43 protein-coding genes (2 of these 43 only partly in view) are annotated in these 57,671 nt (G+C 71.0%); 20 read left to right on the top strand and 23 right to left on the bottom strand.

The annotated features are described in order from the left end of the window. From ABZ810_RS18715 to ABZ810_RS18675, 9 genes are all read left to right on the top strand, one after another. Positions 1-590: the final stretch of an extracellular solute-binding protein gene (locus ABZ810_RS18715; RefSeq protein WP_358404375.1), read on the top strand. 706 nt of this gene lie to the left of the window's left edge; only the last 590 of its 1,296 coding nucleotides appear in the window; its start codon lies off the left edge, out of view; its stop codon occupies positions 588-590. Further along, positions 587-1,477 (top strand): sugar ABC transporter permease, encoded by an 891-nt coding sequence (locus ABZ810_RS18710; RefSeq protein WP_358404372.1) that lies wholly within the window; start codon positions 587-589, stop codon positions 1,475-1,477. Before ABZ810_RS18715 ends, ABZ810_RS18710 begins: the two co-directional genes overlap by 4 nt. Continuing rightward, positions 1,474-2,361 carry a carbohydrate ABC transporter permease gene (locus ABZ810_RS18705; protein WP_358404369.1) on the top strand — a complete coding sequence of 296 codons (888 nt, stop codon included), beginning with the start codon at positions 1,474-1,476 and terminating at the stop codon, positions 2,359-2,361. The genes ABZ810_RS18710 and ABZ810_RS18705 overlap by 4 nt, the downstream gene beginning before the upstream one ends. Next, complete coding sequence (gene yicI / locus ABZ810_RS18700; RefSeq protein ID WP_358404368.1) at positions 2,362-4,737, top strand: alpha-xylosidase; 2,376 nt, start codon at positions 2,362-2,364, stop codon at positions 4,735-4,737. Beyond that, positions 4,737-6,164, top strand: coding sequence for a family 1 glycosylhydrolase (locus ABZ810_RS18695; protein ID WP_358404366.1), 1,428 nt, complete (start codon positions 4,737-4,739; stop codon positions 6,162-6,164). The genes yicI and ABZ810_RS18695 overlap by 1 nt, the downstream gene beginning before the upstream one ends. Beyond that, positions 6,148-7,149: a LacI family DNA-binding transcriptional regulator gene (locus ABZ810_RS18690; RefSeq protein ID WP_358404364.1), complete on the top strand. Its 1,002-nt coding sequence runs from the start codon at positions 6,148-6,150 to the stop codon at positions 7,147-7,149. Before ABZ810_RS18695 ends, ABZ810_RS18690 begins: the two co-directional genes overlap by 17 nt. 86 nt (positions 7,150-7,235) lie before the next feature. After that, positions 7,236-10,244 carry a glycoside hydrolase family 3 C-terminal domain-containing protein gene (locus tag ABZ810_RS18685; protein WP_358404362.1) on the top strand — a complete coding sequence of 1,003 codons (3,009 nt, stop codon included), beginning with the start codon at positions 7,236-7,238 and terminating at the stop codon, positions 10,242-10,244. A gap of 64 nt (positions 10,245-10,308) precedes the next feature. Further along, positions 10,309-13,206 carry a beta-galactosidase gene (locus ABZ810_RS18680; protein ID WP_358404361.1) on the top strand — a complete coding sequence of 966 codons (2,898 nt, stop codon included), beginning with the start codon at positions 10,309-10,311 and terminating at the stop codon, positions 13,204-13,206. Beyond that, on the top strand, positions 13,203-13,634 hold the full coding sequence (locus tag ABZ810_RS18675; RefSeq protein ID WP_358404360.1) for a discoidin domain-containing protein: 432 nt from the start codon (positions 13,203-13,205) through the stop codon (positions 13,632-13,634). Before ABZ810_RS18680 ends, ABZ810_RS18675 begins: the two co-directional genes overlap by 4 nt. On the opposite strand, the gene ABZ810_RS18670 is transcribed toward ABZ810_RS18675, so the two are convergent. The 3 genes from ABZ810_RS18670 to ABZ810_RS18660 form a co-directional block, all read right to left on the bottom strand. Further along, entirely contained in the window at positions 13,631-14,419 is a 789-nt protein-coding gene (locus ABZ810_RS18670) for a hypothetical protein (protein WP_358404358.1), read from the bottom strand. The genes ABZ810_RS18675 and ABZ810_RS18670 overlap by 4 nt on opposite strands. Further along, positions 14,416-14,925: a SigE family RNA polymerase sigma factor gene (locus ABZ810_RS18665; protein WP_358404356.1), complete on the bottom strand. Its 510-nt coding sequence runs from the start codon at positions 14,923-14,925 to the stop codon at positions 14,416-14,418. The genes ABZ810_RS18670 and ABZ810_RS18665 overlap by 4 nt, the downstream gene beginning before the upstream one ends. A gap of 147 nt (positions 14,926-15,072) precedes the next feature. Then, positions 15,073-15,444, bottom strand: a complete 372-nt coding sequence (locus tag ABZ810_RS18660; RefSeq protein WP_358404354.1) for a cupin domain-containing protein — start codon at positions 15,442-15,444, stop codon at positions 15,073-15,075. A gap of 75 nt (positions 15,445-15,519) precedes the next feature. Here ABZ810_RS18660 and ABZ810_RS18655 point away from each other — a divergent pair, with 75 nt between their 5' ends. Continuing rightward, on the top strand, positions 15,520-15,984 hold the full coding sequence (locus ABZ810_RS18655; RefSeq protein WP_358404353.1) for a helix-turn-helix domain-containing protein: 465 nt from the start codon (positions 15,520-15,522) through the stop codon (positions 15,982-15,984). 82 nt (positions 15,985-16,066) lie between these two features. Here the strand turns inward: ABZ810_RS18655 and ABZ810_RS18650 are convergent, their stop codons facing one another. The 3 genes from ABZ810_RS18650 to ABZ810_RS18640 all read right to left on the bottom strand — a co-directional run bounded on the left by ABZ810_RS18650 (position 16,067) and on the right by ABZ810_RS18640 (position 21,448). Further along, positions 16,067-17,209, bottom strand: a complete 1,143-nt coding sequence (locus ABZ810_RS18650; protein WP_358404352.1) for a cellulose binding domain-containing protein — start codon at positions 17,207-17,209, stop codon at positions 16,067-16,069. A 13-nt stretch (positions 17,210-17,222) separates the two neighbouring features. Further along, entirely contained in the window at positions 17,223-20,108 is a 2,886-nt protein-coding gene (locus ABZ810_RS18645) for a glycoside hydrolase family 48 protein (RefSeq protein ID WP_358404351.1), read from the bottom strand. Positions 20,109-20,308: 200 nt separating this feature from the next. Then, entirely contained in the window at positions 20,309-21,448 is a 1,140-nt protein-coding gene (locus ABZ810_RS18640) for a LacI family DNA-binding transcriptional regulator (protein ID WP_358404349.1), read from the bottom strand. Positions 21,449-21,686: 238 nt separating this feature from the next. Here ABZ810_RS18640 and ABZ810_RS18635 point away from each other — a divergent pair, with 238 nt between their 5' ends. The 7 genes from ABZ810_RS18635 to ABZ810_RS18605 all read left to right on the top strand — a co-directional run bounded on the left by ABZ810_RS18635 (position 21,687) and on the right by ABZ810_RS18605 (position 36,857). Next, complete coding sequence (locus ABZ810_RS18635; RefSeq protein ID WP_358404348.1) at positions 21,687-23,147, top strand: cellulase family glycosylhydrolase; 1,461 nt, start codon at positions 21,687-21,689, stop codon at positions 23,145-23,147. Between the two features lie 119 nt (positions 23,148-23,266). After that, positions 23,267-25,000, top strand: coding sequence for a glycoside hydrolase family 6 protein (locus ABZ810_RS18630; protein ID WP_358404346.1), 1,734 nt, complete (start codon positions 23,267-23,269; stop codon positions 24,998-25,000). A 421-nt stretch (positions 25,001-25,421) separates the two neighbouring features. Continuing rightward, on the top strand, positions 25,422-27,749 hold the full coding sequence (locus ABZ810_RS18625; RefSeq protein ID WP_358404344.1) for a discoidin domain-containing protein: 2,328 nt from the start codon (positions 25,422-25,424) through the stop codon (positions 27,747-27,749). 37 nt (positions 27,750-27,786) lie between these two features. Further along, the gene (locus ABZ810_RS18620) at positions 27,787-29,295 is read left to right on the top strand and encodes a beta-1,3-glucanase family protein (protein ID WP_358404343.1); all 1,509 of its coding nucleotides are present in this window, start codon (positions 27,787-27,789) and stop codon (positions 29,293-29,295) included. Positions 29,296-29,310: 15 nt separating this feature from the next. After that, positions 29,311-32,403: a discoidin domain-containing protein gene (locus ABZ810_RS18615; RefSeq protein ID WP_358404340.1), complete on the top strand. Its 3,093-nt coding sequence runs from the start codon at positions 29,311-29,313 to the stop codon at positions 32,401-32,403. A gap of 847 nt (positions 32,404-33,250) precedes the next feature. Next, positions 33,251-34,540: a DUF222 domain-containing protein gene (locus ABZ810_RS18610; RefSeq protein ID WP_358404338.1), complete on the top strand. Its 1,290-nt coding sequence runs from the start codon at positions 33,251-33,253 to the stop codon at positions 34,538-34,540. A 1,909-nt stretch (positions 34,541-36,449) separates the two neighbouring features. Continuing rightward, entirely contained in the window at positions 36,450-36,857 is a 408-nt protein-coding gene (locus ABZ810_RS18605) for a hypothetical protein (RefSeq protein WP_358404335.1), read from the top strand. Positions 36,858-37,001: 144 nt separating this feature from the next. Here the strand turns inward: ABZ810_RS18605 and ABZ810_RS18600 are convergent, their stop codons facing one another. Together ABZ810_RS18600 and ABZ810_RS18595 are read right to left on the bottom strand one after the other, a co-directional pair. Continuing rightward, a complete protein-coding gene (locus tag ABZ810_RS18600) occupies positions 37,002-37,394 on the bottom strand; it encodes a hypothetical protein (protein WP_358404333.1) in 393 nt (130 codons plus the stop codon). A gap of 774 nt (positions 37,395-38,168) precedes the next feature. Next, positions 38,169-38,714: an ABATE domain-containing protein gene (locus ABZ810_RS18595; protein WP_358404331.1), complete on the bottom strand. Its 546-nt coding sequence runs from the start codon at positions 38,712-38,714 to the stop codon at positions 38,169-38,171. Positions 38,715-38,787: 73 nt separating this feature from the next. Here ABZ810_RS18595 and ABZ810_RS18590 point away from each other — a divergent pair, with 73 nt between their 5' ends. After that, positions 38,788-39,480: a haloacid dehalogenase type II gene (locus ABZ810_RS18590; protein ID WP_358404329.1), complete on the top strand. Its 693-nt coding sequence runs from the start codon at positions 38,788-38,790 to the stop codon at positions 39,478-39,480. Here ABZ810_RS18590 and ABZ810_RS18585 read toward each other — a convergent pair. Further along, entirely contained in the window at positions 39,458-40,117 is a 660-nt protein-coding gene (locus ABZ810_RS18585; protein ID WP_358404326.1) for a PadR family transcriptional regulator, read from the bottom strand. The genes ABZ810_RS18590 and ABZ810_RS18585 overlap by 23 nt on opposite strands. Before the next feature lie 75 nt (positions 40,118-40,192). Here ABZ810_RS18585 and ABZ810_RS18580 point away from each other — a divergent pair, with 75 nt between their 5' ends. Together ABZ810_RS18580 and ABZ810_RS18575 are read left to right on the top strand one after the other, a co-directional pair. Beyond that, complete coding sequence (locus ABZ810_RS18580; protein ID WP_358404324.1) at positions 40,193-40,738, top strand: GNAT family N-acetyltransferase; 546 nt, start codon at positions 40,193-40,195, stop codon at positions 40,736-40,738. A gap of 22 nt (positions 40,739-40,760) precedes the next feature. Further along, on the top strand, positions 40,761-41,099 hold the full coding sequence (locus ABZ810_RS18575; RefSeq protein ID WP_358404322.1) for a hypothetical protein: 339 nt from the start codon (positions 40,761-40,763) through the stop codon (positions 41,097-41,099). 48 nt (positions 41,100-41,147) lie between these two features. On the opposite strand, the gene ABZ810_RS18570 is transcribed toward ABZ810_RS18575, so the two are convergent. The 14 genes from ABZ810_RS18570 to ABZ810_RS18505 form a co-directional block, all read right to left on the bottom strand. Next, a complete protein-coding gene (locus ABZ810_RS18570) occupies positions 41,148-41,585 on the bottom strand; it encodes a hypothetical protein (protein WP_358404319.1) in 438 nt (145 codons plus the stop codon). Positions 41,586-41,747: 162 nt separating this feature from the next. Beyond that, the gene (locus ABZ810_RS18565; RefSeq protein ID WP_358404318.1) at positions 41,748-44,372 is read right to left on the bottom strand and encodes a cellulose binding domain-containing protein; all 2,625 of its coding nucleotides are present in this window, start codon (positions 44,370-44,372) and stop codon (positions 41,748-41,750) included. A 219-nt stretch (positions 44,373-44,591) separates the two neighbouring features. Continuing rightward, entirely contained in the window at positions 44,592-45,599 is a 1,008-nt protein-coding gene (locus tag ABZ810_RS18560) for a LacI family DNA-binding transcriptional regulator (RefSeq protein ID WP_358404316.1), read from the bottom strand. Beyond that, the gene (locus ABZ810_RS18555; RefSeq protein ID WP_358404419.1) at positions 45,596-46,990 is read right to left on the bottom strand and encodes a GH1 family beta-glucosidase; all 1,395 of its coding nucleotides are present in this window, start codon (positions 46,988-46,990) and stop codon (positions 45,596-45,598) included. Before ABZ810_RS18555 ends, ABZ810_RS18560 begins: the two co-directional genes overlap by 4 nt. Before the next feature lie 56 nt (positions 46,991-47,046). Next, a complete protein-coding gene (locus ABZ810_RS18550) occupies positions 47,047-47,973 on the bottom strand; it encodes a carbohydrate ABC transporter permease (RefSeq protein WP_358404314.1) in 927 nt (308 codons plus the stop codon). Beyond that, positions 47,970-48,950, bottom strand: a complete 981-nt coding sequence (locus ABZ810_RS18545; protein ID WP_358404312.1) for a sugar ABC transporter permease — start codon at positions 48,948-48,950, stop codon at positions 47,970-47,972. Before ABZ810_RS18545 ends, ABZ810_RS18550 begins: the two co-directional genes overlap by 4 nt. Positions 48,951-49,031: 81 nt before the next feature. Then, positions 49,032-50,330, bottom strand: a complete 1,299-nt coding sequence (locus tag ABZ810_RS18540; RefSeq protein WP_358404310.1) for an extracellular solute-binding protein — start codon at positions 50,328-50,330, stop codon at positions 49,032-49,034. Between the two features lie 101 nt (positions 50,331-50,431). Continuing rightward, entirely contained in the window at positions 50,432-51,466 is a 1,035-nt protein-coding gene (locus tag ABZ810_RS18535; protein ID WP_358404309.1) for a LacI family DNA-binding transcriptional regulator, read from the bottom strand. A 38-nt stretch (positions 51,467-51,504) separates the two neighbouring features. Continuing rightward, positions 51,505-53,205: a glycoside hydrolase family 13 protein gene (locus tag ABZ810_RS18530; protein WP_358404306.1), complete on the bottom strand. Its 1,701-nt coding sequence runs from the start codon at positions 53,203-53,205 to the stop codon at positions 51,505-51,507. A gap of 113 nt (positions 53,206-53,318) precedes the next feature. Continuing rightward, the gene (locus ABZ810_RS18525; RefSeq protein WP_358404416.1) at positions 53,319-54,173 is read right to left on the bottom strand and encodes a carbohydrate ABC transporter permease; all 855 of its coding nucleotides are present in this window, start codon (positions 54,171-54,173) and stop codon (positions 53,319-53,321) included. A gap of 2 nt (positions 54,174-54,175) precedes the next feature. Further along, on the bottom strand, positions 54,176-55,192 hold the full coding sequence (locus tag ABZ810_RS18520; protein ID WP_358404304.1) for a sugar ABC transporter permease: 1,017 nt from the start codon (positions 55,190-55,192) through the stop codon (positions 54,176-54,178). Beyond that, positions 55,192-56,481: an extracellular solute-binding protein gene (locus ABZ810_RS18515; RefSeq protein WP_358404303.1), complete on the bottom strand. Its 1,290-nt coding sequence runs from the start codon at positions 56,479-56,481 to the stop codon at positions 55,192-55,194. Before ABZ810_RS18515 ends, ABZ810_RS18520 begins: the two co-directional genes overlap by 1 nt. A 226-nt stretch (positions 56,482-56,707) precedes the next feature. Next, on the bottom strand, positions 56,708-57,202 hold the full coding sequence (locus ABZ810_RS18510) for a pyridoxamine 5'-phosphate oxidase family protein (RefSeq protein WP_358404301.1): 495 nt from the start codon (positions 57,200-57,202) through the stop codon (positions 56,708-56,710). Positions 57,203-57,277: 75 nt separating this feature from the next. Next, on the bottom strand, positions 57,278-57,671 hold the final stretch of the coding sequence (locus ABZ810_RS18505; protein WP_358404299.1) for an ROK family transcriptional regulator. The gene runs 695 nt beyond the window's last position; 394 of the gene's 1,089 nt are visible here — the last part of the coding sequence; the start codon falls outside the window, past its right edge; it ends in the stop codon at positions 57,278-57,280.

Genomic DNA, 57,671 nt, shown 5'->3' with positions numbered 1-57,671 from the left:
AGGCGAACTTCAAGGACCCGGCCTGGACGTACGGCGCGACCACGTTCGCCGACTGGGTGAGCAAGGGCTACATCGCCAAGAACTCCGTCGGCACCAAGGTCGAGGACGCCTTCCAGACGTTCGCCTCCGGCAAGACGCCGATCATGTTCTCGGGCAGCTGGTGGTTCGGCCGGGTCAAGTCCGACGCCAAGTTCGAGTGGGACGTCTCCACCTGGCCGGAGGCCAAGCTGACCCCCGGCTCCGGCGGCAACCTGTGGGTCGTGCCCAAGGGCTCCAAGAACAAGGACCTGGCGTACGACTTCATCGACATCACGATGAAGAAGGGCATCCAGAACGCGCTCGGCAACGCCGGCGGCATCCCGGTCGCGGCCGACACCTCGGCCATCACCGACGCCAAGACCAAGAAGCTCATCGACAACTTCGCCACCCTCGCCCAGAACGACGGGCTGGCCTTCTACTCCGACTGGCCGGTGACCGGGTTCTACGACAAGTGGGTGTCGGAGACGCAGAAGCTCATGAACGGCAGCGGCTCGCCCGACCAGGTCCTCGGCTCGTTGCAGCAGTTCTACGACGGCGGCCTGCCCAAGTGAGATCGCGCCTGCCCTACCTGCCGTACCTGCTGCCCGGTCTGCTGCTGTTCACCGGCGTCATCGGGATCCCGTTCCTGATGAACGTCTACACCAGCTTCACCGAGTGGCAGGGCGTCGGCACCCCCCGGTGGATCGGCCTGGACAACTACGCCGAGCTGCTGAAGGACGGCGAGTTCTGGGCCTCGTTCCGGCACAACGCCCTGGTCATCGTCGGCATGGCGATCGTGCCGACGATGATCGGGCTGGTGCTGGCGGCGGTGCTCACCGACGTCGTCCAGCGGCACTTCGGCGCGACCGTGGCCAGCGTGCTGCGCGCCTGCGTCTACCTGCCGCAGGTGCTGCCGATCGTCATCGGCGGCATCGTCTGGAGCTGGCTGCTCGGACCCGAGACCGGCGCGGTGAACGAGCTGCTCAAGGCCGTCGGGCTGGACGGGCTGGCGCACGACTGGCTCGGCGACCCCGCCACCGCGCTCTACAGCGTGCTGGTGGTCATGGTCTGGATCCAGATCGGCTTCCCGCTGGTGGTGTTCATGTCCGGCCTCCAGCGGGTCGAGCCGTCGTTGTACGAGGCGGCCGAGATCGACGGCGCCTCGTGGTTCCGCCGGTTCTGGCACGTGACGGTGCCGCAGATCCGGCCGGAGATCTTCGTGGTCCTCCTGTGGACGACGATCGCCGCGCTCAAGGTGTTCGGCCCGATCTACGTGCTGACCAAGGGCGGGCCGGGCGGCGCGACCAACGTTCCGTCGTACTACTCCTACACCAGCTTCTTCGACAAGACCGACGTCGGCTACGGCTCGGCGATCGCCACCGTGCTGACGCTCATCATCATCGCGCTCACCGTCGTGTTCCTGCGCGTGCAGGGCACCGACCCGGAGGAGGACCGGTGACCGCGACCCTCGCCGAGCCGGCGTCCGAACGCGCGAGCCGGTCCCGCCCGCCGCGGCGGCGGCGCCGCGGCCCGTCCGCCTACGCGGTCCTGGGCGGGCTGGCGGCGTTCGCCGGGATCATGCTGATCCCGTTCATCGTGGTCGTCTTCAACGCGTTCAAGACGCCGGAGGAGTACACCGCCGACGGCCCGCTCGCGCCGCCGGGCGGCATCAACCTGGACGGCATCACCGACTTCTGGGAACGCGTCGGCTTCGGCCAGGTGCTCCTCAACAGCGCCCTGATCAGCGGCTCGGTGGCGGTCCTGGCCGTGCTGCTGTCGCTGCTGAACGCCTACGCGCTCGGCATCGGCCGGGTGAAGGGCCGGATGTGGGTGCTGGCGGTGTTGCTGCTCGCCAACACGCTGCCGCAGGAGGCGCTGGTCTATCCGCTCTACTACCTGGCCAAACAGGTGAACCTGTACGACACCCGGATCGCCGTGATCATCGTTTTCACGGTCATCCAGAGCGCGTTCGGCACCTACCTGCTGGCGTCGGTGCTCGGCACGTTCCCGCGCCCGCTGCTGGAGGCGGCGCGGATCGACGGCGCCAACCGGTGGCAGATCCTGTGGCGGGTCGTCGTCCCGGTCGTGCGCCCGACCCTGTCGGTGCTGATGGTCTTCTTCTTCATCTGGACGTGGAACGAGTTCCTGATCCCGCTCGTCTTCCTCGTCTCCCAGGACAACCAGACGGTCTCGGTCGCCCTCGGCGTGCTCCAGGGCCAGCGGATGATGGACGCCACCATGTCGAGTGCCGCGTCCCTCCTCGGCCTCATCCCGACCGTCGTGTTCTTCCTGATCTTCCAGCGCACCCTTTCCCGCGGACTCACGGCAGGAGCCATCAAGTAGATGAAGTTCAGTGACGGCTACTGGATGATGCGCGAGGGCGTGCACGCCGTGTATCCGGCGGAGGCGTTCGACGTCGTTGCCGGCGCGGGCTCCCTCACCGTGTACGCGCCCGCCGCGCGCATCCACCATCGGGGCGACCTCCTCAAGGGGCCGGTCGTCACGCTCACCTACACCTCGCCGATGCCCGACGTCATCGGTGTCACGGTCACCCACTTCGCCGGGGAGCGGGCCAGGCGGCCCGACTTCGACCTGCTGGTCGCGCCCGACGCGGCGGCCGCCGAGGTCGAGGTCGGCGACGACGCGGCGACGCTGACGTCGGGGGAGCTGTCGGTCCGCGTCCGGCGCGGCGAGGAGTGGCGCGTGGACTTCCTGGCCGGCGGGCCGGACGGGCGGCGGCTCACCGGCGGCGGGCCCAGGGCGACGGCGGTGATCGACACCGACGACGGCTCCCACTACGTGCGCGAGCAGCTCGACCTCGGCGTCGACCACCACGTCTACGGGCTGGGCGAACGGTTCGGGCCGCTGGTCAAGAACGGCCAGGCCGTCGACATCTGGAACGCCGACGGCGGCACCAACAGCGAGCAGGCGTACAAGAACGTGCCGTTCTTCCTCACGGACGCGGGCTACGGGGTCTTCGTCGACCATCCGGGGCGCGTGTCGTTCGAGGTGGCCTCCGAGGTGGTGACGCGCACGCAGTTCAGCGTCGAGGGGCAGTCGCTGCGCTACTTCTTCATCTACGGGCCGACGCCCAAGGAGATCCTGCGCAAGTACACGGCGCTGACCGGGCGTCCGGCGCGGCTGCCGGAGTGGTCGTACGGGCTGTGGTTGTCGACCTCGTTCACCACCTCCTACGACGAGGAGACCGTCACCTCGTTCATCGAGGGGATGGCGCGGCGCGACCTGCCGCTCAGCGTGTTCCACTTCGACTGCTTCTGGATGCGCGAGTACAACTGGTGCGACTTCGAGTGGGACCCGCGGGTGTTCCCCGACCCGCCCGGGATGCTCCGCCGGCTCAAGGACCGCGGGCTGAGGATCTGCCTGTGGATCAATCCGTACATCGGGCAGCGGTCGCCGCTGTTCGCCGAGGGCGCGGCGCGCGGCTACCTGCTCAGGCGGCCGGACGGCGACGTCTGGCAGTGGGACAAGTGGCAGCCCGGCTGCGCGGTCGTCGACTTCACCAACCCCGAGGCGCGCGAGTGGTACGCGGCCAAGCTCGACGCGCTGCTCGACATGGGCGTGGACTGCTTCAAGACCGACTTCGGCGAGCGCATCCCGACCGACGTGGTCTTCTTCGACGGCTCCGACCCCGAGCGGGCGCACAACTACTACACCTACCTCTACAACCAGACGGTCTTCGAACTGCTGCGCAAGCGGCGGGGCGAGGCCGAGGCGGTGGTGTTCGCGCGGTCGGCGACGGCGGGCGCGCAGCGGTTCCCGGTGCACTGGGGCGGCGACTGCGAGTCGACGTTCGAGGCGATGGCCGAGAGCCTGCGCGGCGGGTTGTCGCTCGGCATGTCGGGATTCGGCTACTGGAGCCACGACGTGGGCGGCTTCGAGGGCACCCCGGACCCCGCCCTGTTCAAGCGCTGGGTCGCGTTCGGCATGCTCTCCTCGCACAGCCGCCTGCACGGCAGCCACTCCTACCGGGTGCCGTGGTTGTTCGACGAGGAGTCGGTCGACGTGCTGCGCACGTTCACCCGGCTCAAGCTGCGGCTGATGCCCTACCTGCTCGGCGCCGCGCGGCAGGCCCAGGAGGACGGCACGCCGATGATGCGCGCGATGGTCGTCGACTTCCCCGACGACCCCGCCTGCGCCTACCTGGAACGCCAGTACATGCTCGGCGACGACCTGCTCGTGGCGCCGGTCTTCGACCCGGACGGCGAGGTGTCCTACTACGTGCCCGAGGGCGTGTGGACGCACTACCTCACCGGCGAGCGCGTCACCGGCGGCCGGTGGGTGCGCGAACGGCACGGCTTCGACAGCGTGCCGCTGCTCGTCCGGCCCGGCGCGGTCGTCGCCGAGGGCGCGGTCGGCGACCGGCCCGACTACGCGCACACCGACGGCGTGACGTTGCGGGTGTACGAGCTCGCCGACGGCGCCGACGTCACCACCCAGATCTCCGCCGCGGACGGCACCACCCGAGGGGGGACGACCCCCCACGCTCCCCGGAGCGGCTCCGCCGCGTCGTTCGTCACCTCCCGTAGCGGCGCGGCGGTCAGGCTGACGGCCACGGGCACCGACGCCCCGTGGAACGTACTGCTGGTCGGTCGTCGCGAGGTCGCCTCGGTGACCGGCGGCACGGCGGAGGCGCACGAGCAGGGCGTCCTCGTCCGCGCCTCCGGCACCGAGGTCGTCGTGACCCTGGAGGAGGAGTGATGGGTTTCCCGGACGGATTCGTGTGGGGCGCGGCGACCGCCGCGTACCAGATCGAGGGGGCGGCGGCCGAGGACGGCCGCGCGCCCTCGATCTGGGACACCTTCAGCCACACCCCGGGCCGCGTCCTGAACGGCGACACCGGTGACGTGGCGTGCGACCACTACCACCGGCGCGCCGACGACGTGGCGGCGATGGCCGAGCTCGGGCTCGGCGCCTACCGCTTCTCGATCTCCTGGTCGCGGGTGCTGCCGGACGGCGAGTCGGGGCCGCTCAACCCGGCGGGCGTCGCCTTCTACTCGCGGCTGGTCGACGACCTGCTCGAACGGGGCATCGCGCCGGTCGCCACGCTCTACCACTGGGACCTGCCGCAACGGCTGGAGGACGCGGGCGGCTGGCCCGAACGCGACACCGCCCACCGGTTCGCCGAGTACGCCGAGCGCATCGGGCGCGAGCTGGGCGACCGGGTGCACACCTGGACGACGCTGAACGAGCCGTGGTGCTCGGCGTTCCTGGGGTACGGGTCGGGCGTGCACGCGCCGGGCCGCTCCGACCCGGCCGAAGCGCTCGCCGCCGCGCACCACCTCAACCTCGCGCACGGTCTCGCCGTGCGGGCACTGCGCGGCGTCGTCGCGCCGTCCGCGCTGCACTCGGTCACGCTCAACCTGCATCACCTGCGCGGCGACGAGGAGGCCGTGCGGCGCGTGGACGCGGTGGCCAACCGCGTCTTCCTCGGCCCGATGCTGGGCACGGGTTATCCCGCCGACCTGCGCGCCGACACCGCGCACCTCACCGACTGGTCGTTCGTGCGCGACGGCGACGAGGAGGTCTGCGCCGCGCCCATCGACGTGCTCGGCGTCAACTACTACCAGCCGAGCCTGGTCTCGCTCGACGCGGAACAGGCCGCGGAGCCCGGCGCCGACGGGCACGCGGTCGGCGCCGCCACCCCGTTCGTCGGCTGCGACGACATCGCGTTCCTGCCGCAGGAGGGCGAGCACACCGCGATGGGCTGGGTCGTCGACGCGTCGGGGCTGGACGAGCTGCTGCTGCGGCTGCACCGCGACCACCCCGGCGTACCGCTGATGATCACCGAGAACGGCGCCGCGTTCGACGACGTGGTGGACGCCGGCGACCGGGTCCGCGACGACCGGCGGATCGCCTACCTGCGCGACCACGTCGCGGCGGCCGAACGGGCCGTCGCGGCCGGCATCGACCTGCGCGGCTATTTCGCCTGGTCGCTGCTCGACAACTTCGAGTGGTCGTACGGCTTCGGCAAACGGTTCGGCCTCATCCACGTCGACTACCCGACGGGACTGCGGACGTGGAAGGACAGCGCGTTCTGGTATCGCGACCTGATCGCCGGCCGTGCTCGCTATCGTGACCCGGTCGAAACGCTTCACCAGGGGGCGGTCCATGGTCAAGATCACTGACGTGGCGCGGCACGCGGGCGTGTCGCCGAGCACCGTCTCCTACGTGCTGAGCGGCAAGCGGTCGATCTCGGAGGAGACGATCCGGCGGGTCCGCGAGAGCATCCGCGAGCTCGGCTACCGGCCGCACGCCGGCGCGCGGGCGCTGGCCAGCAGCCGGTCCAACGTGCTCGCCCTGGTGATCCCGCTGCGCACCGGCATCCACGTGCCGGTCGTGATGCGGTTCGCCGTGTCGGTGGTCACCAGCGCGCGGCGGCACGACCACGACGTCCTGCTGCTCACCCAGGAGGAGGGCGAGGAGGGCGTCCGCCGGGTCGCCGACAGCGCGCTGGTCGACGCGGTGATCGTCATGGACGTGCAGCTGCACGACGAGCGCCTGCCGATGCTCAGGGCGCTCGACCGGCCCGCGGTACTGATCGGCTTCCCGGACGACACCGCCGGGCTCACCTGCATCGACCTGGACTTCCGGGCGGCGGGCGAGGCCTGCGTCGACCATCTGGCCGCGCTCGGGCACCGCCGCGTCGGCCTGATCGGCTCGCCGCCCGAGGTCTACGAGCGGGGCACCGGGTACGCCGAGCGCACCGCCGAGGGTTTCCTGGCGGCGGCCGCGCGGCAGGGCGTCGCCGCGACCGTGCACCCGTGCGAGGCCACCGGCGAGGCCGCCCGCGAGCTGGTCAAGCGGCTGCTGGACGAACATCCCGACCTCACCGGGGTGGTCGTCCACAACGAGCCCATCGTGGAGCCGGTGGTCGCCGCGTTCCGGGCCGCCGGCCGGCGGGTGCCCGGAGACCTGTCGGTGGTGGCCATGTGCCCCGACGAGCAGGCCGAACACGCCGAACTGCAGCTCACCTCGGTCGCCATCCCGGCCGAGGAGGTCGGCCGCCGCGCGGTCGACCTCCTCATGGCCAAGCTCGACGGCGACGACGTCCCGCCCGCGACGCTCCTGCCGCCGCGGCTCACCGAACGGGCCAGTACGGCGCCCGCCTGAGGGAGAGGAAGGAGGCCACGGGCTCCGCCCGCCCGTTCATCGAAGCGCTTCGACAACTCAAGATCGACCTTTCAGAGGAGAACGTTGTGGCCCACCCCCCTCCACACGCCCGCCGTCTGATCCCCGTGCTGGCGGTCGCGCTCGCGGCCTCCCTGGCCGTCTCCACCGCGCCGCCCGTGCTGGCGCGGGACGTGCTTCCGTTCCAGAACCCGGCGTTGTCGCTCGACACCCGGGTCGACGACCTTCTCGGCCGGCTGACGCTCGACGAGAAGATCTCCCTCCTCCACCAGTACCAGCCGGCCGTTCCCCGGCTCGGCCTCAAGCGGTTCAAGACCGGCACCGAGGCGGTGCACGGCATCGCCTGGACCAGCCACGGCGACCAGCAGATCGTCGCCGACCGCGGCACCGTGTTCCCGCAGGCCGTCGGGCTCGCCAGCACCTGGGACCCCGAGCTGATCCGGCAGGTCGGCCGCACCACCGGCACCGAGGCCCGCGGTTACCACGCCACCAACGACGAGCGCATGGTCTGGGGCCTCAACCTCTGGGCGCCGGTCACCAACCTGCTGCGCGACCCGCGCTGGGGACGCAACGAGGAGGGCTACTCCGAGGACACCACCCTCACCGCGGCCATCGCCAACGCCTACGGCAAGGGCATGCAGGGCGACAACGCCAAATACCTGCTCACCGCGCCCACGCTCAAGCACTACCTCGGCAACAACAACGAGACCCTGCGTTCGACCACCGACGTGCAACTGCGGCAGCGGGTGCTGAACGAGTACGACCGCCTGGCGTTCAAGCCGATCCTCGCCGCCGACGGCGCGACCGGCGTCATGTCGGCCTACAACCTGGTGAACGGCCGGCCGAACGCGGTGAACCCGGACCTGAACGGGCTCGTCCGGTCGTGGACCGGGAAGGACCTGTTCAACGTCACCGACGCCGGGCTGCCCGACAGCCTCGCCGGCGCCGGCACCGACCCGCGCTGGAACCAGAACTACTATCCCGACTTCACCCAGGGCGACGCCGCGATCCTCAAGGCGGGCAACGACAGCTTCACCGCCAACAACCTGGACGCCTCGGTCACGGTCAACGCGATCAAGGACGCGCTGGCCAAGGGCCTGCTGAAGGTCTCCGACGTCGACGCCGCCGTCCGGCGCGCCCTGACGATCCGGGTGCGGCTCGGCGAGTTCGACCCCGGCGGCGGCCCGTACGGGAAGATCGACGACTCGGTGCTCAACACCGACGCGCACAAGCGGCTCAACCGGCGCACCGCCGCCGAGGCCATGGTGCTGCTCAAGAACGACCGGCAGGCCCTGCCGCTGGCCATGGCCGCCGCGAAGAAGGTCGCCGTCGTCGGCCCGCTCGCCGACGCCGTCTACACCGACTGGTACTCCGGCAGGTCGCCGTACAAGGTCACGCCCGTCGACGGCATCCGCGCCAAGCTCGGGTCCGGCGCGACGGTGACCGCCGAGCGCGGCGACGACCGGATCGCGCTCAAGGACGTCAAGAGCGGCAAGTACGTCACCGGCGGGACCGGCGACGCCGGCGCCGTCCTGGCGCTGGGCGACACCGCGCCCGCCGCCACCTCGCAGTTCGACGTCACCGACTGGGGCGACGGCATCGTGACGATGCGCAGCGCCGCCAACGGGAGGTACGTCGGCTGGAACTGGTCCGGCTTCGTCAACGACCAGGCCGAGCCGAACGGCTGGTTCGTCCAGCAGCAGTTCGCGCTGGAGCAGCAGCCCGACGGCAACGTCAAGCTACGGTACGCGGGCTACGAGACGCACGAGACGTGGTTCACCTCCGGCAACTACGTCAAGGTCGGCGACGACGGCAAGCTGACGCTCGGCACCAAGGACGACGCCGCCGTCTTCGCGCGGGAGACGCTGGTGAACGGCGCCGACGCGGTCGCCAAGGCCGTCCAGGGCGCCGACCAGGTCGTGGTGATGGCGGGCAGCAACCCGTCGGTGAACGGCCGCGAGAACTACGACCGCCCCTCCACGAACCTGCCCGCCGGGCAGCGCGCGCTCGTCCAGGCCGCGCTGAAGAACAACCCGAAGACGACCCTGGTGCTGGAGAACAGCTACCCGACCGCGATCACCTGGGAGCAGGAGAACGTCCCGGCGATCGTGTGGACCTCGCACGCCGGCGCCGAGACCGGCAACGCCCTCGCCGACGTGCTGTTCGGCGACGTCAACCCGTCCGGCCACCTCACCCAGACCTGGTACCGGTCCGACGCCGAACTGCCGGGCATTTTCGACTACGACATCATCAAGTCGAACCGCACCTACCTCTACTACCGCGGCAAGCCGCTCTACCCGTTCGGGCACGGCCTGTCGTACAGCTCGTTCCGCTACGGCCGGCCCCAGGTCAGCGGCGGCGGCGCGGGCGGCAAGATCACCGTCAGCGTGCCGGTCACCAACACCGGCAAGGCGGCCGGCGCCGACGTCGTCCAGCTGTACTCGCACCAGCGGGACTCGCGCGACAAGCAGCCGCTCAAGCAGCTGCGCGCGTTCCAGAAGGTGCGGCTGGCCGGCGGGCAGACCACGACCGTGCGGCTCACGTTCGCCACGTCCGACCTGGCCCACTGGGACGTGACGCGCGGCAGGGCGGTCGTCGAGTCGTCCGCCTACGACCTCATGGTCGGCGCCTCGGCGGGCGACATCAGGCAGCGCGCCTCGGTCCGGGTGGACGGCGAGCGCATCCCCGCCCGCGACCTGACCAGGGACACCCGCGCGGAGGCCTTCGACGACTACTCGGGCGTGAAGCTCGTCGACGAGTCCAAGGCCGACGGCACCGCGGTCGGCGGCGCGGCCGGCGCCTGGATCAAGTTCGCGGACGTGGACCTCGGCTCGCGGCCGGCCGGCGTCAAGGCGCGCGCGGCCAGGGCGGGCGCGGGCACGGCGACCGTCCAGGTCCGCCTCGGCTCGCCCGGCGGGCGGCTGCTCGGCACGCTGACCGTGCCGTCCACCGGCGACAAGTACGCCTACCAGGACGTCACGGCGGCCCTGGCGGCGGCGTCCGGACGCCAGGACGTCTACCTGGTCTTCGGCGGCGACGCCCGGATCAGCTCCTTCTCGTTCACGGGAGGACGCTGACATGCGGGCGCGACGAAGGGCACGAAGAAGGGCACGAAGAAGGGCACGGAGAACGCTCGCCCTCGTGGCCGCGCTCCTCGTGACGGCCACCGCGCTGTGGGCCCCGCCGTCCCAGGCCACCGCGGGAGGCACCACGAGCGGGACCGTGGCCGCGGGCAAGCAGGTCACCTACGACCGGCACTCGCTCATCGTCGACGGGCGGCGCGTGGTGCTCTGGACGGGGGAGTTCCACTACTTCCGGCTGCCCAGCCAGGAGTTGTGGCGCGACGTCCTGGAGAAGGTGAAGGCGGGCGGCTTCAACGGCGTCTCCCTCTACTTCCACTGGGGTTACCACTCGCCCGAGCGGGGCGTGTACGACTTCAGCGGCGTCCGCGACATCGACCGGCTGCTGCGGATGACCGAGGAGTACGGCCTGTACGTGGTCGCGCGCCCCGGCCCGTACATCAACGCCGAGACGACCGGCGGTGGCCTGCCCGCCTGGCTCAAGACCGTGCCCGGCCGGGCGCGCTCCAGCGACCCCGGCTACACCGCGGCCTACCGGGAGTGGCTCGACCGCGTGAACCCGATCATCGCCCGGCACCAGGTGACCCGGGGCGGCTCGGTCATCGCCTACAACGCCGAGAACGAGTACGCGGTCAACACCGACCGCGCGTACATGGCCGACATCTCGGCCCGCGCCCGCGCGGCGGGGATCGACGTCCCCATCACCCACAACCAGTGTTGCGACGCCGCCGACTGGACGACCGACTGGTCCACGGGACAGGGCGCGGTCGACATCCTCGGCGTGGACGACTACCCGCAGGCGTTCAACTGCCGCGACCCGCGGACGTGGGGCACCTGGGGGACCGGCATCACCGAGAGCAGGAGCAGGGAGGCCCCGGTCTACGCCGCCGAGTACCAGGCGGGCGCCATCGACCTCAACGACGCGGGCTACGAGGGCTGCCGGGAGCTGACCGGCCCCGACTTCATGAAGGTCTACTACAAGTCCAACCTCATCGGCAGCGGCGCCACCATGTTCGGCTACTACATGGCGTACGGCGGGACGTCCTGGGGCTGGCTGCCACAGCCCAACGACGTCTACACCTCCTACGACTACGGCGCCGCGATCACCGAGAACCGGCAGCTCACCACCAAGTACGACGAGTTCAAGCGGCAGGGGCTCTTCGTCACCACCGTCGCGCCGCTGGCCAGGACGGACCCGGCGGCGGCGCCCGCGTCCAGCAGCACGGCCGTGCACACCGAGGCCCGCGCCAACCCCGACACGGGCACGCAGTTCGTCCTGGTCCGGCACGCCGACCGCACCACCGACGCCGACGAGTCCGCCACCCTCACCTGGGCGGCGCCCGACGGCTCGTACACCGTGCCCGTCCGGGTCAAGGGCCGCGACGCCCGCGTCCTGCTCGCCGGGTACGACCTGGGCGGGCAGCGGCTCGCCGTCACCACCTCCGAGCTGCTCACCCACACGGTGTCGGGCGGCACGCTGTCGGGCGGCACGCTGTCAGGAGGCAGCACGTCAGGAGGCAGCACGTCAGGAGGCAGCACGTCGGGCGGCAGCACGTCGGGAGGCACGGTGTCGGGCCGGCAGGACGTCGCCGTGCTGTACGGCAAGGAGGGCACGCCGGGCACGACCGTGCTGCGGTACGGCTCGCGGCCGACGGTGAAGGTGCTGTCCGGCTCGGTGCGGACCTCGTACGAGAACGGGAACCTCACGCTCGGCTACACGCACCGGGGCCTGGCCCGGGTGCTCGTCAGCGGCGGCGGCAGGCGTCCGGCGCTGCTCCTGCTGGGCACCGACGAGGAGGCCGCGAAGTTCTGGCGCGCGGACGGCACCCTCGTGCGCGGCACGTCCCTCGTCCGGTCGGCGAAGGAGCACGGGAGCACGCTCCACGTGCGCGCCGACGTGGCCGCGGCGGGCGACGTCGAGGCCTTCACCGCGGCCCGCGGCCTCACGGTCAACGGCGCCCGCGTGGACGCGCGCCGCACCGCGAGCGGCTCGCTGCTCGGCCGCGCGGCGGGCCCCGTGCCCGTCCGCCTGCCCGAGCTGACCGGGTGGCGGAGCGCGGACGGCGCGCCCGAGGCCCGGCCGGACTTCGACGACTCCCACTGGACCGTCGCCGACAAGACGACCACGGTCAGCCCGATCAAGCCCAGGACCTTGCCCGTCCTCTACTCCGACGAGTACGGCGCCCATCACGGCCACGTCTGGTATCGCGGGCGGTTCACCGCCGGCGGGCGGGAGACGACCGTCGACCTCAACGCGATCACCGGACGGAAGGGGATCTACCAGGTCTGGCTCAACGGCCGGTACCTGGGCTCGGCCGCCGGAGGCGTCCAGGCCGACGCCGGCGACGCGTCCACCCCGCCCAACCCCGATCCCGGACCCGGGCACTTCACCGTCCCGGCCGGGCTGCTCGAGGCGGGCGAGCCCGCGGTCCTGTCGGTCCTGGTCGGCAACATGGGCCACAACGACGACTGGACCGCCGAGGACGTGCGCCAGAAACAGCCGCGCGGCCTCGTCGGCGCCTCGATCGCCGGCGCGACCTCGCCGCTCACCTGGCGGATCAAGGGCGCTCCGGCGTCCGACCCCGAGCGCGGGCCGCTCAACAACGGCGGCCTGACCGGCGAACGCGGCCCGCGCCCGGCGTCGCCCGCCACGCCCGGCCCCGGCGTCACCTGGCGGCGGACCACATTCGACCTCGACCTGCCCAAGGGCCACGACGTCCCCCTGACCCTGCGCCTGGGCAAGGGGAGCGGCACCTACCGCGTCCTGCTCTTCCTGAACGGCTGGAACGTGGGCCAGTACCCCTCCACCGGCCCGCAGCAGGACTTCGCCCTCCCGGCCGGGGTCCTGAACGAGCACGGCCGCAACACCCTGTCCCTCGCCGTCATCAGCGAGACCGACGCCGCCCCCGGCGCGGTCACCCTCGTCCCCGTCGCCAACCACCGAGGCGGTGCACGATGAACGTCGACCGCAGAACGTTCCTGGGAGCTGCCACCGCGTCGCTGCCCCTCCTCGCCCCGCCGCCCGACCAGACGTTGTGGACCGCCGCCACCACCGGACCCGAGGTCGTCACCCTCGACCTCGGCCGCGTCTTCCCGGGCGTCGACGTCCTCACCTACCTGCCGCGCCAGGACACGGCCGTCGACTACGTCCTGGAGGACTTCACCACCACGGGCGACATCACGTCCTACCGGATCTCGACGAGCCTGGACGGCACCCGCTACCGCGAGGTCGCCCGGGCTTCGTGGCCGCCGACCACACCCTCGAACAGCGGCGGTTCCGCCCGGCGCCCGCCCGCTACGTACGATTGGAGGCACTCGCGGCCCACGGAGGCCCGGCCGTCGCCAGCGAGATCGGCTGCGGCCGGCTCCAGAACGGAACCCTCCTAGAAACGGCCTGAGATCGTCCGGTCCGGCGCCCGCACCACGAAGGTGTCCTGGTGGGCGTCGTGCACGGCGCCCCGGGTGTACTGCACCGCCACGGTGTAGACGCCGGGCCGGACGGTCCGCCCGTTCCGCAGCCGCCACCGGTAGACCAGCACGGGCCCGGAGGTCTCCGCCGTCGCCTCGAAGTCGTCGTTCGGGAACGACAACCACGCGCCCGCCGGGGTGACCTTCTCGGTCCGCCGGACCCGGATCGTCACCTCCAGCCGGGTGATCGGACGCCGGATCCCGAGCGTCACGTTGTTCTGCGCCCAGTGCGCCGAGCTGCGCGGATCGACGGCCGCCTCGGCCGTCACCGTGCCCTGCCCGGCGGCGGGCGGGGTGCTCCGCCCGGTCTCGGGCTCGGTGCTGGGTCCGGTGCCGGTCGTGGTGCCGGGCGCGGTGCCGGGCGCGGTGGCCGAGCGCGTCGTGGCGGCCGACGGCGCCGCCGTGTCGGGCGTGGTGGCCGGAGGAGCGGCCGTCGGCCCGGGCAGGGACGCCGGGGGAGTGGCCGCGGGGGTGCTCGGCTCGTCGCCGCCGTGGAAGGCGAACACGAACCCCGCCACGATCGCGGCGGCCGTGGCCATCACCGCGCCCGCCATCCGCACGCCGGCCCGCTGGTCCCGCACGGGCGGCGGCGGCCCGGCCATGGCGGCCTCCACCCGTTCCCACATGCGCGCCGAGTCGGGCTCGCGCCGTTCGGCCTCGTCGTGGAGGAGGTCGCGCCATCGGTCGAACGCCTCGTCCCTCACGCTTCCTCCCTCCTCGCCAGCAGCCGTTCCAGCTCGGCGACGCCGCGCGCGGTCTGGCTCTTCACGGTCCCGACGGTGACGCCGAGGATCTGCGCGGTCTCCCGTTCGGACAGGTCGAACGCCAGCCGCAACACCACGCACGCCCGCTTGCGCTCGGGCAGCCGCTGCAACGCCGCGTGCACGTCCGCCACCGCCGACACGTCCGGCCCGTACGTCCGGTCGTCCATCCCGGCGCCGATGAGCGTCAGCCTGTCGCGTTCCCTGACCAGGGTGCGGATCCGGCTGCCCGCCAGGTTGACCACGATCCGCCGCACGTACGCCGGAGGATGGTCGGCGCGCCGCACCCGGTCCCACCGGTGCCACGCCGCGGCCAGCGCGTCGGCCGCCAGGTCGTCCGCCGCGTCGGCGTCGCCGAGCAGCAGGTACGCCAGGCGCGCCAGCTCACGATGATGCCGCGTGAAGAACGCGTGGAACTCGGCACGCGCGGTGTCGTCCGCCGACCTCAATGGGAGCGCTCCCTCTCGTCCGTCGCCCCATTCTGGGCCCGATCGCTCCGCGGGGCGAGAACGGCTGGGTCACGGTCGGGGGAGGGCCTGGGAGGAGGAGATCTGGCGCTGGTGTCGGCCGGCCCGGCGCGGGGCCGGCCAGTACAGCTAGCGGGCGGGCGGGGGGACGAGGGACCGGCCGTTCATGAAGGCCGTCGTGCCGACGGGCAGCGCGACGACGGCCTCGAACGGTTCGTCGTGCGGGTTGGCCAGGCCGAACTCGGCTCCGGCGGGCACGATGATCGCGTCGCCGGCGGCCACCGGATGCTCCTCGCCGTCGAGCACGGCGACGGCCCTGCCCGTGATCGCGACCAGGACCTCCTCGTGGTCGAACGAGTGCAGAGCGGGCTCGGCACCGGGGTGCACCCGGGTCTTCCAGACGCAGGTCTCCTCGGAGCCGCGGCTCGGCGAGGCCAGTCCGGTGAACGTGGCGTGCGGCATGTCGAAGGTCGGGGCGGAGGATGCTTGGATGATCGGCACGGATATCTCCTTATCGAAGTTGTACAAATAGAGTTGTACAACTTAAGTTGAAGATCGTCAAGACCGGAAAGGCCCATGGACCGCGACACCCACTTCGGCGTGCTGCTCGGGCTCGCCTACCAGCAAATGATCAACGAGCTGCACGAGCACCTGGCCCGGGAGGGCTTCACCGAGATCCGGCCGGCCTTCGGCTGGGCGTTCAAGCTGATCGCCGCCGAGTCCCTCACCATCCGCGAGCTGGCGACCAAGCTGAAGATCACCCACCAGGGCGCGGCCAAGCTGGTGGACGAGATGGCCGCCGCCGGATACGTGGACCGCGTGCCCGACCCCGCCGACGGGAGGGTCAAGCGGCTCGTCCGCACCGAACGGTGCCGCGCGCTGATGGACAGCGGCCACGCCTTCCAGGACCGGTTCGAAGAGCGCCTCGCCGCCGAGATGGGGCAGGAGGCGGCCGCGGCCCTGCGGAAGGCGCTCGCCTGGATCGTGGACCGCAGCGAGGCCCCGGACGACCTCGCCCGGACGTTGCGGCCCCTCGCATGAGAACCGCCACGAGACCCGCAGGTGCCCGGACGCTCTCCGGGCACCTGCGGGTCCGCCCTTTCAGATCAGGACACCCTCTGGATCAGGACACCGTGCACCGGGTGCCGTTGAGGGTGAAGGCGTCCGGGCTCGCGAACGTGCCCGAGTGGGTGCCCTGGAAGCCGAAGGACTGGCTTCCGCCGGGCGGGATCGTCGCGTTGTAGTCCAGGTTGCGGGCCGTCACCGCACCGCCGGCCGAGGACACGGCGGCGTTCCAGGCGTTGGCGACGGCCTGGCCCGGGGGCAGCGTGAACCCCAGCGACCAGCCGTTCACCGGCGAGCCGCCCGTGTTGGTGACGGTCACGTTCGCGGTGAACCCGCTGGACCAGCTGTTGGTGCCGTAGCCGACCTCGCAGGTGCCGGCCGGCTCGGGCGGCGGCCCGCCGCCGTCCACGGTCGCGGAGAACGAGCCGACCGAGAGCCCGGCGCCGTTCTGCCACGGCTCGAACCCCGCCTGCACGCTCGTCACGTACCAGCTGCTCGTGGCGAGGCCGTGACCGATGGCCTGGTCGACGAAGTCCATCACGTCGAAGCTCCAACCGCTGATCGCGGCCGGCGCGACGAACGAGATGACGTCGTTGCCGCCGTTGTTGCCGGTCCACACCTCCCAGCTCCTGCCGCCGACCGTGGCGGTGCCGACCGCCCGGCCGACGGGCTGGACCTGGCCCACCCGGTTGAACCAGATCATGATCTCGGTCCGGTTCACGCCGTCCTTCCTCGGCGTCGGGTCGAGCCAGATGTCGTACGCCGCGTCGTAGATCGCGCCGCCGACGTAACCGAAGGTGACGCTGCTGTTCAGGCTGCCGATGCCGCTGATCTGCGCGGGCAGCGGGCTGCCCGGCGAGCAGTTGGTGTAGTGGCAGCCCAGGTAGACCGACGGATAGGACTTCGGCGGCCCGCTGGTGGACACCGAGCCGTCGGCCCGGGTGACCCGGAACCCCGACCCGGTCGTTTCGACGCACTGTTCGGCCGAGGTGCCCCAGCGGTTGTTCTGCACGACGTACTGCCCCTGGACGGTGGTCGCCCACTGCCCGCAGAGCTCGGCGTCGGCGTGGACGGGCGCCGTCGCGGTGACGACGGAGCCCGCCGACGCCAGGGCCGTCAGGAGCGCCACGAGCGCCACGCGCAGCCGTCGGCCGCGTGGCCGTTCGGTGCGGCGCCGTTGGGCGCGTTGCCGGTGTTTCATGGGTGCTCCCTTCTCACTCGTCGAAGAGGCGGCCGTAGTCGGCCATCGCCAGGGCGATGTCGGCCTGCGCCCAGAACCGGTGGTACCTGAACGCCGGCGGCGTGGTGGTCGTGCCGTTGGCGTACGACCACACCCGGGCATAGTCGGGGTCGTCCTTCAGGAACGACCGGATGGACATGAAGGTCGAGCTCGAGTCGACCGGATCGCCGTTGGGCATGGTGCCCGACCAGCCCGGCGGGACGTACACGGGATCCTTCACCCGGCTGTAGTCGGCCTTGGTCTCCGAGACCGACACGCCCTGCGCGTCCTGGTGCTTCCAGAGCGAGTCGAGCAGGTTCTTGGCGGTCTGCCCGGCCTGCGCGTGACCCGACTTGGCCGCGTAGTAGGTGAGGGTGCGGGCCAGCGCGGCGGTGGTGCCGACGTCGTCGGTGTGGTCGGCGACGCTGACGTGCAGCCCGGTGTTGGCCGGCGGCATGCCGCTCGCCCCGGACCAGTCGGCGTCCGGCTGCCCGCTCCACCGCAACGTGGCGGGCACCCGGTACGCGCCGGACGCCGGATCGGCGGTGATCTCGGGCAGTACCCAGGCCACCCACCTGTCGAGGATCGCCTTGGCGCCGGCGTCCCCGCTGACCTGGTAGTACTCGGCCACCCGCTGCATCGACCAGACCTGGAAGCCGAACCACTGGTTGCTCGGCGGATCGTGGTACACCGGCTGCCAGTCGTACGCCATCCCGAAGAACTTCGGCAGGCCGGTGGGCGGCGCGCTGTAGCTGCCGTTCCAGCTGTTGGTGACACCGCCCGCGATCGCGCCCTCGGCCGACTGCAGCCACTTGTAGAGCTGCAACTGGCGGGTCAGGCTGGTCTGCCAGTCCGCCTTGGCCGTCGAACCCTTGGGCGCCAGCGCCGGGTCGTTGACCAGCGCGTACGCGGCCATCGGGTTCTGGTAGCCGAAGTGCGAGGCGCCGTCGCCGATGCGCCAGGCCCAGCCGCCGCCCGTGCCGCGCGAGCCGCCCCACGCGTAGTACCAGGACAGCAGGTAGTGGGCGCTGTCCTTGCCGGTGCCGCCGGGGCAGGTCGACGCCGGGTGGCAGTTGCCGATCTTCTTGAAGTACTTGTCGAAGAACGCGTACCGCAGGTAGTCGCCCATCTTGCCCGCCTTGGCGACGGTGGCGGCGACGTCCGCGCCCTTGTTCTGCTGCTTGGCCCAGACGTTCGCCCAGTACGCGGCCTGCACGGCGCGCGCGTCGGCGTCCGGGGCGTTGGTGAACTTCCACTGCTTGGCGTACGACGCGTCCTTGATGAACAGGTCGAGGTAGCCGTTCGGGCCGCCGTACTTGAAGTCGTCGCACGTCGGCTGCGGGATCGTCTCGAACACCGACTCCTGCGACCCGCGCTGGTAGGTGTTGATGTACGAGGGTCCCTGCGCGGACGGGCCGCCCTCGCACGTGCCGCCGGGAGTGTTGCCGTACCCGTAGACGTTGTCCACGTCCTGCAGCCAGTGCATGCCGTAGATGTCGTCGGTGCCGTAGGCCGACTTCAGCTCGGCCGCGATCGGGTCCTGCCCGACCGGCACCGTCCCGTCGATCTGCGACGGGTAGGAGCTGACCTCGGAGTGCTCGGCCGCGTACGTCGCGGGCTTGCCCGGCGTGTACGAGGCGTTGCTGGGCTGGTCGGCGGTGGTCGGGATCATGTACTTCTCCATCAGCGCCCAGGAGGCGTTGAAGGGCGCCCAGTTCCCGGAGACGCGCCCGTACATGGCCTCGAGCCACACCAGGTAGCTGTAGGCCTCGGAGGTCGTCTGGTGACCGTGGTCGGGCGCCTCCACCATGAAGGTCTCGACCGAGTGGTACGGGATGCCCTCGGGGCTGAAGTAGCCGTTCGCCGGAGCCTTGATCTTGTTGTACTGGTCGAGGAAGCGCTGGTCGTACGCGCCCGCGCCGGCGACCGCCGTGGCGGTGACCGTGGCGGCGGCGTAGCCGGTCGCGGCCGAGGTGAAGGTGGCCGCGCCGCTCGCCGACGCGCCCGCGGTGATCTCCACGTTCTGCGCGGCGGACCAGTTCTGCGGGGTGAAGGTGAGCGAACCGCCGCCGGTGACCGTCAGGCCGGTCGTGCCCGCCGTGCGGGTGGTCGTCACGGTCACGTTCGCGGCCGGCGCCCGCGACAGCTTGACCGTGTAGGTCGCCGCCGTGCCCGCCGCGATGCTGAGGGCGGCCGGGCTCGCCACGACGGCGGCCTCCTCGGTCACCGTGATGCCGGCCGGCGCGGACTCGGCGGTGCCGCCGGCGCTGTCGGTCACCTTGGCGTAGACCGAGTGGCTGCCGGCCCGCGCCGTCGTCCAGGCGAACGTGTACGGGGAGGTCGTGTCGGCCGCGATCAGGCCGTCCTGGTCGAAGAACTCCACCTTCGACACGGTCGTGCCCGGACCCGCCGCCGCCGTGGCCGCGAGCGGCACGGTGGCGCCGAGCGCGTAGGTGGCGCCGGGCGCCGGGCTGGTCAGCGCGACGGTGGGCTGGCTCGTGCTCTGGTTGCAGCGCACGCCGTTGAACGTGAAGACCGACGGGTCGTCGTTCGTCCCGCTGAACGTGAACTGCGCGCCGACGTTCACGGTCGCGCCGGTGCCGAGCGTCCGGTTCCAGGTCTCGTTCTCGACGGTGACGTCCTTGCCCTGCTGCGACCAGCGGGCGCTCCAGCCGTTCACCAGCCTCTGGTCACCGGCGTAGGAGTACGCCAGCTTCCAGCCGTCGACCGGGTCGCCCTGGTTGGTGATGTCCAGGCTCGCGGTGAAGCCGGTGTTCCACTGGTTCTTCTGGTAGACGACCTTGCAGGCCACCGCCGCCGAGGCGGAGGTGGCCCCGGCGGCCGTCAGCCCGCCGCAGAGCAGCGTCAGCAACGCGGTCACCGCGGTGAACCCGCGCCATCGACGCCTTCTCGCTGTGCTTCTCGCTGTGTTTCTCGCTGTGTTTTTCACGGCGTTTTTCGCCGTGCTTCTCGCTGTGTTTCTCACCGGGGTCCTTCCGTGGGGGTCGATCGGACGGGAATCAGGCCGAACAATCGGGTGCCGGGCCGCACGGGCGGGATGTGAGGCAGCACTGCCGGGGATCAGGCGGACTCGCGGACGATCAGCGAGGTCTTCAGCACCACGCCGCGGTCGGGCGCGGGCCTGCCGCTCGCCTGCCCGCCGCCCGCCCGGCCGCCGCCCGCTCGCCCGCCACCTGCTCGCCCGCCACCGAGCCGGTTGCGCAGTTCGCGGGCGAGCCGGGCGCCGAGCTCCTCGACGGGCTGCCGGACGGTCGTCAGCCGGGGCCGCAGGCGCTGCGCGATCGGGTCGTCGTCGAAGCCGACGACCGCGACGTCCTCGGGCACGCGGCGGCCCGCGCGGCGCAGGGCGCGCAGCGCCCCCGCGGCCATCAGGTCGGACGCGGCGAGCACCGCGTCCAGGTCGGGCCGGCGGTGCAGCAGCAGGTCCATCGCGTGCTCGCCGGCGAGGCGGCCGAAGTCGCCGTGCCCGACCAGGCCGGTCATGTCCATCCCGGCCTCGTGCGCGGCGACCCGGTAGCCGGTGAGCCGGTCGACGCCCGCGCCCATGTCGGCGGGTCCCGCGATGGTGGCGATCCGGGTGCGCCCGGACGCCAGCAGGTGGCGGACGGCCGCGTGCGCGCCGCCCCGGTTGTCGACGTCCACGTACGGCAGGGTCGCGTCGCCGAGCGGGCGGCCCGCCAGCAGCACCGGCGCCCCGGCGGTCGCGTGCATGAGCGCCGCCGGGTGGTCGCGGTGCGAGCCGACGAGCAGCACGCCGGCGGCATGGCCGCCGCGCAGGAAGCCGGTGGCCACCCGCCACTCGTCGGGCCTGCCCGCCATCAGCACGATGAGCGGGGCGCGGCCGTCCAGCTCCTTGCGCACGCCCCACAGCAGCCGGGCGTAGAACGGGTCGGCGAAGACGCGCGCGCCGTCCTCGCAGAGCACCGCGGCGATGGCGCCGGCCGGGACCGAGTCGGGGCACGCGGTGCGGCGGCGCACGTAGCCGAGGCGTTCGACCGCGTCCTCCACCTGGAGCCGGGCCTCGGCGCTCACCCGGGCCGAGCCGGTGAGCACGCGGGACGCCGTCGCGGGGGAGACCCCGGCGAGCTCGGCGACGTGCGCGAGCGTCGGCGGCCGGGAGGCGCCGGCGAGGGGCGACGGGTGAACGGGTGGTACGGGGATGGGTGCTGCCTGGACGGCGGACGGTTGGAAGATCGTCACGCTGACACTCCCTTGGGGTGCATCCGGCCGTCGGGATCGGCCGGGTGAAGGGGAGTAGTGGGAGCGCTCCCAACAATCAGGTCGGGGGCAGGCGGTGTCAAGAGTCCGACTCCGGCTGCTGCGGAAAGTCATGAAAGGCGTGGAACGACCCTTCCGCGCCGTCCTCGCGGCGGTTTACGTTCACGGCGATTCAGGAGTGGGAGCGCTCCCAAATCGCCGACGCGCAGGAGGACCCCGCATGAGATCGTTCGCGCTCGGGCTCGTGGGCCCGCTGATCGCCGTCCTCGCGGCGGCCGGCCTGCCCCTCGCCGACGTGCCCACCGCCCATGCCGCGGTGACCTGCGAGGCCGACTACACCAAGAACGACTGGGGCACGGGCTTCACCGCGTCCATCACCCTCACCAACCAGGGCACCACCCCGCTGAACGGCTGGGAGCTGACGTACTCCTACGCCGGGAACCAGAAGCTCGCCCACGGCTGGAACGGCAGGTGGTCGCAGACCGGCACCGCCGTCACCGTGCTCAACGAGAGCTGGAACGCCACCGTCGCGGCCGGCGCGTCGGTGCAGGTCGGCGCCAACTTCGGCTACAGCGGCGCCAACACCGACCCGACCGCGTTCACCCTCAACGGCGTCGCGTGCGACGGCGGCGGGCCCACCGACCCGCCGGACCCGCCGACGGGGCCCGCGCCCAAGCTGAAGGTCTCCGGCAACACCTTCGTCGACGCCGACGGCGAGAAGGTCGTGCTGCGCGGCGTGAACCGTTCCGGCGGAGAGTTCGCGTGCGTCCAGAACAACGGCTTCTGGGACGGCCCGATGGACGCCGCGTCCGTCACCGCCATCAAGAGCTGGCACGTCAACGCGGTCCGCGTCCCGCTCAACTCCGACTGCTGGCTCGGGCTGCCCAACGTGAACGCGGCCTACCGGGGCGCCGCGTACCAGAACGCGGTCAAGTCCTATGTCGCCCTGCTGCTGGAGAACGGCATCACGCCGATCCTCGAGCTGCACTGGAGCAACGGACTGTGGACCGGCTACGACACGCACTGCGCGACCGCCAACGCCGAATGCCAGAAGCCGATGCCCGACACCCGGTACTCGCCCGAATTCTGGAAGCAGGTCGCGACCACGTTCAAGGGCGACACGGCCGTCGTCCTCGACCTCTTCAACGAGCCGTACCCCAACAACCTCCAGGTCATGGACTACGACCAGGCCTGGAAGTGCTGGCGCGACGGCGGACCGGCCTGCCCGGGGCTGACCTACGAGGCGGCCGGGATGCAGGACCTCCTGGACGCGGTCCGCGGCACCGGCGCCGCCAACGTCGTCCTGGCCGCGGGCAACAGCTACTCCAACGACCTGAGCCAGTGGCTCGCCAACAAGCCGTCCGACCCCACCGGCAACCTCGCCGCGGCGTGGCACTCGTACAACTTCAACTACTGCAAGGACGCCGCGTGCTGGGACCAGCAGCTCGCGCCGGTCGCCGCCCAGGTGCCGCTGGTCGCCGGCGAGATCGGTGAGAACACCTGCGGGCACGGCTACATCGACACGCTCATGGCCTGGCTCGACGCGCACGGCGCCTCGTACCTCGGCTGGACGTGGAACACCTGGAGCTGCTCCAGCGGCCCGTCGCTCATCAGCTCCTACGACGGAACGCCGACGCCCTTCGGGATCGGCCTTCGCGACCACCTCCAATCCCTCCAGTGACGCGTGATCTGCGCTGGAGAACCGGAACACCGGGGCCGCTGCGCTCCCACTACGGACGGCCCCGGTGCCCGGCCTCGCCCTTCAGTCGCCCCACCCACCCAGAAAGGTTGCCGAACGCAGTGACACATCCACAGAAATCCTCTCCACCGAAATCGGGGAGCCGCTCCGCGGTACGCCGCGGCGCCGCGGCCGGAACGGCGGCGCTGCTGCTCGCCACCGGCGTCGTCGCCGTGACCACCACCCAGGCCGGCGCCGCCGCCGGCTGCAGGGTCGACTACACCGTCAACCAGTGGAGCACCGGCTTCACCGCGAACGTGACGCTCACCAACCTGGGCGACGCGGTCAACGGCTGGACGCTGGAATGGGACTTCGCCGGCGATCAGAAGGTGAGCAACGGCTGGAACGCCGAGTTCAGCCAGTCCGGCAAGCACGTCACGGTGAAGAACGCGCCCTGGAACGGCTCGCTCGGTACCGGGGCCTCCGTCAGTCCCGGGTTCCAGGCCACCTACTCCGGTGTCAACGACAAGCCCGCGTCGTTCAAGCTGAACGGCACGGCGTGCACCGGCTCGACCGGCCCGACGGATCCGCCCGACCCGACGGATCCGCCGCCCGGCGACCGCGTCGACAACCCCTACGCCGGCGCCAAGGCGTACGTGAATCCCGAATGGGCCGCGAAGGCCAACGCCGAACCCGGCGGCAGCCGCATCTCCAACCAGCCGACCGGCGTCTGGCTGGACCGCACCGCGGCCATCAACGGCGTGAACGGAGGCATGGGCCTGCGCGCCCACCTGGACAAGGCGCTGGAACAGGGCGCCGGCGTCCTCCAGCTCGTCGTCTACAACCTGCCCGGCCGTGACTGCGCCGCGCTGGCGTCCAACGGCGAGCTGAAGGCCGACGAGCTCGACAGGTACAAGACGCAGTTCATCGACCCGATCGCGGCGATCCTCGGCGACGCCAAGTACGCGGGCCTGCGCGTCGTCACGGTGGTCGAGATCGACTCGCTGCCCAACCTCATCACCAACGTCACGCCGCGGCCGACCGCGACCCCGAACTGCGACGTGATGAAGGCCAACGGCAACTACCAGAAGGGCATCGCGTACGCGCTCGGCAAGCTCGGCGCACTGCCGAACGTCTACAACTACATCGACGTCGGGCACCACGGCTGGCTCGGCTGGGACGACAACTTCGGCGCCTCCGCCGACCTGCTCGCCCAGGTCGCCAGGGACTCCGGCTCGGTCGGCAACGTGCACGGCTTCATCACCAACACCGCCAACTACGGCGCGACCAAGGAGCCGTACTTCACCATCAACGACACGGTGAACGGCACCTCGGTGCGGACGTCCAAGTGGATCGACTGGAACCGCTACACCGACGAGACGTCGTACGCGATCGGCATGCGCGGACGCCTCGTCCAGGCGGGCTTCGACGGCGGCATCGGGATGCTGATCGACACCAGCCGCAACGGCTGGGGCGGGTCCGCCCGGCCCACCGGCCCCGGCCCGCAGACCTCGGCCGACGCGTACGTGGACGGCGGTCGTACCGACCGGCGCATCCACCTCGGCAACTGGTGCAACCAGTCCGGCGCCGGCCTCGGCGAGCGGCCCAAGGCCGCGCCCGAGGCGGGCATCGACGCCTACGTCTGGATCAAGCCTCCGGGCGAGTCCGACGGCGCGAGCCGCGAGATCCCGAACGACGAGGGCAAGGGCTTCGACCGGATGTGCGACCCGACGTACCCCGGCAACCCCCGAAACAACAACAACATGAGCGGCGCCCTGCCTGACGCCCCGCTCTCCGGCCACTGGTTCTCCGCCCAGTTCCAGGAACTGATGCGCAACGCCAGGCCCGCGCTCTGAACAGTCTCGTTCCAACAACCGCGACCCGGCACCAGGAGCACGGCCAGGCCCGCGCTCTGGACCCGTCTCGTTCCAACAACCGCGACCCGGCACCAGGAGCACGGCCAGGCCCGCGCTCTGGACCCGTCCCGTGCCCTGAGCCGTCCCGTGCACTGACCAGTTAGGAGACACGCCGAAGAGGAGCCCTCACCGAAGAAGGACGGCCGCCCAGGGCTTGACCCCACTCCCTGGGCGGCCTTCGGCGTGCCCTGCGGGCGGTGACCCCGCGCTCGGCCCGCGACCCTTCGGCGTATCTTCACAGGCCGTCGGGGGACCCTTGACGGCACCTTAGATCAAGCTTTAAATCAGGACGTGAAATAAGCGTGATCTGAGGGGGTCTCGCGCTTCGAGCACGCGTCACGCACTCGAAGGAGTTTCGCGCATGCGTCCCGTCCCGCCCCGCCCGCTCCCCATCCCACCCTGGTCGGCGGCCCTCGCCGGTCTCCTCCTGCTGATCGCGGCCGTCGTCCCGGGCACCGTCCCCGCAGCCGCCGCCGCGGCGAGCCCAACGCTCCAGGCCGCCGCGGCGGCTCAGCCCGCCACCAGCGCAGCTCAGCCCGCCGCCGCCAACGCGGCGCCACCCATGGCCGCCGCTGCGGCGGCTCAGCCCGCCACGGCCAACGCTGTGCCACCCATGGCCGCGAACGCGGCGGCGTGCGGCACGACCGATGTCGCGCTGAACCGCCCCGCCACCGCCTCGTCCACCGAGGGCGGCGCCTTCTCCGCCTCGGCCGCCGTCGACGGCAACGCGGGCACCCGCTGGTCGAGCGCGTTCGGCGACCCGCAGTGGATCCAGGTCGACCTGGGCGGCAGTCGGCAGATCTGCCAGGTGACGCTCGCCTGGGAGGCCGCCTACGGCCGCTCGTTCCAGATCCAGGTCTCCGACAACGCCTCGGCCTGGACGAACGTCCACTCCACCACCACCGGCACCGGCGGCACCCAGACGCTGAGCGTCACGGGCACCGGCCGCTACGTCCGCATGTACGGGACCGCGCGGGCGACCGCCTACGGCTACTCGCTCTGGTCGTTCTCGGTGTACGCCGAATCCGGCGGCGATCTGCCGGGCGGCGGTGACCTCGGGCCGAACGTGCAGGTCTTCGACCCGTCGATGTCGTCCGGCGACATCCAGGGCAGGCTCGACACCGTCTTCCGGCAGCAGGAGAGCGCCCAGTTCGGGACCGGCCGCCACGCGCTGCTGTTCAAGCCGGGCAGCTACAACGTCAACGCGAACATCGGCTTCTACACCTCGATCGCCGGTCTCGGCCGCAACCCGGGCGACGTCACCATCAACGGCAGCGTCAACGTGGACGCCGGCTGGTTCGGCGGCAACGCGACCCAGAACTTCTGGCGTTCCGCCGAGAACCTGGCGATCAACCCGACCGGCGGCACCAACCGGTGGGCCGTGTCGCAGGCCGCGCCGTTCCGCCGCATCCACGTGCGCGGCAACCTCAACCTGGCGCCCACCGGCTACGGCTGGTCCAGCGGCGGCTACATCGCCGACTCCAAGATCGACGCGCAGGTGCAGCCGTACTCGCAGCAGCAGTGGCTCACCCGCGACAGCCAGATCGGGAGCAACCTCAACGGCGTCTGGAACCAGGTGTTCTCCGGCGTCATCGGCGCGCCCGCGCAGAGCTTCCCCAACCCGCCGTACACCACGCTCGACACCAGCCCGGTGACCAGGGAGAAGCCCTACCTCCACGTCGACTCCGGCGGCGCGTACCAGGTCTTCGTCCCCTCGCTGCGCCGCGACTCGCGCGGCACGACCTGGTCGGGCGGCTCGACGCCCGGCGCGGCGATCCCGCTGACGCAGTTCTACGTGGCCAAGCCCGGCGTCTCGGCCGCCACGCTCAACGCCGCGCTGGCCCAGGGCCTCAACCTGCTGTTCACGCCCGGCATCTACCACCTGAACCAGACGCTGAACGTGACCCGGCCCGGCACCGTCGTGCTCGGCATCGGCTACCCGACGCTCATCCCCGACAACGGCGTCGTCCCGATGACCGTCGCCGACGTCAACGGCGTCAAGCTGGCCGGGCTGCTCTTCGACGCGGGCACGGTCAACTCGCCGGAACTCCTGCGGCTCGGCCCGTCCGGCTCCGGCGCCGACCACGCGTCCGACCCGACCTCCGTCCAGGACGTGTTCTTCCGCATCGGCGGCGCCGGACCCGGCAAGGCCACCAACAGCCTGGTCGTCAACAGCGACGATGTCCTGCTCGACCACATCTGGGCGTGGCGCGGCGACCACGGCGACGGCGTCGGCTGGACGGTCAACACCGCCGACAACGGCCTCACGGTCAACGGCGACGACGTCACCGCCTACGGGCTCTTCGTCGAGCACTACCAGAAGTACCAGCTGGTCTGGAACGGCGAACGGGGCAAGACGATCTTCTTCCAGAACGAGATGCCGTACGACCCGCCGACCCAGGCGGCCTGGCGGGGCGACTCGTCCGGCGGCTACGCCTCCTACAAGGTCGCCGACTCGGTGACCACGCACGAGGGCTGGGGGCTCGGCGCCTACTGCTACTTCAACGTCAACCCGTCGATCGTCGCGGCGCGCGGCTTCGAGGTCCCGGTGCGCTCCGGCGTGCGGTTCCACAACCTGCTCACCGTCTCGCTCGGCGGCAACGGCGTGATCTCGCACGTCATCAACGACACCGGCGGGCCCGCGCAGGGCACGGCCACCGTCCCGTCCACCGTCGTCAGCTTCCCCTGACCGGTTCCCCGACCGCCAGCCCCGACCGGAGATGACCATGAAGCGCTCCGCCGCGGCAGCGCTGACCGTCCTGCTCGCCCTCGGCACCGTCCTGCCGGTGCCGGGGGCGGCGGGAACGGCCGCCGCAGCCCAGCCCGCCCGCTCCGCCCAGTCCGCCCAGCCCGCCCACTCGGCCCAGTCCACCCAGTCGACCCAGTCCACCCGCGCGGCCCAGTCCACCCGCGCGGCCGCCCCGTCCACCCGCGCGGCCGCCCCGTCCACCCGCGCGGCCGCCCCGTCCACCCGCGCGGCCGCCCCGGCCACCCGCGCGGCCGAGTGCGGCACCACCGACGTCGCGCTGAACCGTCCCGCCACCGCGTCCTCCGTCGAGAGCGGCGCCTTTCCCGCGTCCGCCGCCGTCGACGGCAACGCGGGCACCCGCTGGTCGAGCGCGTTCGGCGACCCGCAGTGGATCCAGGTCGACCTCGGCTCCCGCCAGGAGATCTGCCAGGTCACGCTCGCCTGGGAGGCCGCCTACGGCCGCGCGTTCCAGATCCAGGTCTCCGACAACGCCTCGGCCTGGACGACCGTCCACTCCACCACCACCGCGACCGGCGGCACGCAGACCCTCGACGTGACGGGCACCGGCCGCTACGTCCGCATGTACGGGACGGTCCGCGGCCTGCCCTACGGCTACTCGCTGTGGAGCTTCGCCGTCCGCACCACCGGCGGCGGGACCACGCCGCCCGACACGTTCTGGGGCGACACCTCCACCATCCCGCCCGCCCGCAACGTCCTCACGGTCAAGGTCCTCAACCGGACGAACGGCCAGTACCCCGACAGCCAGGTGTACTGGAGCTTCAACGGCCAGGTGCGCTCCATCGCCGAGCAGCCCTACCTCGACATGCCCGCCAACTCGGCCGGCCGGATGTACTTCCACCTCGGCTCGCCGAACAGCCGCTACCAGGACTTCATCGAGTTCACGGTCGGCCCGGACGTCTTCAACGGCAACACCACGCGGGTCGACGGCTTCGGCCTGAAACTCGCCATGCGCCTCCACGCCCACGACGGCTACGACGTCGCCGTCGGCGAGGACCTCCCCACGTTCCAGGAGGACCGCGCCGCCACGTTCCAGCGCTTCGTGAACGAGGTGCCCGACGAGTTCGACTCGCTCGCCACCGTCGAGGCGCCCTACCGGATCCCGGCGCCCGGCAACGCGCCCGCGTTCCAGCCCGGCGGCGCGCAGGCGAGCTACTTCACCGCGTACGCCTCCAGCGTCGGCGTCTCGGCCACCACCCAGCAGATCACCGGCTGTTCGGGCCCGCTCGCCGAGGCCCCTGGCATGTGCTCGGCCCTCAACCGGCACGTCGCCCACCTGCCCCAGTCGCAGTGGTCGGACCCGAGCCTCTACTACAGGGCCGCGCCCGCCAACTACTACGCCAAGTTCTGGCACGACCACGCCTACGACCGGCTCGCGTACGGCTTCCCGTACGACGACTTCGCCGGCCAGTCCTCCTTCGTCTCCCACGGTGACCCGCAGTACCTGCTGGTCGCCGTCGGCTGGTAACTCACCGGAGCCCCCATGACCGCCGTACTCCGGCGGCGCGGCGGCGCGAGCCTGCCCGCGATCCTCGCGGCCCTCGCCCTGCTCGCCGCCCTCCTTACCGTGCCCCCGCGCGCCGCCAACGCCGCGACCCTCCTCTCCCTCAACAAGCCCACCACCGCCTCCTCCGCCGAGAGCGACGCCTTCCCGGCGTCCGCCGCGACCGACGGCGACCCCGGAACGCGCTGGTCCAGCTCGTTCAGCGACCCGCAGTGGATCCAGGTCGACCTCGGCCGGTCCGCCGACATCAGCCAGGTGACGCTCAACTGGGAGGCGGCCCACGCCACCGCCTTCCAGATCCAGACCTCCGCGAACGGCACGTCCTGGACCACCGTCCACACCACCGCCAACGGGACCGGCGGCACCCAGACGCTCAACGTCACGGGCACCGGCCGCTACGTCCGCGTCCACGGAACGGCCCGTGCCACCGGCTACGGCTACTCGCTCTGGGAGTTCTCGGTGTACGGCACCACCGGCGGTACCGGAGAGCCCCCGTCCGGCACGCCCATCTCCGCCTACAAGAAAGTGTCGGCCTCCTCCTACGAAGGCGGCAACGCCCCCGCCGCCGCGCTCGACGGCCGCACCACCACCCGCTGGTCGAGCCAGTTCAGCGACGACCAGTGGCTCCAGGTCGACCTGGAGCCCGGCGCCACCGTCACCGGCGTGACGCTCAACTGGGAGGGCGCCTACGCCACCGGCTACCGCCTGGAGATGTCCGACAACGGCACCGACTGGACCACCGTCCACTCCACGACCACCGGCAAGGGCGGCGTCGAGAACCTCACCGTCTCCGGCAAGGGCCGCTACATCCGCTTCCGCGGAACGGCCCGCGCCACCGGCTACGGCTACTCCCTCTGGGAGTTCCAGGTCTTCGGCACCCCCGGCACCCCGCCGTCCACCCCGCCCCTGCTCTCCGGGCCCACCAAGGCACCCGGCACCACCGGCCAGTTCGCCCTCTCGGCACCCGCCGACAAGGCGATGATCACCACGACCCGCCGTCCCGCGTTCTCCTGGGCGGGCGTGCCCGGCGCCACCCGCTACGAGGTGTGGCTGAACGTCAGCCGCACCGACTACGACTTCACCGCGTCCGGGCCGCTCCTCGACCTCTACACCAAGGTCGCCGAACCCACCGGCACCACCTACACGCCGACCTGGGACATCAGCGACCGCTGGACGTACAGGTGGTACGTCGTCGCGGTCAGCGGCGGCACCCGCACCACCTCCGCCATCCGCACGTTCAGCCTCTACCTCCCCGAACTCGAGACCGTCGACGACGGCGTGTCGATCGTCGGCGGCGCCCGCGACCTCAACAGGAACGGCACCACCGAGCCGTACGAGAACTGGCGCCTCCCCGTCGACACCCGGGTCGCCGACCTCCTCGCCCGCATGACCCCCGAGGAGAAGGCGTACCAGATGTTCTACAACGCCCAGTCGTTCCCCCGTTCGGGCTGGCACTTCGGCCCCGCCCAGCCCGGCGACCTCCACAACGTCCTGCTGAGCGCCACCGGCACCCGGCACGGCATCCCCGCCGTCTCCGCCGGCGACACCATCGCCGGCTACCAGACGACCTACCCGCTCCAGAGCGCCCTGGCCGCCGCCAGGAACTACCCCCTCGACTACAAGCTCGGCGACATGCAGCGCCGTGAAGAACTCGAGGTCGGCGCCCGAGGCGTCCTCGGCCCGCTCGCCGAGGTCGGCACCAAGGTCCTCTACCCCCGCGTCCAGGAGGGCAACGGCGAGGACGCCCAGGTCGCCGCCGCCCAGGTCCGCGCCCTCGTCGCCGGCCTCCAGGGCGGCCCCGAGCTCAACCCCGCGTCCGTCCTCGCCACCGTCAAGCACTGGCCCGGCGAAGGCGCCGGGGGAGAGGCCCTCATCACCTACGACGCCGTCACGATCAAGTACCACATGATCCCGTGGCGCGCCGCCCAGGACGCCGGAGCCGTCAACATCATGCCCGGCTACGCCGGAAGCTCCTACCTCGACCCCGGCGGCCCCGGAGCCGGCAACAGCGCCAAGATCCTCGCCTACCTCCGCGACGCCCTCGGCTACACCGGTCTCATCACCACCGACTGGCTGCCCTCCGGTGCCTGGGTCAGCGCCGCCAACGCCGGCTCCGACGTCATGGGCGGAGCCGACCCCGGCGCCGCCGGCTTCACCATGGCCGACTTCCTGGCCCAGGTCCCCATCGCCCGCATCGACGACGCCGTCACCCGCGTCCTCCGCCTGAAGTTCCAGCTGGGCGTCTTCGAACGCCCCTACGGCGACCCCGTCAACGGCCCCTACCGCTTCCACCAGCCGTCCTACGCCGCCCTCGCCAACCAGGCCGCCCGCGAGTCGATCACCGTCCTCAAGAACGACGGCGCCCTGCCCGTCCGCCTCAACGCCGGCGACAACATCGTCGTCGCCGGCCCCCGCGCCACCGACGGCGCCTCCTGCTGCATCTGGACCAGCTACTTCAACCAGCACTACGGCTCACTCAACCTGCTCGACGCCATCAAGGCCCGCGCCGCCAAAGCCGGCGTCAACGTCCACCAGGACACCGGCCCCTCACCCGAACTCGCCGTCGTCGCCGTGGGCGAACCGTCCTACACCCACGCCACAGCCTGGGTGAAAGAACAGCCCTACCTCCCCGCCGACCAGCTCGCCGTCATCCAGAGATTCAAGAACCAGGGCATCCCCGTGGTCGTCGTCATGAACCTCCCGCGACCGACCGTCATCACCGAATGGAACACCCTGGCCAACGCCATCGTCATCACCTACCGAGGCGGCGAAGAGGTAGGCCCCGCCACGGCGAGCCTCCTCTTCGGCGACCACACCCCCCGAGGCCGCCTCCCCTGGCAGATGCCCCGAACCGTCGACCAGATCCTCCGCCCCGGCGGCACCGACGTCCTGGAAGACGCCGTAGAAGACTGGAACATCCCCTACGACCTGGGCGCCACCCCCACCGAACGAGCCGAAATCCGCGCCCACATAGACGCGGGCCGCCAAGTCCCCACCACCTACGGCAACCCCCTCTACCCGTACGGAGCCGGCCTCCAATCCTGGCCCTCGCCCTCAGCCCGACGGCGGTGACCAATCCCCCCGCCGGGGAATTAACAGCCGCCCACGGCAGCCCCACCCAGCCCTACGCAGCCCCCGGAAGCCCCGGTCTCGCGAACGGACCGGGCCTTCCGGGGGCTCTTCTTTTAGGCGCGGCTTTGGGGGCGCGGCTTTGGGGGCGTGGCTTGGGGGCGCGTCTTTGGGGAGCGGCGGCTAAGCCACCCCTCTGGTCCCGGCTAAAGCCACCCCTTTGGCTCATGCCTCCACCCGGCTGCGGGCAGCGTGTCCTGACGTTCAAACTCGGCAGCGACAAGAAAGTAGGTGGGGTGTTGGGGGTTTGTCGCCTCGCTGCGGGTCAACGCTTCTCTCGGTTAGATCATTAACCCTTCGGGGTCGGCGGCCTCGGTCACCCCTTTGGCCAACGCCTATCTCCCGAGTGCGGGGTGGATGCGGTCTGCTGTTCAAGCTCGGCATCGACAAGAAAGTAGGCGGCCGGTCAGGGTTTTCCTGTCATTGTGCGGGTGCTGCTGGTGGTTAATGTTCGAGCTTTAGGCCCGCGCGAAGCGCGGGTTTCGCCGCGACCTCAGGCGGCAGCGCCGCCTCCCCTTAATCGCACCCTTGGGTTTCTGGGACCTCAGCCAACGTGACAGTAACGCTCGAACGGGCGGGAGGTGTGTGCGTGGTGGGTCAGTCCGGCCCCGCCCAGCCATCCACCAGCAGCAACCCGCCTAGACTCCGACCCACCCGTGCCGGGCCACGCACCCACCGTGGGACGAAAGATCCGCCCGCCCACCGGCCAGGAAATTGTTGGCCACCTGCGGCCAATCGATATGTCCGTAATCAGATAATTGCAATCCGTCACCGTCGATATAATCAAGACATGCATTCGATCGTCGCGGATCTAGAGACCGCTTCCACCGCAGAATTGGTGGAAGCGGTAGCCGCGATCGCCACCCACCTCGCCCACCGCCCCGCACCCGACTCCGGGTCCGCTTGCATGGAGCTGGCCGAGGAGTTGGCGCGCGCGTTCGACCAAGGCGAATCCGCATTGGCCGCGATGATCGCAGTAGTGGACCGCACCGGCGAAATGAAAAACTGGGGGCTGCCGTCCGCCCAGGCGTGGCTGCGCTGCCGTCTGGGGATGCGGGAAGGCCGCGCCAAAGAGCGCATCACCCTGGCCCGCCAGTTGCCGCGTCTGGAACGGGTGAGCAAGGACCTGGCCACCGGCGACCTGTCCCTCGGCTACGCGGCTACGGTCGCCGACGCCGTGCAGCGGTTGAACGACGAGGACTGCGCGGCGGCCGAGGACATCCTGTTGAACGCCGCCAACGACGGCTTGTCGGCAGGCAAGGTCGCCCGGCTCGGCCGCAAGATCCACGACCTGGTCTCCGAAGCCGACGGCACCGAGAAGGCGCCTGAGGACGTCAAGCGCGGCTATGAACGGTCGTGGTTGACGTTGAGCCGGTCGTTGGATGGTGGGTCGTATGTGAACGGGTGGCTCAACCCCGAAGACACCGCGATCCTGGACGGCACCCTCGGCCCGCTGACCAAACCAGCCGGGACCGACGACCGGCGCGACCTGGGCGAACGGACCGCAGCCGCGTTGACCACCGTGCTGTCACACGGCCACAAAGACACCCGCGTCACCGTCATCGCCAACCTCGAAACCCTCATGGGCGAAGACGCGCCCGGCTGGCTGCGGGACGGCACCCCCATCCCGGCCGAGCAGGTACGGCGGCTGGCGCTCACCGCCGGAATCTCACCCCTCATCCTGGGGCCGGGGAACGTGCCGCTCTACCTGGGCCACACCACCCGCATCGCCAGCCCAGGCCAACGCCGCGTCCTGGAAACCCAATACGACACCTGCGCCGTACGCGGCTGTGAGGTGCCGGGCTTCCTCTGCGAAGTCGACCACGTTGACGGATGGGCATTGGGAAACAGCCCCACCGACATCAACAAACTCGCGCTGTGCTGCGGCTGGCACAACCGGTGGAAACACACCCACCCGGCACAGATCAACATCAGCAAGAACCAAGCCGGACAGTACGTCTACCGGGCGTTGCCACCCGACGGGATCACACGATCCAGACGCGGCAGATGGCCCACCGGACGAACACCCGACCCAGGCGACAGCGACAACCCGTGGAACGACCACCACCTCGCAGCCTGATCGCCCACGAGCAGCCATTACCCGGTGCCTGCCTCATGGCCCGGCGGACGCCCGTCCACCGGGCCCACAGGCACGCCTACAACCAACCCCAACCCCCAACCACCCGCCGGAAGGGGCCACGGTGACGCCAACAGCCACCACCCCACATTCAACAGACACAACCCACCACCCCCACTCACACGCACCCCCGGCGAACAGCAGCCAGCCTCCCGGCCTAACCCCCAGCTACCACCCCACCCACAACCCCAGCACCCTTCGCCCACCGCCACCAAGCCCGACCCTCCGCACCGGCCCCAGCCCACAAACCGACAACCACACCAACCAAAAAAGGCGACCGCCCCGCTCAACCCCCGCCCCCAACCGACCTGATCTGTCCGCCGCACCCGCACCGACACATCCCGGGCGAAGCGCGGCAATGCCCTTCAGCTCGAAGGCCCACCACCCGAAGCCTTCACCTAACACGCCGCGCCCGCCGTCCGCCCCCTTGGTTCGTCGCTGCCAAGTTCGAACTCCAGCGCCACCCCAGCCGCAGCCGGACAACCACATCAGCTAAAGGGGTGACCGTCCCCGCTCAACCCTCGCCCCTAACCGACCTGATCTGTCCGCCGCACCTGCACCGGCACATCCCGGGCGAAGCGCGGCAATGCCCTTCAGCTCGAAGGCCCACCACCCGAAGCCTTCACCTAACACGCCGCGCCCGCCGTCCGCCCCCTTGGTTCGTCGCTGCCAAGTTCGAACTCCAGCGCCACCCCAGCCGCAGCCGGACAACCACATCAGCTAAAGGGGTGACCGTCCCCGCTCAACCCTCGCCCCTAACCGACCTGATCTGTCCGCCGCACCTGCACCGACACACTCCCCGTGCGAAGCGCGGCAATGCCCTTCAGCGTGAACGCCAACCACCCCAAGCCTTCACCTAACACGCCATGCCCGCCGTCCGCCCCCTTGGTTCGTCGCTGCCAAGTTCGAACTCCAGCGCCACCCCAGCCGCAGCCGGACGACTACACCGGCCAAAGGGGCGACCGGCCCCGCTCAACCCCCGCCCCCAACGGGCCTGAAGTGACCGCCGCCCCTGCACCGGACGCACACCCCACGGCCCAGCACGGCAACGCTTGTCAGCTTGAACGCCAACCACCGAAAACCTTCAGCCAACCCGACCATGCCCGCCGTCCACTCCTTGGTTCGTCGCTGCCAAGTTCGAACTCCAGCGCCGTCCCAGCCGCAGTCGGACGACCACACCGGCCAAAGGGGTGACCGGCCCCGCTCAACCCTCGCCCCCAACCGACCTGACCTGCTCGCCGCACCCCGCACCGACACACTCCCCGTGCGAAGCGCGGCAAAGCCCTTCAGCGTGAACGCCAACCACCCCAAGCCTTCACCTAACAGGCCATGCCCGCCGTCCACTCACTTCGTTCGTCGCCGCCAAGTTCGAACCCCGGCACCGTTCCAGCCGCAGCCGGACGACCACACCAACCAAAGGGGCGACCGGCCCCGCCCAACAGTGAGGATCGGGGAGCGCCGCCCGCCGGGGTACGACCCACCGCCTAACTGACCGCGGGGCTTGAACGGGATCTGTCAGCGTCGGCTGGGAGGTGCCCATGTGCACTCACCGGACGTGCGGTGTGACCTGATGCGAGCCTGGCCAGAGGCCCCGTCACTGTTGCGTCCGCCCGCCCGCTTGTCCGCTGGTGCGTGCCGCCTGCCCCTGCTCTGAAGCGACAGGACGACGACGATGCCCCTCCGTCACACCCTCCGGGCTCGACCCCCAGCATCGCCCCAGCCGCTACCCGGACGACCACATCAACCAAAGGGGCGACCATTCCCGTACAACCCCTGCCTCCAAAGGGTCTGATCTGACCGCCGCACCCGCGCTGGACGCACCCCCGCGCACAGCGTGGCAGTACCCCTTGGCGTGAACGCCAGTCACTTGCGGAGCGTCCACCGCGGGGTCGAGATCGGCGGCGTCGCGGTCGGGCCCGGCGACCGGGTGCTGATCGCGACGTACAACTGCTGCCGCGCCTACGGCCCGTTCGACCTCGACCGGCCCCACCCGTCCGAGCTGCGGCGGTTGTGGTTCGGTGCCGGGCCGCACTTCTGCATCGGGTACCCGCTGGCCATGGCCGAGGCCCGCGCGGTGGTCCGGACGGTGCTGGCCGCCGCTCCGCTGGAGATCACGCGGCGCGAGGCGGCGCGCGGGGTGCTGATCCCCACGTACCGGCGCCTCGTCGTGCGTTCGGCGGGCTCAGCGGGCTCAGCGGGCTCGGCGGGCTCGGCGGGCCCGGCGCGTTCGGCGGGCGGAGCCGCGAAGGAGGCGGTGTGACGCTCGTCCGGCGAGTGCGGCATTAACCGGCTCAGACGTTACCGGGCCGTGGCCGTCAAATACGACGAACTCGGCGTCTGCTGCGAGGCCACGATGTTCGTCGCAGCGATCGACGAGTGGCTGAGACTCGTCTTGAAGCAGGCCCTAGTTCTCTATGCGGCCACCGCCGCCGCCTGGCCAGCCGGTGGCGGAGCGTACGCAGAAGAGGTAGTAGGAGTTGGTCAGGCCACCGATCAGCTTGTCCCTGGTGATCCCGAAAGGCGAGGTGACGCTGCCCACCAGGGCGCCGGTGATCGAGTCGTAGGCGGAGCACGTGACCGAGGCCCCCGGGATGTTCGGCGGCCAGGCGGTGATCAGGATCGCTCCGCGGACCGCCTGAAGGTGAGGGGGCTGGGTCTGGCAGTACCTGCCATTCGTCGAGATGCTGCAGGTCTTGGCCGCGGCCTGCGCGGCCGTTGCCGGGACGGCGACGAGCGCTGCGGTCATGACCGTGGTGAGAGCGGCGGCGACCAGCCCGCTACGTGTTGATCTCTTCATGGTCACTCCATCGACGGGGGCCCTTATGGTCCGCCCCACCGCCGCACCCAACAAGCGGAATGGGGGGCCGTATCCGGTCGCGCCGGGGACGAGGGTGAAGGACTTGCGGGGGGTGTCTCCCCGTCCGTTGGCGCGACGATCAATGGTTGGTTGCGCTCCCCGTTGAAGCAGATCCTGGGGGCGACCGCTGCTGTTTGATGGCGCCCGCGAACCTGATTCGTCTGGTGCACCTGTGCTGGCCACCCCGCGCGTGGCGCGGCGACGCACTTTGGCTTGAACGCCTGCTATCGGCAGACGCGCAACTGGCCGATCGGGCGTCGCCTTCGGCTGGGCTGGGCTGGTGCTGTGTGGTGCGTCAGGGGGTCGGGATGGCCGATGTGAGTCCCTGCAACCCCGTTGCCCGTTGCGTCTTGGAGGCTGCGTCGGTCTGTGTCGCCGCGCTCGGGCACCAGGGCGCCGGCACCGGTCATCTGCTGCTGGCCTGTCGGCGGAGGGGAGTCGCCGCCCGGCTGCTGCGAGCGCAAGACGTGATAGCCGAGCGGTTCTGCGCTGCCGGGGGACGTCTTCGGTTGCCTGGCCGCAGAGCTGGGGTACCGCCACTGATCTCTGGCGCGGCGTCCCAGGCCGGTGAAGTGCTGCGTTCCCGATCATCGAGGTGTTCGGGAGGCGGGCACTGCGCTCACGATCCGGACGGATCCGCTGCCCGCTGCCGGCGGCGCCGGGCCTTGCACCGTCGTGAGCGGTGGGCGGCTCTGGGAGCTTTGGGTTGAGCTCTCAGGGGTTGGGCGGGGGGCGTTTGCGGGCTCGGTAGGCGGCGGCTTTTACGCGGTTGCCGCACTCTTCCATTCCGCACCAGTTGCGGCGGGCGCCGCGGGAGCGGTCGAGGTAGAGGCGGGTGCAGTCGGTGCGGCCGCATTCCTTGAGGTGGGACCTCGGGTCGGCTAGGACGGCGATCGCGCTTCTGGCTATGTGGGTGAGTACTGCGGGGAGGTCGCCTGTCAGGCGCAGGCCCGTGTCGCTGAGGGTGGGGGTGAGGGTCGGGGCGGCGGCCGTGGTGTTGACGACCTTGAGGCTGGGCGGGGTGAAGGGCTGACCTAGGACGCGGTCGAGGGCGAGCTGGTAGATCGCTTCTCTGAGGGAGAGGGCGGCCTCGAAGGTCGCGGGGTCGGCGTCGGCCTGGTCGGGGAGGTCGTCGCATTCGGTCACCCATCGCGCCAGGTCTGCGGGGGTGGCCAGGAGGTCCAGGGGGGCGTCTCGGCGGGACCGGACGGTGCCGGTGAGGTCGAGGGCCGGGTTGCCGCTCACGAACGTGAAGTCCACGTCACCATCTTGACCGGTGACGAGGTCGGCGGCAAAATCGTCACCTGTTGAGGTGGTGACCAAGGGGGGCGGCATGGCTGGGATTCGTGACGTTGAGGTTGTCGTCTTTGACGTTCTTGGGACGTTGGTCGATGAGCCCGGCGGGCTTCGTCGGGGGATTCGCGATGCGGTGCCCGGCTTGGGGGAGGAGTCTGTCGGGGAACTGCTGGCGTTGTGGCAGCGGCATGTCGAGGTCGAGCAGGAACGCATCGCGCAGGGACGGCGGGGCTACGTCAGCACCGAGGTCATCGACGGGGAGGCCGCTCGGCGGGTGGCCGACCATGCGGGGCTTGCCGATCCGGCGGTCGTTGCCCGGCTGGCCACGGCGGGGTCGCGGTTGTCTCCGTGGGGCGACGCTGTCGACGGTCTTGAACGGCTCGGGCGGCGGTTTCCCGTCCTCGGGCTTTCGAACGCCGGCCGGGCTGCTCTGCTGCGGCTCAACGCGCATGCCGGTCTGCGCTGGCATCAGGTCCTGTCCAGCGAAGCGGTCCAGGCCTACAAGCCGGCGCCGGAGGTCTACCGGTACGCCATCGACACGGCCGGATGCCCACCGGAACGTGTGCTCATGGTCGCCGCCCACGCCTGGGACCTCCGTGGAGCCCAGGCCAGTGGCATGCGGACGGCCTACGTCCGGCGGCCGGCCGGGGATCCGCCGACGACGGGCGATGCCTTCGACGGGCGGTTCGAGGGGTTGGACGATCTCGTCACGGCCTTGACGGCGGGGTGACCTGCGGCTCGATGAGCTGGAGGGCGCGTTCGAGCATGCCGCGCAGGGCGGTGTCGGTCGGGACGCCGGTGGTGGCGTCCCAGGTCTCGACGAGGTCGGCGGCGTCGCCGCAGAACCGGCGCATCAGGTCGAACAGCTCGCCGTAGAAGCCCACGATCAGCGCGATGAGGTGGAGGCGTTCGGGGAACGGCTCGCCGGTGTCGAGGTAGCTCTCGATCTGGGGGCGGGCCCGGGCCAGCTCGCCGTCGGCCCAGGCCGCGGTCGAACGCAGGGAGCGGATCAGCTGCTCGGGGGTTCCCTGGTCGGCGAACGCCACGCGCAACATCGCCTCGAGCTCGAACAGGGGAGAAGCGGGCTCGGTGTCCAGCCATGCCTCCAGGGCGCGGCGGCCGGCGGCGGTGATGCGGTACTGCGCGCGGGTCCGGTCGCCTCGGCGCTGGTGGGTGACGCGGGCCAGGCCGGCTTCGACCAGCTTCTTGGGCTCGGTGTAGAGCAGGCTCTCGGACTTCGGCCACAGGTAGTGCAGGCTGCGCCTCATCTGCTGGGTCAGCTCGTAGGCGGTCCACGGCTGGACGGCGAGCAGCCCCAGCAGGGCGTAGGACGTGGTCGTGAGACGAGGCGGGGTCGGTGGGCTCACGCCGTTGACACTACTCCAGACTGGAGTAGCGTCAATGTGGTCCAGTTCGGAGTGGATGGCGATGGGGGTCGCGCGGTGGCCGGTGTCGAGCAGTTCGATGGGCCGCCCGCGGAGGCGGAGGCGGCCACCGAGGAGATCCTGCGGGAATACCTGATGTGGTGCGGAGAACGGTTCACTGAGGATCATGGGCTGACGTTCGGCGATATGGAGGCGGCGGTGGCCGCGCATCATCGCGCGTTCACGCAGGAGTTGCCGCACCTGCTGGGGCCTCGGGGGCGCCTTCTGGTCGTGCGCGCGGGGGCGGAGGTGGTCGGGGTCGGTGCGCTCAAGCCCGTCGACGCCGCGGTGGCCGAGATCAAGCGCATGTACGTACGTCCGCAGGCTCGTGGACAGGGGGTCGGGCGGGCGATCCTGGAAAGGCTGCTGGCCGACGCTCGCGCGATCGGCTATGAGGTGGCGCGGCTGGAGACCGTCGTGTTCATGCGCGAGGCCCATGCGCTGTATCGGTCGCTGGGGTTCCGGGACAGGCCGATCTTCGACGACAGCGAGGCGAGCCTGTCGGGCCTCGAACCGTTCACGATCTTCATGGACCTTCGGCTGGATCAGGGCGCACGGGTCTGATCGGTCGTCCGGGGAGGGGCGCATGGGCGATTCGCACGTTCATGTCGAGGCCGCGGTGGTCGACCGGGCCGCCGACCGTCGTGGCCTGATGGCGTCCACGTTCGGCCTGGCCGGTGACCTGCCGAGCGTCGTGACCTCGGGATGCGGGGCGCGCGTGCCCTATGCGATGACCTCTCCCCGGCCGGACAGTGTCACGTGCGCCGCCTGCCGTGAGCATGCGCGGGTCGAGCACCTGCGCTTCGCCGACACCGTCGAACGGCTGGCGCGGATGCCCGGATCGGTCGTCGACGTCGGGCGGGCGAAGGCCGCCGCGGACGAGCATCGCGACCTCGCGGAACGGTTCGCACGGCCGCCGGGCTGAACGTCCGGCGGCCGTGGTGGCGCCTGCCGTGGTGGTGTGCCGGTGCGTTCAGGCTCGTTCGAAGGTGAGATCGAAGTCCTTGCGCCAGGTGGTGCCCTCGTCCTCGGAGGCCTCCCAGCGCCCGCGGACGCGGTCCTTCTCGACCTCGCCGATGAAGCGCTGGTGGAAATCGGGATCCTCGCGGCTCATGGTCCAGCGGGTTCCGTCAAAGGTCATCTCGAACCGGCGGCACACGCCGCGGTCGTCCTGGTAGAGAACGGAGTACTCGTCGTTCGGGTCGCTGCGCCCGATGACGATGGTCGTCTCGGAGTAGTCATCGCCCTCGCCCAGCCCGGTGTGCATGGCCAGCATCGACTCGCCGAGCCAGGTGATCTTCGTCGTGCCGGCGATCTCGGTGCCCGGCGGTTCGAGGAACCAGGCGTCCGACAATGTTGTCGTCCACTCGCCGACGAGCCCCTGGAGCTTCTCCATCTCGCTGTTGCGCATCGTCTCTCCGATCACCGCGGCGGACCCGATCCAAACGTCCATGGCCAGGTGGGCGTCTCACGATAGGCCACACCGCCCGCCCGAGCACGCCTCTGCCCGGACTGTGCGCGCCGGGTCAAGAGAGTGGCGTTCTGGCCGGTGACGGGCGCCTCTCGCCGGTGCCTATTCGGCGGTGCAGGCGGGGGTGGGCTGGGCGGGGGCGCCGGAGGCGATGTAGCCGAACTGGGTGGTGCCGGCGGCGGCGAGAGCGCCGTTCCAGGACTCGTTGGCTGCCGCGACGGCCGCGCTCTGCTGGGTGAGCTTGGCGCTCCAGGACTGGGTGACGGCCTGGCCGGCGGGGAAGGTCCAGGTGACCTTCCAGCTCTTGGTGGGGGCCGTGCCGGTGTTCTTGACGGTGACCTCGCCCTGGTGGCCGCCCTGCCAGGCGCCGATCTGCCTGTACGTGGCGGTGCAGCCGGAGCCGGAAGGCGGCGGATCGGTCGGCGGCGGGCCGGTGGGCGGCGGGTCGGTCGGGGTCGAGCCGGTGTCGCCGTAGATGACGCCGCGGCCGTTGGTGCCCAGGTAGACGCGGCCGTAGACGCGCGGGTCGCCGGTGAGGGCCTCGCCCATGTTGCCGTACTGGTGCTGGTCGTCGTTGATGCGCGTCCAGGTGGCCCCGGCGTCGTCGGAACGGAAGAGGCCGGTGACGCCGTCGACGGTGGCGACGGTGTAGAGGGCGTACGCGCGGCCGGGGGCGGCCTTGCCGAAGCCGGCGTTCACGGCCTTGGAGATGCCGGGGAGCTTGGTGAACGTGGCGCCGGAGTCGGTGGAGTGGAAGAGGCCGGTGTCGCCGGCCAGCCAGATGTCGCCTTCCTTGCCGGGAAGCGCCTTGAACTTCACGCCGGTCGTGGGGAGGCCGGTGGCGGCGGGCGAGAAGCTCTGGCCGCCGTTCGTGCTGAGGTAGAAGCGGCCGCCGGAGACGGCGTAGAACTTCGCCGGGTTCACCCGGTCGGACTCGACGGTGGCGTTGGCGGGGACGCCGGAGGACGCGGTCCAGGTGTTGCCGAAGCCGGTGGTGTGCACGACCTGCTGGCCGGAGTCGCCGGGCGCCCAGACGAAGCGCGACCCGTCGGCCGCGGCGGCGACGGTGCCGCCCTGGTCGACGCCGCCGGGTTCGGTGCCCTGGAACCAGGTGGCGCCGCCGTCGGTGGAGAACGCGACGTGGCTGTCGTTCGGGCGGTCGGCGTCGGTGAAGTTGCCGGCCCGGACCATGACCGACGGGGCGGTCTCGGCGTAGTCGAGGCTGGTGGTGCTGGTGAAGACGGGGCCGGTGAACATCGAGGCGGGGACGGCCGTCAGGTCGTTGTGGCGGAAGCCGCCGATGTCGCCGAGGGCGCTGACGAGCGGGGCTCCGGCGGGCGGGCTGATGAGGTCGAGGACGGCGGTCTCCTCCAGCCCCTTCACCATGGGCCGGATCGTGATCTTGCCGCCGGCGTCCCACCGGGTGAGGTCCTCGGTGCCGTAGATCGTGGCGCCGGTGCCGTACATGAGCCGGTCGGAGTCGAACGGGTCGATCTCGACGGACTCGTTCATCCAGCCCAGCTTGGGGGTGGTCTCGGGCGGCGCGGGGTTCGCGCCGAACGTCAGCCACGGCACCGAGGAGATGTCGTGGGTGTAGCGCAGGCTGCGGTCGGGGTAGCCGTTCCAGTCCCAGATCCGGGTCCACGTGGCGCCGCCGTCGGTGCTGCGGAAGAGGATCATGTCGGGCCACCAGGAGACCTGCGTGGCGACCATCAGGGTGTCGGGGTCCTGCCGGTCGACGGTGAGGCCGCTGTAGCCGAAGTAGGCGTCGGCGCTGGTGGAGGGGACCGGGCTGATCTGCGTCCACGCGCCGGTCTGGGTGTCGTGCTTCCAGACGTCGCCCTTGCCGCCCGAGTACGGGCCGCCGGTGTCGCTGGTGGCGATGTAGAGCGAGCCGCCGGAGAGCACGCCCTTGTGCGCGATGTAGCCGGTGGGCTGGCCTGCGACGCGGGTCCAGGTCGCGCCGGCGTCGGTGCTGCGGTAGACGGTGTTCTGCTTGTCGGCGACGCCCGCGTAGACGGTCCTGGTGGGGCTGCCGGACGTGCCGGTGCCCTCGTCGAACGTCACCCAGACGACGCCCTGCCGGTGGCTGCCGTAGCCGTTGGGGTCGCCCGGGTCCTCGGCGTAGTCGCCGGGGTTGGGGAACGAGGTGACCTTGGCCCAGGTCGCGCCGCGGTCGGTGCTCTTCCAGAGGCCGTTGCCCTCGGAGGCGCCGAGGTAGAGGACCCGGTTGTCGTTGGGGTCGACGGTGAGGCGTTCACCCATGCCGCGGCCCGGCATGTTGCCGCCCAGCTTGAACGGCAGCCGCGTCACCTGCCAGGTCTTGCCGCGGTCGGCGGAACGCAGGATCGCGCCGTTGCCGGGGTCCCAGGAGTTGGTGTACATCCCGGCGGCGACGTACACGCGGTCGGCGTCGACCGGGTCGGCGGCCAGGCCGATCACGCCGTTGTAGCCCCACCGGTCCCAGCCGACCCAGTCGAGCAGCGGCGTCCACTGGCGGCCCGCCTGGTCCCAGCGGTACGCGCCGCCGATGTCGGTGCGGGCGTACACGAGGTCCTTCTCCTTGCGGCTGAAGACGATGCCGGGCACGAAGCCGCCGCCGTCGATGCGGACGTTCTTCCAGCCGTAGGCGTCGGCGTGGGCGGGCGCCGGCCGGACGGCCGTGACGGCGGTGACGGAGAGCGCGGCCAGCCCGAGTGCGGCGGCTGCGGCGGCGATCCTTCGCATGGACGTTCCTCCTCGTGGTGCCGGCGCGGTGCGGGGCTCGCGAGGAGGATGGTCGAAGCGTTTCGACGCGGTCAAGGAACGGGCCGGCCGCGGTGCCTTCTTTCATGCCGGCCGCAGGTGGGGACCGAGGCGGAGAGAGGAGGTTTTCACGGCCGGCCGTGCGCGGAGCGTTCCTGCCGCGCCGCCCGAGACGCCCGAGACGCCGAGCTGCCGAGCGGCTTACGCCGAGTCGCGCAGGACCAGGGAGGTCTCCAGGATGACGACGGGCTCGGCCAGCGCCTCGTCGTTGATGCGCGAGATGAGCAGCCGCGCCATCTGGCGGCCCATCTCCTCGTTCGACTGGTGGACGCTGGTCAGCGGCGGGTCGGCGAGCGGCGCGCGGGCCGAGTCTTCGAAGCCGATGACCGCGACGTCCTCGGGGATGCGGCGGCCCGCCCGCCGCAGGACGTGCATGGCGCCGAGCGCCATCGGGTCGTCGGCCGCGAAGAGCGCGTCGACCGCGGGCTCGGCGGCCAGCAGTTCCTCGGCCGCGGCGACGCCGCTGGCCTCGCTGAAGTCGCCGTAGACGATGATCTCGGGCAGGCCGGCCGCGGCCACCGCGTCGCGGTAGCCGGCGAGCCGGTCGATGCCCACGCCCATGTCCTGCGGCCCGGCCACCGTCGCGATGCGGCCGCGGCCCTGCGCGACGAGGTACTCCACCGCCTGGCGGGCGCCGGCGCGGTTGGCGACGTCGACGTAGCTGACGGGGGAGAGGCCGGGCGGCCGCCCGCCGAGCACGGTGGGCACGCCGCCCGCCTCCAGCTTGGCGGGCAGCGGGTCGTCGCCGTGGAGGGACGTCAGCAGGACGCCGTCCACGTGCTGCCCGGTCAGGTAGTGCTCGAGCCGGGCGTACTCGTCCGGCGACTGGGCCAGCGCGAGCAGCAGCTGGAGTCCGGTGGCGTTGAGCTCGGAGCTGATCCCGCGAATGATCCCCGCGAAGAACGGTTCGCCGAAGAACCGCTGGTCGGACTCCGCGACCACGAGGGCCACGGTGTCCGTCCGGTGGGTCACCAGCGTGCGTGCCGCCCGGTTGGGGACGTACCCCAGCTCGTCGATCGCCTGGAGCACCGCCTCGCGCGCCTGCTCGCTCACCCGCGGCGAGCCGTTGATGACGCGCGAGACGGTGCCCCGGCCGACGCCGGCCAGGGCCGCGACCTCTTCCAGGGTGGGACGCCCCGTTGGTTTCATCGATGCCCTTCCGGTAGCCCGCCATGCCGGATCACGCCGGCGTACCAGCGTGCGCTCTCCTTGGGCACCCGGCGCTGGGTGGCGTAGTCGACGTGGACCAGGCCGAAGCGCTTGGAGTACCCCCATGCCCACTCGAAATTATCCAGCAGCGACCAGGTGAAGTAGCCGCGCAACGGTACACCTTCGGAGATGGCCGCGTGGCAGGCGCGCAGATGCGCGTCCAGGTACGCGATCCGGTCCTGGTCGTGCACGGTGTCGTCGCCGCCGAGCTCCTCGTCGTAGCCCGCGCCGTTCTCGGTGATGTAGAGGTCGACGGCCGGGTACTCGCCGTGCAGCCGCGACAGCAGCTCCAGCAGGCCGCTCTCGTCGATCTCCCAGCCCATGCCGGTCACCGGTCGCCCGCCGTCCACGAACCGCACGAAGTCGCTGCCGACCCAGGGGGAGTGGGAGGCGAACGGCGACGTCGCCGCCTGGGTCGCCTCGCCCGGGACGCCGGTCACGGTGAAGCGCGAGTAGTAGTTGACGCCGAGGTGGTCGACGGGCTGGTTGATGGTGGCCAGGTCGCCGTCCTTGATGGCCTCGTCCAGCCCGAATCCCTCCAGGTCGGTGAGCACGTCCGCCGGGTAGGCGCCGCGCAGCAGCGGGTCCAGGAAGAAGCGGTTCTGCATGCCGTCGATGCGGCGGGCCGCGTCGAGGTCGGCGTCCACGCCGCTGGCGGGGGAGATGGCGTAGAGGTTGACCGCGGCGCCGAAGTGGTTGCCCGGGTGCCGGGCGCGCATGCCCTCGACCGCGAGCCCGTGCCCCAGCATCAGGTGGTGCGCGGCGCGCAGCGACCCGGCCGCGTCGATGCGGCCCGGCGCGTGCTCGCCGGAGGCGTAGCCGAGGAACGCGGCGCACCACGGCTCGTTGATCGTCGTCCAGTGGTGCACCCGGTCGCCGAGCGCGTCGTGGACGATCGTCGCGTAGTCGGCGAACCGGTGCGCGGTCTCGCGCTCGGGCCAGCCGCCCGCGTCCTCCAGTGCCTGGGGCAGGTCCCAGTGGTAGAGGGTCGGCCACGGTTCGATGCCCGCCTCCAGCAGCGCGTCGACCAGGCGGCGGTAGAAGTCGAGGCCGGCGGTGTTGGCGGTCCCGGCGCCGTCCGGCTGCACGCGCGGCCAGGAGACCGAGAAGCGGTAGGCGCGCAGGCCCAGGTCCGCCATCAGGGCGACGTCCTCGCGGTACCGGTGGTAGTGGTCGACGGCCACGTCACCGGTGTCGCCGCCGAGCACCTTGCCGGGCGTGCGGGCGAAGGTGTCCCACACCGAGGGCCCCCGCCCGTCCTCGGCGGTGGCTCCCTCGATCTGGTACGCGGCGGTGGCGGCGCCCCAGCGGAAGTCTTCGGGGAACGACAGGGGGAGGGCCGCCGGCGCGGTGGCGGGTCGCTGCGCGGGCGGTTCTTGTACGGAGGTCACGCCTTGATCGCACCTTCCATGATGCCGCCGATGATCTGGCGGCCGAACACGACGAACACGACCAGGAGCGGGAGGACGGCGATGGTCGTCCCGGCGAACATGAGCGTGTAGTCCTTGAAGTAGGCGTTGGCCAGGTTGTTGATGGACAGCTGCACGGTGGGGTTGTCCGGCGTCAGCACCGCCAGCGGCCACATGAACTCGTTCCACGTCTGCATGAACGTGAAGAGGCCGAGCACGCCGGCGGCGGGGCGGAGCGCGGGGAGCACGACGCGCCAGTAGATGCCGAACGTGGAGCAGCCGTCGACGCGGGCCGCCTCGATGAGCTCGTCGGGCACCGCCTGGTCGGCGTACTGGCGCATCATGAACACGCCGAAGCCGGTGACCAGGAACGGCACGATGACCGCCTGCAGCTGGTTCTGCCAGCCCAGCTCCACCATGATCATGTAGAGCGGCACGATGCCCATCTGGACCGGGATCATCATCGTCGCGATGATCGTCAGCAGCAGCGCGCTCTTGCCGCGGAAACGTAGCTTGGCGAACGCGAACCCGGCCAGCGAGGCGAAGAAGACCGTCGAGACGGTCACCGCGCCCGCCGCGATGAACGAGTTGATCAGGCCCTTGGCGAAGTAGACGTCCTCGGTGCCGAACAGCCGGCCCACGTTCTCGCCGAACTGGCCGCCCGGCAGCACCGGCGGCGGCACGTCGGCGACGACGTCGTTGGTGCGGGTCGCCACGACGATCATCCAGTAGATCGGGAAGATCGACAGCGCCAGCGCCACCATCAGCGTCAGATAGGTCAGCGGGCTGGCGTCCCACAGCCCGCGGAGCCGGCCCGGCCGCCGCTTGGATGAGCCGCGCCCGCGCCCGGACCGGCCGGGCGTGCGCGTCGACGTCTTACCGCCGGACCCGGTGATCGCGGTCATTTGGTGCCTCCGGTGCGCCGCACGAACACGAAGTTGAGCAGCGAGAAGATGATGATCAGCAGGAAGAGGGCCCAGGCGACGGTCGCGCCGTAGCCGTACCGGTCATGTCCGAAGGCGTTGTCGAACATGTACATCGTCACCGTCTGGAACTGGTGCACCGGGCCGCCGTCCATGCGGTTGGGAGTGCCGACGCTGAACAGCACCGGTTCGGTGAACAGCTGCATCCCGCCGATGGTCGAGATGATGACGGTGAAGATGATGGTGGGCCGCAACATCGGCACCGTGATCTGCCAGAACTGCCGGATCCGGGAGGCCCCGTCGATCGCCGCCGCCTCGTACAGGTCCTTGGGGATCGCCTGCATCGCGGCCAGGTAGATCAGCGCGTTGTAGCCGATCCAGCGCCAGTTGACCATCGCCGAGATCGCCACCCACGACCAGCCGCGGCTCGCCTGCCAGTCGACGGCGCCGATGCCGACGAGGTCCAGCCCCCAGTTGACGAACCCGTAGTCGCGGTCGAAGAGCTGGGTGAACACGATCGCGACGGCCGCGGTCGAGGTGATCAGCGGCGCGACCATGCCGATGCGGAACAGGGTGGGCGTGCGCAGCCTGCGGTTCAGCGTGTTCGCGACGAACAGCGCGAGCAGGAGCTGCGGCACGGTGGCGAGGACGAAGATGCCGACCGTGTTGACCACCGAGTGCCAGAAGTCCTCGTCCCCGATGAGGTAGCTGTAGTTCTCCAGGCCGACCCACTCGCGGGTCCCGGAGGCCAGGCCCCACTCGTGCAGGGAGACCCAGAGCGTGTAGAGGAGCGGGAAGAGGCCGAAGACCAGGAAGACCAGGTAGAACGGCGAGATGAAGAGGTAGGGGGAGGCCTTGAGGTCGAGCCGGGCCAGGCGGCTGCGCCACGTCCGGCGAGGAGCCTCGGGTGCGGCGACCTTCGGCTGGTCGTTCGGTGCGGGGCGAAGGTCCACGCTCATGTGCCCTCCTTTCGCGGGTGGGGCGGTGGTGGTGCCGGACCGTCCTGTGAGTCACGGCACCACCACCGCTGCATGGGGGGTTTACCTGGCGGCCTTCTTGGCGGCGTCGACCGCCTCGCTCCAGGCGTTCTCGGGCTTGATTTTGCCCTGGCCGACCGCGATCAGGACGTTCTCGACCGCCGCCCGCACGTCCTCGTTCTTGGGCGCGAGGTAGACGGGCTTCACCTGGGCGGCCATGTCACCGAAGATCTTGCCGACCGGCGCGTCGCTGAAGTAGGTGTTCTTGAAGCCCGACACCGCCGGGTCCTGGGCCGCCTGCGGCGACGACGGGAAGACGTTCTTGTCCTTGTACGCCGCCGTCTGCCCCTGCGGGTTGGTCAGGAACTTGGCCAGGTCGGCGGCCTCCTTGGGGTGCTTGGTCTGCTTGGGCACGGCCAGCCAGGAGCCGCCCCAGTAGCCGCTGCCGCCGGGCACGGCGGCCACGTCCCACTTGCCCTTGCCGAAGCCGGCGGAGAACTCCTCGATGCCGCCGAGCATCCAGGACGGGCACGGGATGGTGGCGAACGTGTCGCGCTTGAGGGCGGTCTGCCACGGCGGCGTGAAGATCGACATGTCCGAGGTCATCTTCGCCGTCTCGAACTTCAGCGAGGTGTCGAAGGCCTGCTTGACGGCCGGGTTGGTGTCGAAGACCAGGTTGTTGCTCTTGTCGAAGAAGCTGTAGCCGGGTCCGGTGCCGGCGTTCTGCAGCACGGTGGTGCGGAAGATCGCGGTGGGGCCGTCGAGCCACTTGGTTCCGGGCACCTCGCCCTGGAACTTCTGGCCGGTCGAGTAGTAGGCGTCCCAGGTCGGCCAGAGCTTGGAGACCGCCTCGCGGTCCTCGGGGAGCCCGGCCTTCTTGAACAGGTCCTTGCGGTAGCACATGCCGAGCGGGCCGATGTCGGTGCCGAGCCCGACGAGCTGCTTGCCGTCGGGGCTCAGGCCCATCTGCCACTTCCAGGGCAGGAAGTTGTTCTGGAGCGCCTGGCCGCCGTGGTCGTTGAGGTTGACGAACTTGCCGCTCTGCTGGAGGTAGAGCGGCAGGATCCCCTCTTCGAGGGCGACGACGTCGCCGGCGCCGCTGTTGGTGGCGATCCACTGCTGGAGACGCGGCTTGTAGTTGTCGAGGGTGTCGACCTTGCGCTGCTTGATCTTGACGTTGGGGTGCGCCGCCTCGTACTGCTTGTACAGCTGGTCGTAACCGAACTCGCCGAAGATGTCGACGGTCAGCTCGACGGGCCCGCCGGCCGTGTCGCCGTCGCCGTCGCCACCGCCGCAGCCGGCCACCGCCGCCAGCAGCCCGGCCAGCACTGCGGCGATCCCTGTTGTCAGCCCGCGTCTCATGACCGGACCCCTCTCGTTCGATCTGGGTGGGTGGGTGTGGGAGCGCTCCCACGAAGAAAAGACCGTGAGCCAGGTCACTGTCAACTGCCGCAACACAACCGTTACATGGGGGGCGTCGTCACCATCGTGGCCGGGGCGGGGGCGGTGGACCGGCGAACGACCAGCTCAGGGCGGTGCAGCAGCTCCGCGCGAGGGGCCCTGGTGCCGCCGATCTCCTCCAGCAGATTGGCCACGGCGGCGAGGGCCATCTCGCGCACCGGCTGCCGGACGGTGGTGAGCGGCGGGTCGAGGTACGCCGTCATCGGGGAGTCGTCGAAGCCGACCACCGAGACGTCCTCGGGCACCCGCAGCCCGCCCTGCCGCACGCCGCGGATCGCGCCGATCGCGATGATGTCGCTGCCGCAGCAGATGGCGGTCGCGCCCCGGTCGATGAGCTGCTGCGCCGCGGCCTGCCCGCCCTCGACCGTGAAGAGCGTGTTGACGATGAGATCGTCCACGTCGGAGAGGTCGAGATGCTCCTTGACGCCGCGGCGGAACCCCTCGGTCTTGCGGATCGACGGCACGAACCGCGACTGGCCGACGGCCAGCCCGATGCGCCGGTGCCCGAGCGCCGCCAGATGCCCCACCGCCATCTCCAGCGACACCGTGTCGTCGTTGGAGATGAACGGGCCCGGGATGTCGGACCGGAAACCGTTGATGAGCACGATCGGCAGGCCCCGGTCGATGAGCCTGAGGTAGCGCGACGGGTCGGACTGGGAGTCGGCGTGCTCGCCGTTGACGAAGATGATCCCCGAGACGCCGCGTTCGAGCAGGAGCTCGGTGTAGTCGTCCTCGCGGATGCCGCCCGGCGTCATCGTGCAGAGCACCGCCGCGTAGCCCGACAGGGCGAGCGCGTTTTCGATGACCTGCGCGAACGCGGGGAAGATGGGGTTGCTGAGCTCCGGCACGATGAGGCCGATCAGCCCGGCCCGCTGGGCGCGCAGCCGGGCAGGGCGTTCGTAGCCCAGGACGTCGAGCGCCGTCAGCACCGCCTGCCGGGTGCCCGCGGCGACCCCCGGCTTGCCGTTGAGCACCCGGCTCACCGTCGCCTCGCTGACTCCCGCGTGAGCCGCGATGTCGGCCAGGCGCATTGTCATGGGCATTAACCTACCTTTCCATCAGCCGGTCGCTCCGGTCAGTGACCGGGCGTGGCCTCGCACCAGACGGCCGTATCGGGGGGCAGGACGACGCAGTCGCCGTCAGGACGGACAGGGCCGCTCGCCAGCAGCGGGCGGCCGAACGCGGGGACGCGCACGGTGCGGTCGCCGAGGTTGACCGCGCACACCAGGCGCGCGCCGTCGCCGGAGGGCTCGCCGGCGGGCTCACCTTCGGCCCCGGTCTCGCCGTTCTCGCCGGGGCCGCCGCCGGCGGCCGGCTCGCGGGCGAAGACGAGCGTGCCGGGCGGGCCCACCAGCCAGCGCAGCGCGCCGTCGCCGAGCGCGGGGTGCTCGCGCCGGATGCGGAGCGCGGCCCGGTAGAGCGCGAGCATCGACTCGGGATCGGCGTCCTGCCGTTCCACGGTGAGGTCGCGCCAGTGCTCGGGCATCGGCAGCCAGCTCCCGTTGCCGCCCGCCGGCCCGAACCCGAACGGCGGCGCCTCGCCCGACCACGGGATCGGCACCCGGCACCCGTCGCGGCCCGACTCGGGGTCGCGGCCGCGCTGCGGGTCCTGGAGGTACTCCTCCGGCAGGTCGAGCACCTCGGCCAGCCCCAGCTCCTCACCCTGGTAGACGTACGCCGAGCCGGGCAGCGCCAGCATCAGCAACGCCGCGGCCCGGGCCCGGCGCACGCCGACCTCGCCGTCGCCGTAGCGGGTGACGTGCCGCTTCACGTCGTGGTTGGAGAGCACCCAGGTGGTCGGCGCGCCGACACGTTCGACCGTGCGCAGCGACTCCTCGATGACGTCGCGCTTGGCGCGCGGGTCCCAGCCGGCGGTCAGGTAGTGGAAGTTGAACGCCTGGTGCAGCTCGTCCGGGCGGACGTAGTCGGCCAGCCGCTCCTGCGTCGGCGCCCACGCCTCGGCGACCCCGATGCGCTCGCCCGGGTAGGAGTCGAGCAGCCGCCGCCACGAACGGTGGATCTCGTGCACGCCGTCCTGGTCGAAGTAGGGCAGCACGTCCCGGCCGAGCATCCCGATCTGGCCGGTGTGACCGATGTCGGGCAGGCCCGGCGCCTTCACCATGCCGTGCGCGACGTCGACGCGGAAACCGTCCACGCCGAGGTCGAGCCAGAAACGCAGCGTGCCCTCGAAGTCGGCGCCGACCTCGGGGTTCTCCCAGTTGAGGTCGGGCTGCCCGGGAGCGAACAGATGCAGGTACCACTGCCCGCCGGGGACGCGCGTCCACGCGGGCCCGCCGAACACCGACTCCCAGTCGTTGGGCGGCTCGGCGCCGTCCGGCCCGCGCCCGTCCCGGAAGTGGTAGCGCGCGCGTTCCGGCCCGCCCGGCGCGGCGGCGAGCGCCTCCTGGAACCAGGCGTGCATGTCGGAACTGTGGTTCGGCACCACGTCGACGATGATCCGCATGCCGAGCTCGTGCGCGTCGGCGATCAGCCCGCGCGCGTCGTCCAGCGTGCCGAAGATCGGGTCGACGTCGCGGTAGTCGGCGACGTCGTAGCCGAAGTCGGCCATCGGCGAGGTGTAGAACGGGGTGATCCAGAGCGCGTCGACGCCGAGCTCGGCGAGGTAGGGCAGCCGGCTGCGGATGCCCGGCAGGTCGCCGATGCCGTCGCCGTCGCCGTCGGCGAAGCTGCGGACGTAGACCTGGTAGATGACCGCGTCGCGCCACCACCGGGTCGCGGTGGACGGTTCGGCGGCCGTGACGATGTCGTGCGTCATGAGGTCCCTTCAGGACGTGGAGTGCCGGCCGGGACGTGAGCGGCCGGGACTGAGCGGCGGGGACTCGGCGGCTAGGACTTGATGGCTAGGACTCGGCGGCTAGGACTTGGTGGCTAGGACTTGGTGGCGCCGGAGGTCAGCCCGGTCACCAGATGCCTCTGCACGGCGAGGAAGACCGCTCCGGCGGGGATCGTGATGAGCACCGCCGAGGCGGTCAGCCAGCCCCACTCGGCGCGGGTCTGGCTCACGAACTGCTGGAGGCCGGGCGCGAGCGTGTAGTGGTCGTCGCCGGTCATGAACGCGGTCGCGTACGCCACCTCGCCCCAGGCGGTGATGAAGCAGTAGAACGCGGCGACCGCCAGGCCCGGCTTGGCCAGCGGCAGGACCAGCCGGTAGAAGGCGCCGAACGGCGTCAGCCCGTCGATCTGCCCGGCCTGGTCGATCTCGGTCGGGATCGTGTCGAAGTAGCCCTTCATCATCCAGGCGCTGAACGGCACCGCCACGGTCAGGTAGGCGATGACGAGCCCGGGGTACTGGTTGATGAGCCCGAGGCTGCCCAGCAGGTTGTAGAGCGGCACGATGAGCACGGCGACCGGGAACATCTGCGTGACCAGCAGCAACCACAGGATGGAGCGCAGCCCGGCGAACCGGTACCGGCTGACGGCGTAGCCGGTGGACGCCGCGATGAACACGCCGATCACCATCGTCAGGACCGCGACGAGCACCGAGTTGAGCAGCCAGCGAGGGAAGGACGTCTCGGTCAGCACGTAGGTGTAGTTGTCCAGCGTCGGCCGGTCGAAGAAGCGCACGTCGCTGGAGATCCAGGCGTCCTTCGGCTTGAGCGAGGTCAGCACCAGCCACAGCAGCGGCACGACCGAGATCGCGCTCGCCAGGATCAGCGCGCCGTGCAGCGCGATCGAGGACGGCAGGCTCCTGCCGGTGTCGCCGGACCCGGTGTTCTTGGACATCGTCACCAGACCTCCCCGTGTCTGCGGAGCGAACGCCGGTACGCCCAGGCCATCACGACCAGCAGGCCGAGGATCACGAGCCCGTTGGCGGCGGCGCCGCTGTAGTCGCGGATGCCGGTGAAGGCGTCCCGGTACGCGGCGGTCACCAGGATCTCGGTCGCGCTGTCGGGGCCGCCCCGGGTGAGCAGGAAGATGACGGGGAACTGGTTGAACGTCCAGATCGTGCCGATGAGGATCACGGTCTGGCTCACCGGCCGCAACATCGGCAGCGTGATGTGGCGGAACTGCTGCCACGCCGACGCGCCGTCGACCCGCGCCGCTTCGTACAGCTCGCCCGGGATCGACTGGAGCCCGCCCAGCATCGCCACCATGTTGAACGCGACGCCGAGCCAGACGTTCACCACGATGACCGAGACCTTGGCCATCGTCGGATCGTCCAGCCAGTGCACCGCGGGCAGCCCGGTGGCGCGCAGCATGCCGTTCACCAGGCCGAAGTCGTTGTTGAGCAGGTACCGCCAGATGAACGTCGACACGAACGCGGGCGCGGCCCACGGCAGCACCAGCAGCACCCGGTAGAGGCCGCGGAACCGCAGCCGCCGGTTGAGCAGCATCGCCAGGCCGAGCCCGAGGGTCACGTGCAGTCCGACGCAGGCCACCGTCCACAGCGCGGTCCAGCCGAGCCGCAGCCAGAACGTGCCGTTCCGGACGATCTCCAGGTAGTTGTCGAGCCCCACGAACCCGTAGGTCGCCGGGATCTCGTTCATCCCGATCGTGCGGCCCACGTTGGCCTCGGTCGCGTCCGTCAGCGACAGGTAGACGCCGCGGAGCAGCGGGTACCCGACGAGCACCCCCATCACGATGACGACCGGCGCCACCATCGCCCAGGCGTACCAGCGGGCGGAGCCGGCGCGGCCGGACCTCCGCCCGGGCCGGCCGCCGTCCCGGCCCCCGCGCCGGCCGCCGCGAGCGGCGGCCGGGCGGGTGCGGGCACCCGTTTCCGGGCGGGCGCTGACGGTCATCAGCTCCAGCCCTTGAGGATGGCGCGGTACTTGCCGTCGACGGTCTTGGCCGCTCCGGCCGCGTCGGTGTTGCCGCTCACCATGCCCTGGTAGGCCTGCACGAGCGGCTCGAACAGCTGGCCGCCCTCGGGGATCCACGCCCGCGGCACCGCGGTGTCGACGATGGGCTTCCAGGTGTTGACCAGCTCGCTGTTCTTCACCTCGGGCACGGAGTAGGCGGAGGTGCGGGTGGGCAGCAGGCCCAGCTTGGCGGCGATCTTCGCCTGGCCGGCGGTGGAGGACATGAAGCGCACGAACGCGTACGAGGCGTCGAGGTTCTTGGAGCCGGCGTAGACGGTGTAGTCGTGGCCGCCGGTCGGCGCCGCGGCCTTGGCCGTGCCCGCCGGGACGGGGGCGACGCCCAGGTTGGCCCTGTCCTTGAACGCCGAGCCCTTGAGCGCGTCGGTGGCCGACCACGGGCCGTTGTAGATCATCGCGGTCTTGCCCTCCTTGAGGGCGGTGATGGCCGCGGTGTAGCTGTCGGTGATGGCCGGCTTGGGCGCGGCGCCGGACTCCATCAGGTCGGTGACGACCGTGAGCCCGGCGACGCTCTGCGGCGAGTTGATCGTGATCTTCTTGTTCGCGGCGTCGACCAGGTCGCCGCCCTCGCCGTAGATGAACGGCAGCAGGAAGTAGGCGTCCACGTTCAGCGTGAGCCCGGTCTTGCCGGTCTTGGACTTGACGTCCAGCGCGTACTGCTTGAGCTCGGCGACGGTCTTCGGCGGGGCGTCGTGGCCGGCCTTCTTGAGCAGGTCCTTGTTGTAGAGCAGGCCGAGCGAGTCGGTCACCTGCGGCACGCCCCAGGTCTTGCCGTTGTACTTGGCGCTGCCCGCCGGGGCCGGCAGGAAGTCGCCCGCGTTCTCCAGCGCGTACGTGCCGTCGAGCGGGGCCAGGTAGCCCAGGGAGGCGAACTCGGTCATCCAGCCGACCTCGGTGCGCAGCACGTCGGGCGCGCCCGACCCGCTCTGCGCGGCGGTCTTGAACTTGTTCTGCGCCTCGCCGAACGGCACGTTCACGTAGTTGACGTTGACCTTGGGGTACTTGGTCTTGAACTCGGCGATGAGCTCCTTGAAGGCCGGGCCCTCCACGGCCGCGTCCGAGGTGTCCCAGTAGGTGACGGTGCCGCTGACGGTGGCCGGGTCGACGGACTTGCCGGAGCCGGTTCCGCCGTCGTCTCCGCCGCCACAGGCGGCCGCGGCCAGAACAAGCGCAAGCCCGGCGATCACGCCGGCCAGGGGGGTGCGCCGCATCGTTCCTCCTCCTCAGGGGGCCGGGGATCACCGGCCCATCGGGAGCAGGACGCTAGCAACGCCTTGCAAGACGGTAAATCCCTTGCAGAAAGTTTCAGAAGGATCGTGCCCGTTCTGTTATCTGCGCCACTATTCGGGCGTGCGATAGTCCCCAGTGTCCGATACGCCCCAGGCTCGCCACCGAGGCGGCTGAAACCCCTTGCAGATCTCCTGCAAGGACCTGCGGTCAGAGATCGACCGGCGTCCGATGGTCGAACGCGTTGCCATGCGTGCCGCAATGCTCGCCGACGGGCCGCGGGCAGAGGATCGAGTGCTCCGAGACGGCCGCGTGGAACAGGCGGCGGGGAGCCGGCGGCAGGACGTCCTCCGGCGAGATCGGGCGGCCGCCGCGCTCCGGCGGCCCCGGGTAGACCGTGCGGGCGTGCTCGAGGTCGGCGCCCGTGAGCTCCCGCGCCACCGCCGACATGTACACGGCCTGCCCGGTGGAGACGGGCGCGTTCGAGTCGAAGACGACGATGCCGATCCGTTCGCGCTCGGCGATGTTGACCGAGTGCCGTGCCCCGGTCGCGGACATCCAGTAGAAGTCGGCGTACCCGTCGGCCGAATAGAACACCGGCGACGCCCAGGGGGTGCCGGCCGCGTCCGCGGTGCCGAGGGTCATGTAGACGTTCGCGTCGATGATGGCCCGTGCGGTCGCGGCCTCATCCTTCTCAAGTCCCATCCCGGGACCGTAGCCCGCCCCCCGGCCGATCACCATGCCGTCGCGGTGGAGGTCCGTTTTCAGGGGATGTGAGGGTCAGGGGGTGGTGTCGATGGTCTCGGGGGAGAGGACGTCGGCGAGGACGAGGGCGGCGCAGCCGGTGAGGCCGGCCTGGTCGCCGAGGCGGCTGGGCTCGATCCGCAGGCGGCGGGTCGCCAGGGCGGTCGAGCGCTGGTAGACGACCTCGCGGACGCCCGCGATCAGGTGCTCGTAGGCGCCGGTGAGGTCGCCGCCGAGGACGACGACGGCCGGGTTGAGCAGGTTGACGGCGGCGGCGATGACCTCGCCGATCCGGCGGCCCGCGTCGCGGACCAGCGCGACGGCCGCCGGGTCGCCGTCACGGGCGAGGGCGGCGAACGCGGCGAGGTCGGAGGCGCCGGACCGGGCCAGCAGGGCGGCGCCGCCGGCGACGGCCTCCACGCAGCCGACG

Source organism: Spirillospora sp. NPDC047279 (genome assembly GCF_040643285.1).
In the GTDB taxonomy this organism is placed as follows: Bacteria; Actinomycetota; Actinomycetes; order Streptosporangiales; family Streptosporangiaceae; genus Spirillospora.
This window is presented reverse-complemented; position numbering and strand designations above follow the sequence as displayed.

Bases quoted from the DNA above. Each gene is read 5' to 3' on its own strand.
- yicI (WP_358404368.1), top strand. From the start codon at position 2,362: ATGAAGTTCAGTGACGGCTACTGGATGATGCGCGAGGGCGTGCACGCC.
- ABZ810_RS18695 (WP_358404366.1), top strand. From the start codon at position 4,737: ATGGGTTTCCCGGACGGATTCGTGTGGGGCGCGGCGACCGCCGCGTAC.
- ABZ810_RS18690 (WP_358404364.1), top strand. From the start codon at position 6,148: ATGGTCAAGATCACTGACGTGGCGCGGCACGCGGGCGTGTCGCCGAGC.
- ABZ810_RS18675 (WP_358404360.1), top strand. From the start codon at position 13,203: ATGAACGTCGACCGCAGAACGTTCCTGGGAGCTGCCACCGCGTCGCTG.
- ABZ810_RS18655 (WP_358404353.1), top strand. From the start codon at position 15,520: ATGGACCGCGACACCCACTTCGGCGTGCTGCTCGGGCTCGCCTACCAG.
- ABZ810_RS18650 (WP_358404352.1), bottom strand. From the start codon at position 17,209: ATGAAACACCGGCAACGCGCCCAACGGCGCCGCACCGAACGGCCACGC.
- ABZ810_RS18635 (WP_358404348.1), top strand. From the start codon at position 21,687: ATGAGATCGTTCGCGCTCGGGCTCGTGGGCCCGCTGATCGCCGTCCTC.
- ABZ810_RS18625 (WP_358404344.1), top strand. From the start codon at position 25,422: ATGCGTCCCGTCCCGCCCCGCCCGCTCCCCATCCCACCCTGGTCGGCG.
- ABZ810_RS18620 (WP_358404343.1), top strand. From the start codon at position 27,787: ATGAAGCGCTCCGCCGCGGCAGCGCTGACCGTCCTGCTCGCCCTCGGC.
- ABZ810_RS18615 (WP_358404340.1), top strand. From the start codon at position 29,311: ATGACCGCCGTACTCCGGCGGCGCGGCGGCGCGAGCCTGCCCGCGATC.
- ABZ810_RS18610 (WP_358404338.1), top strand. From the start codon at position 33,251: ATGCATTCGATCGTCGCGGATCTAGAGACCGCTTCCACCGCAGAATTG.
- ABZ810_RS18600 (WP_358404333.1), bottom strand. From the start codon at position 37,394: ATGAAGAGATCAACACGTAGCGGGCTGGTCGCCGCCGCTCTCACCACG.
- ABZ810_RS18590 (WP_358404329.1), top strand. From the start codon at position 38,788: ATGGCTGGGATTCGTGACGTTGAGGTTGTCGTCTTTGACGTTCTTGGG.
- ABZ810_RS18575 (WP_358404322.1), top strand. From the start codon at position 40,761: ATGGGCGATTCGCACGTTCATGTCGAGGCCGCGGTGGTCGACCGGGCC.
- ABZ810_RS18570 (WP_358404319.1), bottom strand. From the start codon at position 41,585: ATGCGCAACAGCGAGATGGAGAAGCTCCAGGGGCTCGTCGGCGAGTGG.
- ABZ810_RS18565 (WP_358404318.1), bottom strand. From the start codon at position 44,372: ATGCGAAGGATCGCCGCCGCAGCCGCCGCACTCGGGCTGGCCGCGCTC.
- ABZ810_RS18560 (WP_358404316.1), bottom strand. From the start codon at position 45,599: ATGAAACCAACGGGGCGTCCCACCCTGGAAGAGGTCGCGGCCCTGGCC.
- ABZ810_RS18550 (WP_358404314.1), bottom strand. From the start codon at position 47,973: ATGACCGCGATCACCGGGTCCGGCGGTAAGACGTCGACGCGCACGCCC.
- ABZ810_RS18545 (WP_358404312.1), bottom strand. From the start codon at position 48,950: ATGAGCGTGGACCTTCGCCCCGCACCGAACGACCAGCCGAAGGTCGCC.
- ABZ810_RS18540 (WP_358404310.1), bottom strand. From the start codon at position 50,330: ATGAGACGCGGGCTGACAACAGGGATCGCCGCAGTGCTGGCCGGGCTG.
- ABZ810_RS18535 (WP_358404309.1), bottom strand. From the start codon at position 51,466: ATGACAATGCGCCTGGCCGACATCGCGGCTCACGCGGGAGTCAGCGAG.
- ABZ810_RS18530 (WP_358404306.1), bottom strand. From the start codon at position 53,205: ATGACGCACGACATCGTCACGGCCGCCGAACCGTCCACCGCGACCCGG.
- ABZ810_RS18525 (WP_358404416.1), bottom strand. From the start codon at position 54,173: ATGTCCAAGAACACCGGGTCCGGCGACACCGGCAGGAGCCTGCCGTCC.
- ABZ810_RS18520 (WP_358404304.1), bottom strand. From the start codon at position 55,192: ATGACCGTCAGCGCCCGCCCGGAAACGGGTGCCCGCACCCGCCCGGCC.
- ABZ810_RS18515 (WP_358404303.1), bottom strand. From the start codon at position 56,481: ATGCGGCGCACCCCCCTGGCCGGCGTGATCGCCGGGCTTGCGCTTGTT.
- ABZ810_RS18510 (WP_358404301.1), bottom strand. From the start codon at position 57,202: ATGGGACTTGAGAAGGATGAGGCCGCGACCGCACGGGCCATCATCGAC.